The organism is Allobosea sp., from assembly GCF_051860145.1.
Taxonomy (GTDB): Bacteria; Pseudomonadota; Alphaproteobacteria; order Rhizobiales; family Beijerinckiaceae; genus Allobosea.
Window position 1 is genome coordinate 27,125 of record NZ_JBHYEM010000022.1, and the last position, 42,629, is coordinate 69,753.

At 67.1% G+C, this 42,629-nt stretch carries 44 protein-coding genes, 1 tRNA gene and 1 pseudogene; 19 read left to right on the forward strand and 27 right to left on the reverse strand.

Features of this window, described 5'->3' with window-relative positions:
* The 4 genes from ACTIF2_RS23785 to ACTIF2_RS23800 all read right to left on the reverse strand — a co-directional run.
* On the reverse strand, window positions 1-1,259 hold a 1,259-nt coding region (locus ACTIF2_RS23785), incomplete at its 3' end, for an ATP-binding cassette domain-containing protein (protein WP_439499613.1).
* Window positions 1,259-2,095 (reverse strand): ABC transporter permease, encoded by an 837-nt coding sequence (locus tag ACTIF2_RS23790; protein WP_439499614.1) that lies wholly within the window; start codon window positions 2,093-2,095, stop codon window positions 1,259-1,261. The genes ACTIF2_RS23790 and ACTIF2_RS23785, both read right to left, overlap by 1 nt.
* On the reverse strand, window positions 2,092-3,069 hold the full coding sequence (locus tag ACTIF2_RS23795) for an ABC transporter permease (RefSeq protein ID WP_439499615.1): 978 nt from the start codon (window positions 3,067-3,069) through the stop codon (window positions 2,092-2,094). Before ACTIF2_RS23795 ends, ACTIF2_RS23790 begins: the two co-directional genes overlap by 4 nt.
* 213 nt (window positions 3,070-3,282) lie before the next feature.
* Window positions 3,283-4,851 carry an ABC transporter substrate-binding protein gene (locus ACTIF2_RS23800; protein WP_439499616.1) on the reverse strand — a complete coding sequence of 523 codons (1,569 nt, stop codon included), beginning with the start codon at window positions 4,849-4,851 and terminating at the stop codon, window positions 3,283-3,285.
* A gap of 225 nt (window positions 4,852-5,076) precedes the next feature.
* Between ACTIF2_RS23800 and ACTIF2_RS23805 the strand changes: the two genes are divergently transcribed.
* Window positions 5,077-5,880 (forward strand): IclR family transcriptional regulator, encoded by an 804-nt coding sequence (locus tag ACTIF2_RS23805; RefSeq protein WP_439499617.1) that lies wholly within the window; start codon window positions 5,077-5,079, stop codon window positions 5,878-5,880.
* A gap of 22 nt (window positions 5,881-5,902) precedes the next feature.
* Here ACTIF2_RS23805 and ACTIF2_RS23810 read toward each other — a convergent pair whose 3' ends face one another.
* The gene (locus ACTIF2_RS23810) at window positions 5,903-7,837 is read right to left on the reverse strand and encodes a TRAP transporter permease (protein ID WP_439499618.1); all 1,935 of its coding nucleotides are present in this window, start codon (window positions 7,835-7,837) and stop codon (window positions 5,903-5,905) included.
* A gap of 146 nt (window positions 7,838-7,983) precedes the next feature.
* Window positions 7,984-8,937 carry a TAXI family TRAP transporter solute-binding subunit gene (locus ACTIF2_RS23815; protein WP_439499619.1) on the reverse strand — a complete coding sequence of 318 codons (954 nt, stop codon included), beginning with the start codon at window positions 8,935-8,937 and terminating at the stop codon, window positions 7,984-7,986.
* Between the two features lie 335 nt (window positions 8,938-9,272).
* Here ACTIF2_RS23815 and ACTIF2_RS23820 point away from each other — a divergent pair, with 335 nt between their 5' ends.
* Both ACTIF2_RS23820 and ACTIF2_RS23825 read left to right on the forward strand, forming a co-directional pair.
* On the forward strand, window positions 9,273-9,584 hold the full coding sequence (locus ACTIF2_RS23820) for a hypothetical protein (protein ID WP_439499620.1): 312 nt from the start codon (window positions 9,273-9,275) through the stop codon (window positions 9,582-9,584).
* A gap of 225 nt (window positions 9,585-9,809) precedes the next feature.
* The gene (locus ACTIF2_RS23825; protein WP_439499621.1) at window positions 9,810-11,027 is read left to right on the forward strand and encodes a GGDEF domain-containing protein; all 1,218 of its coding nucleotides are present in this window, start codon (window positions 9,810-9,812) and stop codon (window positions 11,025-11,027) included.
* Window positions 11,028-11,030: 3 nt separating this feature from the next.
* Here ACTIF2_RS23825 and ACTIF2_RS23830 read toward each other — a convergent pair.
* From ACTIF2_RS23830 to ACTIF2_RS23860, 7 genes and pseudogenes are all read right to left on the reverse strand, one after another.
* Window positions 11,031-11,180, reverse strand: a pseudogene (locus ACTIF2_RS23830) (GIY-YIG nuclease family protein); the annotation flags it as partial.
* 110 nt (window positions 11,181-11,290) lie between these two features.
* Window positions 11,291-11,366: transfer RNA gene (locus ACTIF2_RS23835), tRNA-Ile, on the reverse strand.
* 119 nt (window positions 11,367-11,485) lie between these two features.
* Window positions 11,486-13,891 carry a methyl-accepting chemotaxis protein gene (locus tag ACTIF2_RS23840; protein ID WP_439499622.1) on the reverse strand — a complete coding sequence of 802 codons (2,406 nt, stop codon included), beginning with the start codon at window positions 13,889-13,891 and terminating at the stop codon, window positions 11,486-11,488.
* Window positions 13,892-14,162: 271 nt separating this feature from the next.
* Entirely contained in the window at window positions 14,163-15,530 is a 1,368-nt protein-coding gene (locus ACTIF2_RS23845) for a TadE/TadG family type IV pilus assembly protein (protein WP_439499623.1), read from the reverse strand.
* Between the two features lie 163 nt (window positions 15,531-15,693).
* Window positions 15,694-16,107, reverse strand: coding sequence for an acyl-CoA thioesterase (locus ACTIF2_RS23850; RefSeq protein WP_439499624.1), 414 nt, complete (start codon window positions 16,105-16,107; stop codon window positions 15,694-15,696).
* The gene (locus ACTIF2_RS23855) at window positions 16,097-16,468 is read right to left on the reverse strand and encodes a hypothetical protein (RefSeq protein WP_439499625.1); all 372 of its coding nucleotides are present in this window, start codon (window positions 16,466-16,468) and stop codon (window positions 16,097-16,099) included. Before ACTIF2_RS23855 ends, ACTIF2_RS23850 begins: the two co-directional genes overlap by 11 nt.
* 17 nt (window positions 16,469-16,485) lie before the next feature.
* The gene (locus tag ACTIF2_RS23860; RefSeq protein ID WP_439499626.1) at window positions 16,486-17,514 is read right to left on the reverse strand and encodes a methionine synthase; all 1,029 of its coding nucleotides are present in this window, start codon (window positions 17,512-17,514) and stop codon (window positions 16,486-16,488) included.
* 75 nt (window positions 17,515-17,589) lie between these two features.
* Between ACTIF2_RS23860 and ACTIF2_RS23865 the strand changes: the two genes are divergently transcribed.
* The gene (locus tag ACTIF2_RS23865) at window positions 17,590-18,009 is read left to right on the forward strand and encodes a VOC family protein (protein WP_439499627.1); all 420 of its coding nucleotides are present in this window, start codon (window positions 17,590-17,592) and stop codon (window positions 18,007-18,009) included.
* Here ACTIF2_RS23865 and ACTIF2_RS23870 read toward each other — a convergent pair whose 3' ends face one another.
* A complete protein-coding gene (locus tag ACTIF2_RS23870; protein WP_439499628.1) occupies window positions 18,010-19,233 on the reverse strand; it encodes an MFS transporter in 1,224 nt (407 codons plus the stop codon). It lies immediately after the preceding gene.
* Between the two features lie 186 nt (window positions 19,234-19,419).
* Here ACTIF2_RS23870 and ACTIF2_RS23875 point away from each other — a divergent pair, with 186 nt between their 5' ends.
* Complete coding sequence (locus tag ACTIF2_RS23875; RefSeq protein ID WP_439499629.1) at window positions 19,420-20,445, forward strand: 2-dehydropantoate 2-reductase; 1,026 nt, start codon at window positions 19,420-19,422, stop codon at window positions 20,443-20,445.
* 21 nt (window positions 20,446-20,466) lie between these two features.
* Here ACTIF2_RS23875 and ACTIF2_RS23880 read toward each other — a convergent pair whose 3' ends face one another.
* Both ACTIF2_RS23880 and ACTIF2_RS23885 read right to left on the reverse strand, forming a co-directional pair.
* Window positions 20,467-21,819: a putative bifunctional diguanylate cyclase/phosphodiesterase gene (locus tag ACTIF2_RS23880; RefSeq protein ID WP_439499630.1), complete on the reverse strand. Its 1,353-nt coding sequence runs from the start codon at window positions 21,817-21,819 to the stop codon at window positions 20,467-20,469.
* A 269-nt stretch (window positions 21,820-22,088) separates the two neighbouring features.
* A complete protein-coding gene (locus ACTIF2_RS23885; protein ID WP_439499631.1) occupies window positions 22,089-22,376 on the reverse strand; it encodes an HlyU family transcriptional regulator in 288 nt (95 codons plus the stop codon).
* 364 nt (window positions 22,377-22,740) lie between these two features.
* Here ACTIF2_RS23885 and ACTIF2_RS23890 point away from each other — a divergent pair, with 364 nt between their 5' ends.
* Together ACTIF2_RS23890 and ACTIF2_RS23895 are read left to right on the forward strand one after the other, a co-directional pair.
* The gene (locus tag ACTIF2_RS23890; protein WP_439499632.1) at window positions 22,741-23,112 is read left to right on the forward strand and encodes a hypothetical protein; all 372 of its coding nucleotides are present in this window, start codon (window positions 22,741-22,743) and stop codon (window positions 23,110-23,112) included.
* Window positions 23,109-23,666: a TetR/AcrR family transcriptional regulator gene (locus ACTIF2_RS23895; RefSeq protein ID WP_439499633.1), complete on the forward strand. Its 558-nt coding sequence runs from the start codon at window positions 23,109-23,111 to the stop codon at window positions 23,664-23,666. The genes ACTIF2_RS23890 and ACTIF2_RS23895 overlap by 4 nt, the downstream gene beginning before the upstream one ends.
* Before the next feature lie 25 nt (window positions 23,667-23,691).
* Here ACTIF2_RS23895 and ACTIF2_RS23900 read toward each other — a convergent pair whose 3' ends face one another.
* Both ACTIF2_RS23900 and ACTIF2_RS23905 read right to left on the reverse strand, forming a co-directional pair.
* The gene (locus ACTIF2_RS23900; RefSeq protein WP_439499634.1) at window positions 23,692-24,114 is read right to left on the reverse strand and encodes a secondary thiamine-phosphate synthase enzyme YjbQ; all 423 of its coding nucleotides are present in this window, start codon (window positions 24,112-24,114) and stop codon (window positions 23,692-23,694) included.
* Window positions 24,115-24,128: 14 nt separating this feature from the next.
* Complete coding sequence (locus ACTIF2_RS23905) at window positions 24,129-24,740, reverse strand: LysE family translocator (protein ID WP_439499635.1); 612 nt, start codon at window positions 24,738-24,740, stop codon at window positions 24,129-24,131.
* A 163-nt stretch (window positions 24,741-24,903) separates the two neighbouring features.
* Between ACTIF2_RS23905 and ACTIF2_RS23910 the strand changes: the two genes are divergently transcribed.
* Together ACTIF2_RS23910 and ACTIF2_RS23915 are read left to right on the forward strand one after the other, a co-directional pair.
* Window positions 24,904-25,149 (forward strand): type II toxin-antitoxin system Phd/YefM family antitoxin, encoded by a 246-nt coding sequence (locus tag ACTIF2_RS23910; protein ID WP_439499636.1) that lies wholly within the window; start codon window positions 24,904-24,906, stop codon window positions 25,147-25,149.
* A complete protein-coding gene (locus ACTIF2_RS23915) occupies window positions 25,146-25,532 on the forward strand; it encodes a type II toxin-antitoxin system VapC family toxin (RefSeq protein WP_439499637.1) in 387 nt (128 codons plus the stop codon). Before ACTIF2_RS23910 ends, ACTIF2_RS23915 begins: the two co-directional genes overlap by 4 nt.
* 67 nt (window positions 25,533-25,599) lie before the next feature.
* Here the strand turns inward: ACTIF2_RS23915 and rpoD are convergent, their stop codons facing one another.
* Both rpoD and dnaG read right to left on the reverse strand, forming a co-directional pair.
* On the reverse strand, window positions 25,600-27,618 hold the full coding sequence (gene rpoD, locus ACTIF2_RS23920; protein WP_439499638.1) for an RNA polymerase sigma factor RpoD: 2,019 nt from the start codon (window positions 27,616-27,618) through the stop codon (window positions 25,600-25,602).
* 202 nt (window positions 27,619-27,820) lie between these two features.
* Window positions 27,821-29,716, reverse strand: a complete 1,896-nt coding sequence (gene dnaG / locus ACTIF2_RS23925) for a DNA primase (RefSeq protein ID WP_439499639.1) — start codon at window positions 29,714-29,716, stop codon at window positions 27,821-27,823.
* Window positions 29,717-29,833: 117 nt separating this feature from the next.
* Here dnaG and ACTIF2_RS23930 point away from each other — a divergent pair, with 117 nt between their 5' ends.
* From ACTIF2_RS23930 to ACTIF2_RS23945, 4 genes are all read left to right on the forward strand, one after another.
* Complete coding sequence (locus tag ACTIF2_RS23930; RefSeq protein WP_439499640.1) at window positions 29,834-30,109, forward strand: type II toxin-antitoxin system VapB family antitoxin; 276 nt, start codon at window positions 29,834-29,836, stop codon at window positions 30,107-30,109.
* Entirely contained in the window at window positions 30,106-30,495 is a 390-nt protein-coding gene (locus ACTIF2_RS23935) for a type II toxin-antitoxin system VapC family toxin (RefSeq protein WP_439499641.1), read from the forward strand. The genes ACTIF2_RS23930 and ACTIF2_RS23935 overlap by 4 nt, the downstream gene beginning before the upstream one ends.
* Window positions 30,492-31,433 (forward strand): LysR substrate-binding domain-containing protein, encoded by a 942-nt coding sequence (locus tag ACTIF2_RS23940; protein ID WP_439499642.1) that lies wholly within the window; start codon window positions 30,492-30,494, stop codon window positions 31,431-31,433. The genes ACTIF2_RS23935 and ACTIF2_RS23940 overlap by 4 nt, the downstream gene beginning before the upstream one ends.
* 156 nt (window positions 31,434-31,589) lie before the next feature.
* Window positions 31,590-31,910 (forward strand): NIPSNAP family protein, encoded by a 321-nt coding sequence (locus ACTIF2_RS23945; protein WP_439499643.1) that lies wholly within the window; start codon window positions 31,590-31,592, stop codon window positions 31,908-31,910.
* 73 nt (window positions 31,911-31,983) lie between these two features.
* On the opposite strand, the gene ACTIF2_RS23950 is transcribed toward ACTIF2_RS23945, so the two are convergent.
* Both ACTIF2_RS23950 and ACTIF2_RS23955 read right to left on the reverse strand, forming a co-directional pair.
* A complete protein-coding gene (locus ACTIF2_RS23950) occupies window positions 31,984-32,487 on the reverse strand; it encodes a hypothetical protein (RefSeq protein ID WP_439499644.1) in 504 nt (167 codons plus the stop codon).
* 46 nt (window positions 32,488-32,533) lie between these two features.
* The gene (locus ACTIF2_RS23955; RefSeq protein ID WP_439499645.1) at window positions 32,534-32,995 is read right to left on the reverse strand and encodes a GatB/YqeY domain-containing protein; all 462 of its coding nucleotides are present in this window, start codon (window positions 32,993-32,995) and stop codon (window positions 32,534-32,536) included.
* Window positions 32,996-33,150: 155 nt separating this feature from the next.
* Between ACTIF2_RS23955 and carA the strand changes: the two genes are divergently transcribed.
* The 4 genes from carA to ACTIF2_RS23975 all read left to right on the forward strand — a co-directional run bounded on the left by carA (window position 33,151) and on the right by ACTIF2_RS23975 (window position 36,329).
* Complete coding sequence (carA, locus tag ACTIF2_RS23960; protein ID WP_439499646.1) at window positions 33,151-34,359, forward strand: glutamine-hydrolyzing carbamoyl-phosphate synthase small subunit; 1,209 nt, start codon at window positions 33,151-33,153, stop codon at window positions 34,357-34,359.
* A gap of 17 nt (window positions 34,360-34,376) precedes the next feature.
* The gene (locus ACTIF2_RS23965) at window positions 34,377-34,703 is read left to right on the forward strand and encodes an NIPSNAP family protein (protein ID WP_439499647.1); all 327 of its coding nucleotides are present in this window, start codon (window positions 34,377-34,379) and stop codon (window positions 34,701-34,703) included.
* 175 nt (window positions 34,704-34,878) lie between these two features.
* A complete protein-coding gene (locus ACTIF2_RS23970) occupies window positions 34,879-35,688 on the forward strand; it encodes a prephenate dehydrogenase/arogenate dehydrogenase family protein (protein ID WP_439499648.1) in 810 nt (269 codons plus the stop codon).
* Between the two features lie 215 nt (window positions 35,689-35,903).
* Window positions 35,904-36,329 (forward strand): group III truncated hemoglobin, encoded by a 426-nt coding sequence (locus ACTIF2_RS23975; RefSeq protein ID WP_439499656.1) that lies wholly within the window; start codon window positions 35,904-35,906, stop codon window positions 36,327-36,329.
* 34 nt (window positions 36,330-36,363) lie between these two features.
* Here the strand turns inward: ACTIF2_RS23975 and ACTIF2_RS23980 are convergent, their stop codons facing one another.
* The 3 genes from ACTIF2_RS23980 to ACTIF2_RS23990 form a co-directional block, all read right to left on the reverse strand.
* Entirely contained in the window at window positions 36,364-36,720 is a 357-nt protein-coding gene (locus ACTIF2_RS23980) for a hypothetical protein (RefSeq protein ID WP_439499649.1), read from the reverse strand.
* A gap of 71 nt (window positions 36,721-36,791) precedes the next feature.
* Entirely contained in the window at window positions 36,792-37,964 is a 1,173-nt protein-coding gene (locus ACTIF2_RS23985; RefSeq protein WP_439499650.1) for a GAF domain-containing sensor histidine kinase, read from the reverse strand.
* Between the two features lie 109 nt (window positions 37,965-38,073).
* Window positions 38,074-39,006, reverse strand: a complete 933-nt coding sequence (locus tag ACTIF2_RS23990) for a LysR substrate-binding domain-containing protein (RefSeq protein ID WP_439499651.1) — start codon at window positions 39,004-39,006, stop codon at window positions 38,074-38,076.
* A 91-nt stretch (window positions 39,007-39,097) separates the two neighbouring features.
* On the opposite strand from ACTIF2_RS23990, the gene ACTIF2_RS23995 reads away from it, so the two are divergent.
* Window positions 39,098-39,994, forward strand: a complete 897-nt coding sequence (locus tag ACTIF2_RS23995) for a DMT family transporter (protein WP_439499652.1) — start codon at window positions 39,098-39,100, stop codon at window positions 39,992-39,994.
* Between the two features lie 43 nt (window positions 39,995-40,037).
* Complete coding sequence (locus ACTIF2_RS24000; RefSeq protein WP_439499653.1) at window positions 40,038-40,559, forward strand: GNAT family N-acetyltransferase; 522 nt, start codon at window positions 40,038-40,040, stop codon at window positions 40,557-40,559.
* 168 nt (window positions 40,560-40,727) lie between these two features.
* Here ACTIF2_RS24000 and ACTIF2_RS24005 read toward each other — a convergent pair whose 3' ends face one another.
* Together ACTIF2_RS24005 and ACTIF2_RS24010 are read right to left on the reverse strand one after the other, a co-directional pair.
* Window positions 40,728-42,140: a glutamate-1-semialdehyde 2,1-aminomutase gene (locus ACTIF2_RS24005; protein ID WP_439499654.1), complete on the reverse strand. Its 1,413-nt coding sequence runs from the start codon at window positions 42,138-42,140 to the stop codon at window positions 40,728-40,730.
* Window positions 42,141-42,179: 39 nt separating this feature from the next.
* Window positions 42,180-42,629: glycosyltransferase (locus ACTIF2_RS24010; protein ID WP_439499655.1), on the reverse strand; the 450-nt coding region annotated here is incomplete at its 5' end.

A 42,629-nucleotide genomic window follows, 5' to 3' on the forward strand; every position in this document is an offset into this window, starting at 1 on the left:
TAGCGGTCGATCGCATTGGCCGAGAGACCGACCAGCTCCAGCAGCTCCTTCGCCCGGGTGAGCGCCTGCGCCCGCGGCGTGCCATGCGCCACCGGCCCGTCGGAGATGATGCGCCCGACCGTCTGGCGCGGATTGAGCGAGGCGAAGGGGTCCTGAAACACCATCTGGATGCGGTTGCGGTGCTGCCGTAGCGCGGCCGTGCCGAGATCGCTCAGCGTCAGCTCGCCGAGCTGGATGCGGCCCTGGTCGGGCTCGATCAGCCTGAGGCAGCAGCGCCCGACCGTCGACTTGCCCGAGCCGGATTCGCCGACGAGGCCGAGCGTCTCGCCTCGCGCCAGCGTGAAGCTGACATCCTCCGCCGCCTTCACCTCGCGCCCGGCGCGGAAGAGGCTGCGCTTGCGATAGGTCTTGCCGAGCTTCTCGACGCTCAGCACCGGAGCGGCCTCCGCGATGGCCGGTCGCTGCGGCGGCACGAGCGAGGGCACGGCGGCGAGCAGCTTCTGCGTATAGGGATGGCGCGGTGAGCCCAGCACCTGATCGGCCGTGCCCTCCTCGACCAGCACGCCCTTCTCCAGCACGGCGATGCGGTCGGCGATCTCGGCGACCACGCCCATGTCGTGGGTGATGAACAGCACCGCCGTCCCGTGCTTCTGGCGCAGATTGTCGAGCAGCTTCAGGATCTGCGCCTGGGTCGTCACGTCGAGCGCGGTCGTCGGCTCGTCGGCGATCAGCAGCTTGGGTTCCAGCGCCAGCGCCATCGCGATCATGACGCGCTGGCGTTGCCCGCCGGAGAGCTCGTGCGGATAGGCCTTGGCGAGCCGTTCGGGATCGGGCAGCCCGACCTCGGTCAGCAACGCGACCGCACGCGCCCGTCGCTCGGCCTGGCCGTGCAGCCGATGCGCCTCGAAGGTCTCGACGATCTGGTCGGCGACCCGCATCACCGGGTTGAGCGAGGTCATCGGCTCCTGGAAGATCATGCCGGCCTCGCGGCCGCGCACGCCCTGCATCGCCGCCTCGTCGAGGCCCAGGAGGTCGCGGCCGCCGAGCCGGATCGCGCCGCCGGCCGGCCGCACCGCCTTGGGCAAGAGTCCCATCACGGCATGGGCGATCATCGACTTGCCGGAGCCGGATTCGCCGACGACGCAGAGCGTTTCGCCGGCCGCGATGGACAGCGACACGTCCTCGACCGCATAGGCGCGGTCGGCGAGCGCCGGCAAGGCGAGCTTGAGGCCGTCGATGGCGAGAACCGGGCCGGTCATCACTCCCGCTCCCGCGCCAGGCGTGGGTTGAGCGCGTCGTTCAGCCCCTCGCCCGCAAGATTGAGCGCGAGCACGGTCAGGAAGATCGCGATGCCGGGAAAGAAGCTGATCCACCAGGCGTCGATCAGCCGGGTGCGCCCTGCTCCGACCATATAGCCCCAGCTCATCAGGTTGGGATCGCCGAGTCCGAGGAAGGAGAGCGAGGATTCGAGCAGGATCGCCGAGCCGATCATCAGCGAGCCCATCACGATGATCGGCGCGATCGTGTTGGGCAGCACCTGGCTGAAGATGATGCGCGGCGTCGACTGGCCGATCGTCACCGCCGCCTGCACATATTCGCGCGTCTTCAGCGAGAGCACCTCGCCGCGCACCAGCCGCGCCACCGGCGGCCAGGAGACCACGCCGATGGCGAGCACGATCGAGCCGAGCTGCGGCTGCAGGATCGCGACCATGACGATGGCCAGCGCGAAGCTCGGAATCGTCTGGAAGAACTCGGTGAAGCGCATCAGCGCATCGTCGACAAAGCCGCCAGCATAGCCCGCGACCGCGCCGAGCGGCACGCCGATCAGGAGCGCGACCAGCGTCGAGACCAGCCCGATCATCAGCGAGACCCGCGCGCCATGGACCATGCCGGCCGCGATGTCGCGCCCGAGCGTGTCGGTGCCGAGCGGGAAGCGCTCCAGCGCGAGCGGCGCCATGAAGGGCCGCCCGACCATGCGCCAGGGCGATTGCGGGTAGAGGGACGGCGCCAGCAGCGCGAAGACGATGACGACGAGCAGGATGGCGAGCCCGATCACCGCGCCGCGATTGCGCGCGAAGCGCTTGAGGAAGCTCATGACGTCGCCTCGATGCGCGGATCGGCCAGGCGGTAGACCAGGTCCGTGAGGATGTTGAAGCCGACGACCATGGCCGACGAGACGAAGAAGACGCCGAGCAGCACCGAATAGTCGCGCTGCACGAGCGCGTCGAACATCAGCCGCCCGATGCCCGGCCAGGCGAAGACCGTCTCGGTCAGCACCGCGCCGCCGACGAGCTGGCCGGCCTGCAGGCCCGCCAGCGTCACCACCGGCAGGATCGCGTTGCGCGCCACATGGCGGCGCGAGACGATGGCCGGCGAAAGCCCCTTGGCGCGCGCCGTCTTGACGAAATCGGCACCCGCCACCTCCAGCATGGAAGCCCGCATCATCCTGGCGTAGAGCGCGGTGAAGAACAGGCCGAGCGTCAGCGCCGGCAGGATGAGGTGCTGGCCGATATCGAGCGCCCGCGCGATCCCGGTATAGTTCGCGCCGATCGTCTCATAGCCGACATTGGGCACGAGCCCGAGCTTCAGCGAGAAGACGATCTGGCTCATCAGCGCGATCCAGAACAGCGGCGTCGCGTAGAAGACCAGGGCGAGCGTGGTGATGACGCTGTCCTGCCATTTGCCGGCCCGGCGGGCGGCGAGCGCCCCCATCACGACGCCGAGCCCGAGCGAGACCAGGAAGGCCGCCCCGGTCAGCAGCAGCGTCGCCGGCAGGCGCTCGAGGATCAGGTCGAGCACCGGCCGCTGCTGGCGATAGCTGAAGCCGAGATCGAGCGTGGCGTAGCCCTTCAGGTAGATCCAGAGCTGGTGCAGCAGCGGCTGGTCGAGGCCGAAGCGCTCGCGCAATTGCTGCAGCAGCACCTCGTCGGCCGCCCCGGCCTCGCCGGCGAGCACCTGCGCCGGGTCGCCCGGCGCGGCCCGGATCAGGAAGAAGTTGAGCACGGCGATCGCGAAGAGGACGACGATCCCCTTCGCGAAGCGGCTGGCGAAGAATTGAGCGAGGTTCATCTATGATGTCCGAGGCGGAGGGCTCCCCTTCTCCCCTTGCGGGAGAAGGTGGCGCGAAGCGCCGGATGAGGGGTCGCGCTGCGCTTTATCGTTTTGCCGATTCGCTCCGGCGATGGGAGGTCGTCGCGCGACCCCTCATCCGTCAGCGCTTCGCACTGCCACCTTCTCCCGCAAGGGGAGAAGGGAAGGGGCAGCGTCTCGCGCGCGATCACGTCACTCCTTCCACGCATCCCGGAAGCCGTCATCGACGCCGATGCCGGTGGTGACCAGGTTCTTGACGTTGCAGCGATAGATCGTCGGGAAATCCATCTCTAGCAGCCAGAGCACCGGCAGTTCGTCGGCCAGGATCTTCTGCACCTTGGTGTAGAGTTCCTGTCGCGCGCTGTCCGACGGCGCGATCGCCGCCTCGGCGAAGAGCTTGTCGACCTCGGGGTTCGAATAGCCGCCGACATTGGCGAAGGGATTGCCCTTGGCGATGTTGCTCGAGATGTAGCTGCGCGCCACGCCCATGGCCGGGTCGCCGAGCTGGTAGAGGAAGTTGAAGTTCAGGTCGAAATCCCAGTTGCTGGCCTTCTGGGTCCAGCCCGGCACGTCGGTATTCTCGATCTGGACCTTGACGCCGGCATCCTCGAGATTCTGCTTGATCGCCTCCGACCAGCGGCTCCAGGTCTCGCCATAGGGCAGGTTCAGCAGCTTGATCGTCTCGCCCTTGTAGCCGGACGCCTTGATCAGCTCCTTCGCCTTCTTCGGGTCGTAGCTGTATTTCGGCACATCGTCGGAATAGAACCGCGTCTTCGACGAGATCGGCCCGGTCGGCAGCTTGCCGAGCCCGCCCCAGACCACGTCGCGGCCGAATTCGCGGTCGATCGCGTACATCAGGCCCTGGCGGAACTGCTTGTTGCCGAGGATGCCGTTGCGCACGTTCGGCGTCAGCCAGGCATGGGGGGCGAACATCTCCCAGCCCTTGGTGGTCATGCAGGTATTGGGCAGCTTGGAGAGGCGGGCGACGTCGTAGACATCGACCGAGCCGCCGGTCAGCACGTCGACCTTGCCGGTCTCGTAGGCGACGGCGCGGGCGGCCGCGTCCGGAATGATCTGCCAGTAGATCTCGTCGAGGTTCGGCTTGCCCTTCAGCCAGTAGTTCTCGTTCTTCACGAGGTGGATATAGGAGCCCTTCTTCCACTCCTTGAGCTTGAAGGGTCCGGTGCCGATCGGCGTGTTGTTCGCCGGGTTGGCGCGATAATCCGTGCCGTCATAGATGTGCTTCGGGATCATCGGCGCCGAGGCCACTTCCTGCGTCATCAGCAGCGGCCCGAAGGGCTGCTTCAGCGTGATCCTGACGGTGAGGTCGTCGACCTTCTCGATTGTCTCGACCTGGGCGTTGACGATCGGGCGCCAGCGCGGATGGACCTCGCGCAGGAACTTGTCGAGCGTGAAGACGACGTCGTCGGCCGTGAACGGCTTGCCGTCATGCCAGGTGACGCCCTCCTGGAGCTTGAAGGTGTAGACCTTGGCGTCCAGCGAGATCTCCCAGCTCTTCGCCAGCGAGGGCTGCGGGTTGAGCTTCTCGTCGTAGCGCAGCAGCGATTCGTAGATATTGCCGGCGACCATGTTGGTCGGGCCGTTCTGGTTCAGCCCCTGCATCAGCATGGGCGGCTCGGGCTGCACCACCACATGCACCGTGCCGCCCTTCTTGGGCTCCTGCGCGGTCGCAGCGCCGAGCGCCAGCACGGAGGCGGCGAGCGCCAGGCCAAATCTCAAGCCAAATTTCAATCCGGTCATCGTTGTTCTCCCGTTCCCCTTGGCCGCTCCCGTGGCGTGCAGAGGGCACGGCCAGGCGCGGCGACTTTTGTCGACTGGCTTACGGTCTGGCGGGATCGCACCCCATCACGGTCCGCTTGGCAAGCTCCGCGCCATTGAAAGCCAGAGTCAAAATTCGTGTCAATCTCTGACATGCCGTGTTATTAGACGACACGATCAAGGATCAGGCAGCAGCACCGTCGGGCGATGGCCAGCGCAAGTGAAGACCGCATCGCGAAACTTCCTCCCGGCGTTCCGATCGTCCGGGCGCTCGACCGGGCGATCGCCCTGCTCCGCGCCTTCCGGCCCGAACAGCCCCGGCTCGGCCTGAGCGAGCTGTCGCGCCTCGTCGGGCTCGACAAGGGCACGACCCGGCGCCTGCTGCAGACCCTGCAGCTCAACGAGCTCGTCGAGCACAATGAGCATTCGCAGACCTACGCGCTCGCCGTCGGGTTGATGGAGCTCGGCAGCGCGGTGCCGACCGGCCGCGAGCTGCGCGACATCGCCGGCCCTTATCTGACCGAAATCGCGGAGAAGACCGGCGCGACCTCGTTCCTCTGGGTCCATATCGCCGGCCGCGGCCTTTGCGTCGACCGCGTCCGTGCCTCGCTGCCGCATGTCGACGCGACCTGGTTCTCGGTCGGCGCGCAGGCGCCGCTGAACTGCGGCGGCGGCCCGCGCGTGATCCTCGCTTTTCTCGACGAGGCGCAGCGCCGGGTCGCCCTTTCGCTCGAGCTGCCCAAGCGCGCGCCGGCGAGCCAGACCGACCCCGCCCTGCTCCGGCGCGAGGCCGACCGCATCCGGGCCCAGGGCTGGGAACTGGCCATGGACGATTTCTTCATCGGCCTCACCGGGCTCGGCGTGCCGATCTTCGACCGCTCCGGCGCGCTCGCCGGCGCGCTCAGCATCTCGTCGCTGACCTCGATCGTCGCGCCGGAGGGCAAGCCGGTGCATCTCGACGCCCTGCGCGACGCGGCCGCCCGCATCGGCGCCCGCATCCTGCCCGGATAGGCGCCCGGCCGACGGCTGGGCCTCAAACCGTCCCTTCGCGGCGAGCCGCGGCTTCGGCCTCGATCGCCGGCCGCACCCAGTCGCGCTGCGGCCATTGCAGCGCGATCACCACCAGCGCCAGCACGAACCCGAGCAGGTCGGTGATCCAGTCCGGCTTCACCAGGCAGAAGGCCGCTGCCGCCAGCAGCACGCGCTCCCACATCGCCGCCCGCCGCAGCAGGTAGCCGTGCAGCCCGGCTGCGAGCAGGCCGATGCCGATGCAGGAGCAGACGAAGCGCCAGATGATCGTCGGCCAGTCGCCGATCATCAGCAAGGCCGGCTCGTAGACGAACATGAAGGGCACGATGAAACCGGCCGCGCCGATCTTCACCGCCGCCCAGCCGCTCGACCAGAGATCGGCCTTGGCCAGCCCCGCGGCGGCGAAGACCGCAAGCGCGACCGGCGGCGTGATCGCCGACAGGATGGCGAAGTAGAAGGCGAACATATGCGCCGCCGGCGTGATCACGCCGAGCTTGATCAGCGCCGGCACCAGCAGCGAGGTCATGACGATATAGGCCGGCGTCGTCGGCATCCCCATGCCGAGCACGATCCCGGCGACGGCGGTCAGCATCAGCGCCAGCAGCAGATAGTTCTGCGACAGACCGATCACGGCCTGGGTGAAGACGATGCCCGCGCCGGTCAGCGCCACGACGCCGATCACGATGCCGGCGCAGGCGCAGGCCAGCGCCACGGCGAGCGCGTTGCGGGCGCCGTCGATCATGGCGTCGATGATGATCGGGATGCGGACATTGACGCGCGTCGAGGCGCGCAGCGCCGCCACCGGGAAGCAGAGCAGCGTCCCCGCCAAGGCGGCGAGCGGCGCGCTGTAGCCCGAATACAGCACGACGAGAATCGTGACCACCGGCAGGAACAGATGCCCGCGCTCGCGCAAGGTCTTGCCGAGCTTCGGCAATTCGCTGCGTGGCACGCCCAGGATGCCATGGCGCTTGGCCTCGAAATGCACGGCCGCGAAACAGGCGACATAGTAGAGGATCGCCGGGATCACCGCCCAGATCACCACCTGTCCGTAGGAGACGGAGAGGAACTCGGCCATGACGAAGGCGGCCGCGCCCATGATCGGCGGCATGATCTGCCCGCCGGTGGAGGCCACTGCCTCGACGCCGGCGGCGAAATGTGCCTTGAAGCCGGTCCGCTTCATCAGCGGGATCGAGATCGGCCCGTCGACCATGACATTGGCGACGGCGCTGCCCGAGATCGTCCCGAACAAGCTCGACGACACCACCGAGACCTTGCCCGGCCCGCCGGCCGTATGCCCGGTCAGCGAGAGCGCGAAATCCATGAACAATTGCCCCGTGCCGGTGCGTTCCATGAAGGAGCCGAACAGCACGAAGATCATCACATAGGCCGCGGAGACGCCGAGCGGCGCGCCGAAGACGCCTTCCGTCGTCATGAACAATTGATCGAGCAGCCGCATCGGCTCGACCCTCGCGACGAAAAGCCCGTAGCAGAGGAAGGCGATCGCGGTCAGCGGCAGTGCCCAGCCGATCAGCCGCCGCGTCGCCTCCAGGATGACGGCGATCAGGATCACCGCCATCGCCATGTCGACCGGGGTCAGGTCGTCGACATAGTAGATGCGGTTGACGACGTAATCATAGTTCCAGAACAGGTAGGTGACGGGCGCCATGGCGAGCGCCAGCAGGACATAGTCGAGCAGCGAGGGCGCCGCGTCGGTTCCCGCGCGCCGGTAGATCAGGAAGGTCAGCGTCAGCGCGAAGAGCAGATGCGTGCCGCGGAAGATGATCGCTTCCGGCGTGCCCTGCCCGCCGAAGGCCGGCGGCAGGATCACCCACATATGGTAGAGCGACATCGCGACCGCGATCACCGCGATGGCGAAGCGCACCATGCCGATATGGCTGAAATCGAACTTGAACTCGGGTTTCGGAACGCTGATGTCCACGGGCGTGTCCTGGCTCGACGACCGACCCTCCGCGGCGCGGGGAAGCCGCACGCATGGCGCGACCGGATCGGTGGCTGTTGGGGAACGCGCGCCGGAGCGCCGGCGCGCCGGATATCAGGCGCTCCGCGCGGGACGCTCGCGCACGGTCACTTCGACGCCACCGTGATCCCCTTCTCCTTGTAGAATTTCGCCGCGCCGGGATGGAACGGCACGCCGACATCCTCGGCCATGATCTGCGGCGTCAGGCCGGCCAGCGCCTTGCTGGTCGCGGTCAGCGCCGGGACGTTGTCGGCGATCGCCTTGGTCATCGCATAGACCTGCTCGGCCGGCAGCTTGCAGGATGCGACGATATGGGTGGCGTAGCCGATCACCTTCACGTCCTGATCCTGCTTCGGATAGGTGCCCTTCGGCACCGTCACCAGCGTGTAGCCGGGATTGAGCTTCCTCATCCCCTCGAGATCGGCCGAGAGGTCGAGCAGCTTCACGTCCCGCGCCGAGGCGAGGTCCATCACCGCGCCGGACGGGATCGCCGTGCCGAGCGAGAAGGCCTGGGCGTGGCCGTCCTTCACCTGCTCGACCGAGTCGGTATAGGACACGAAGGAGATCTTCACGTCGCTGTAGCTCATGCCGTGAACCTTGAGCAGCTGACCGGTGATCAGCTCGCCGGTATTGCCGCGCGGCTGGGTCGTGATCGCCTTGCCCTTGAGGTCCTTCACCGTCTTGATGCCTGAATCCGCCGGCACCAGCATCTGGAAATACTGCGGATAGAGCGAGGCGATGTTGCAGATGTTCTCGTGCTTGCGCGGGAAAGGCGCGTTGCCGGCGAGCCCGTCGACCGTCGAGATCGAGTTGCCGAATCCGATCTCGGCCTTGCCTTCCTCGATGGCGCGGACATTGGCGATGCCCGCCCCCGGCAGCGACTGCACTTGCGCGCCCGGAATGGCCTTCTCCCACATGTCCTTGAGCTGGCCGCCGAGCGGCACCCAGACGCCGCCCTGCGGGCCGGTCATCAGCCGCAGCTCGACGGCGAACGCAGCCGGCGCCGCCAACAGGCCGGCGGCAAGGGTCAGGCACATGACGGGCTTTGAACCGATCTTCATCGCAAACTCCTCCCAAGAGCCGTATTCGGTGAGCGCCATGTCTTTTGATGCATGGTCGCGCGATCTGGCAGCGACGCCGGGGGTCAGCCTTCGGTCGCCATCGCGTCTAAGCTACCGGCTGAGCGTCTGCTGGCAAGCCTGAAATTTCAGATCGCACGGCGCAACGGCCGGACGCGGCCGTCAACGAAACCGCAACCTGTCTGAACCGAAGGTTGAGAGCGGGGCCGCCTGCGCGTGAAACCAAATCCCGGGCCCCGCGTTTCATCACGCGCGGCATTCGACCAGGGAGGCAGTCAATGGACAGGCGCTCTTTCCTAACCGCCTTGATAGGCGGCATGACATTCGCCAGCATCGGCGGCGTCACCCTCGCCGAGGCAGCCGAGCCGGTCTCGGCACCCAATCCGGCGGAGGGAGAGCTTCCGCGCGAGACCGCCGAAGCGCTCGACGGGCAGGACGCGGAGTTCACCCACCGCAGACGCCGGCATTGGCACCGGCGCCGTTACTATCGGCGCTACTACCGGCCGAGGTACTATCGGCGCCGCTATCGCTATTATCGCCCTTACCGGCGCTATTACGGCCCGCGCTACTACTATAGGCCGCGCTATTACTACCGGCCGCGCCGGCGGTTCTATTACCGCTACTGGTAGCGCCTGACCGATCCGACCTGCCTCCACCCGCCGGGCGCATCGCACCCGGCGACGGAGGCAGCGGGTTGCGCTCAAGCCGGCTCGCCGAGCCGTAGCCCGCAAGGGCGAAGGCTGGGCGGTGCCGGCTTCGCGATAGACCGGAATCTGCGTCATCGGCTTAAGCGTTTCGAAATGGCGGCCGATCCATAACCTCCTCGCCTTTCGCCAACCGCCGCAGAGTCTTCCGTGCCCCTGGATAACCATTCGCTGCTGACGGCTTTTGCTCTTTCCGGCGGCGGATTGGCGCTGACCTTTTTCGTGAGCTGGCTCGTTTCCAGGACGGAACGCTTCCTGATCGCCTGGACCCTCGGCGTTTCGTTCATGGCACTCGGCGTGCTGATCTATGTCTGGTACGGACAGACGATGTATCCAGTCCTCGGCGCGGCCGGATACACTGTCCTGCTGACCGGCCTCGCCTTCGTCTACGGCGCCGGCCGGGAGTTTCGCACCGGCATTCTCCCCTGGCGCAGCATGGCCATCATGGCGGTCACGTCGTCGACCGTCATGGCAGGGCCCATGCTGGCCGGCTACAATGGCGTTGCCATCGTCATGCTCAATGTCGCGGCGACGGTCATCCTGCTCGTCACGGCCTGGGACTACTGGATCGGGCGCGCGGAAGCCCGGCTGACCATCACGCTGCTGACAGGCCTTTACGTTGTGACGGGGCTCTCCTTCGTTCCCTGCGCGGTCGTGCTGCTGCAGGCCGGCGAATGGCGCCTGTCGCAGGTCCCGTCGAACTGGGCCGAAGACCTCAATATCGGCATATGCCTGACCACCCTCGCCGGCATCGGCGCGCTTTCCCTGGCGCTCAACCAGGTGCGGCTGGCGCGCGGCCACAAACGCGACGCCGAAACCGATCCGCTCACCGGCCTGCTCAATCGGCGCGCGCTGCTCGGCCGTATCGCGGGCGAGATCGAAGGCCCCGCCGCGCTCGTCATTTTCGACCTGGATCACTTCAAGACGATCAACGATGTCCATGGCCATCTGGCCGGCGACGATGTGCTGCGAACCTTCGGAGAGATTCTGACGCTGTCCTGCCGATCGCAAGGTCTCGCGGCGCGGCTCGGCGGCGAGGAATTCGCCCTGCTGATGCCGGGAGCCTCGCTCGTCACGGCAGCGATTCTGGCTGACGGCGTGCGCACGCGCCTGGCCAAGCGCCATTTCACCGGAAATGGCGGCTCGTTCAGCAGTACCGTCAGCGCAGGCGTTTCCTGCTCCGAGGACGCCGTCATCGATTTCGACACGCTGCTGCACGATGCCGACAAGGCGCTCTATGCAGCCAAGCGGAACGGCCGCGACCGTGTCGCCGTCAGTTCGGACAATATGGAATTCCAGACGCACATCCGGTCGATGCCGGACGGTCAGCGCGGCCCGATCGATCTCGTCAGACTCAAGACCGGCTAGCTGGAGCCGCTTCTTGGCAAACGCGCGACCGGATGCGGATTTCAGATATGCCTCGAAGGCGAAGGCCTGCTTGTCGTCCGGGAAAGCGAGACAGGTCTTGATCCGCCACGGCGCGAACGTCGAGCTGTGAGAAACGTCGCTGGCGACACCCACATAAAGCCACTCGGCGCGCCGAGGCTTGCTGGGATGCCGACGTAGCGCAAGGCCTGCCTCGGTGGCTGCGCCACTCCGGCTCGCCGAGCCAAAGCCCGCAGGGCGAAGGCTGGTGGGCCGGGCCGGACTCGAACCGGCACCGGCGCTGTTATGAGCAGCGAGCTCTAACCATTGAGCTACCGGCCCGCTCTCCGCGTACCACCCTCCCCGGCGGCCGGGCAAGGCCGAAACGGGCTTGCGAAACGAAACGGCCCCGCGCTGCCGAGGCAGGCGGGGCCGCATGTCGCGGACAGGGTGGTTTCCGTTCAGGCGGCGCGCGCCACCTCCGGCTCGAGATGCGCCGCGACGTGACCCTCGCGGAACTGGAAACGGCCGATATGCTCGGTGAGCGCCCGGGTCTGCTCGTCGGTCAGGGCGAGCGCGGCATTGGTCTCCTCGACCAGCGCGGCGTTCTGATGCGCCATCGTGCCGATGCCGTCGATCTCGTTGTTGATCGCCGAGACGTCGCTGGCCTGGCTGCGCGCGGTCTGCGAGATGCCGTTCATCAGCCCCGACAGGTCGTTGACCGAGGAGACGATGCTTTCGAACATCGCGGAGGTCTCCTCGACCAGCCCGACGCCGACCTCGACATCGCCATGGGCGGCCTCGACCAGGCGCTTGACGTCGTTCGAGGCGTCGGCCGAGCGCTTGGCGAGGCTGCGCACCTCGGCGGCGACCACGGCGAAGCCACGGCCGCTGTCGCCGGCACGCGCCGCCTCGACGGCGGCATTGAGCGCCAGCAGGTTGGTCTGGAAGGCGATCTCGTCGATCATCGCGATGATCTCGGAGATCTTGCTCGACGAGGACCGGATGCGCCGCATCGCGTCCAGCGCCGAGGCGACGACCTTCTCGCCCTGCTGGGCGCGCTGCTCGGCGCTCTCGGCCATGCCCATGGCCTGCGACGCTTCGGCGGCGGTCTTCTTCACCGTCCCGGCGAAGGCGCCGAGCTGGTTCGTCGCCATCGAGACGGCATTGCTCTCCTCCGTGGTCCGCTCAGCGAGATCGGTGACGCCGTCGAGGATCTCGCTCGTCGCGTTGCGCACCGCCGAGACGGTGTCGGAGAGGCGCGCCAGCGTGCTCTCGAACTCGTCGGCGAGGCCGTTGGCGCCGTCCTTCAGCTCGGCGAAGGCACCCTGATAGATGCCCTCGACACGGGTCGAGAGATGGCCTGCCGAGAGCTCGGCGAGGACCTCGCAGGTCTCCGACAACCCGGTCTGCACCGTCTCGAGCAGGGCGTTGACCGAACCCGCCAGGGCGTTCAGCTCGGCATCGGCGAAATTGGCCGAAACCCGCTGGCCGAAATCGCCCGCGGCGGCTGCCGCGACGACCTCGCCAAAAGCCTGGCCGAGCTCCTGCATCATCTCGCGGCGGCGCTGCTGCGCCAGGGCCTCGTCCTCGATCTTGGCCGCTTCGGCGGCCCGGAGCGCCACCGCATTGTCGCGGAAGAGCAGGACGCTGCGCGCGATGTCGCCGATCTCGTCATTGCCCTTGGCGTCGACGACGGTCTCGAGCTGGCCGTCCGCGATCGCGCGGGTCGCCGCCCAGAGCCGGTTCAGGCGGCCGACGATCATCGGCCGGACATAGAGCAGCGACAGCGCCAGCGCGACGAGGAGCGAGCCGAGACCGATCGCACCCAGCCACCACTTGCTCTGCTCGATCAGCTTGCCGGTCGAATTGCCCGCCATGCGCGCATCGTCGCGCGCCGCCTTGACCAGCGTGTCGACCTCGCGCCGCACCACGTCCGCGGCGCGGTTGAGGTCGGTCAGGCCGGTCTGGATCGCCTTGCGGGTGACGATGTCGCGGTCGCGCACGTCGAACAGGCCGCTGCTGCCTTCGGCCACGTTCAGGATGGCGTTGACCGAGCGGTTGCGGCCCTGGTTCGGCGCGATCTTCTCCGCCTCGCCGAGCGCCGTCCTGATCAGGCGGGCAATGGCGTTGAAACGCTCGCGCGAGACATTGAGCTGGCTGCTATCCTCGATCTGGGCGACTTCGCGCAGCAGGCCGACCATTTCGCTGACATCGGCCTGAAGGCTGCGGGCGAGGTCGAAGGCGACGATGTCGCGGCTGGACAGGCTCTTGAGCGCGCTGGCGAGCTCGTCACCGGAAAGCGACGCGGCGCTCTCGATGCCGTAGGCGAGATTGAACTTCGCCTCCTCGGCCTCGCTGCCGACCGCCTTGACGAAATCCTCGCGCGCCTTGTTCAGCGCCTCCAGTGCCTCGGCCGCCTCGCTCGCATTGCGCAGCCGCTGGCCGGTCAGGTCGTTGATGTCGTTGATCTGGCCCGAGAGGACATCGATGGCGGCCTGCGCCTTCTTCTTGTCCTGGCCGAAATCGGCGATCTTGCGCAGCAGCTCGAACTGGCGCGCCTCGACGGTGTCGAGCTCGCCGGTGAGCGCGGAGCGATCCTTGACGGTCTGCACCTCGCTGAAGCGCGAGGCGATCGCGGTCGACTTGGTCGCCGCCTGCGAGAGTTCGAGCGCGAGCTCGACCAGCGGCATCTTGTGGTCGATCAGGTCGTCGACCGTCTGGTTGACGCGGCCATAGGAGAGCCAGGCGACGCCGGACGCCACCAGCGTCAGCACGGTCAGGACGCCGAGCGCCGCATAGATGCGCGCGGCGATTCCCACGCGCAGCGGCGCACGCTGGCGAGCGGGCTTCTTGACCTTCTTCATAGTCGTTCTCCGGAATGCGTGCAGCGCGCGACGGTCAGGGCGTCAGGAAGGAAACGGCTACACGTCCGGCAGGGCACGCAAACGGGCCTCGGCGTTCGAGCATGAACAGTTCCCCAGCTCTCTTTCGGTCAGCCCTTGGACAGGCTTTCTTTGAACGCCAGAGTTGCGGGTGCACGCTTAAAAAACGCTTAAGTATCCGCGCTGTTCTGAATCACTGCGACAAAGGCGCCATTCACGGATCGTTAGGGAATGGAGCCCGCTGCCGCTGCGTTCAGTGCGAGATGCGCAGGGAGTTGATCTCCTGGCCGATCGCGCGGAAGGCATCCTTCAGATCGGTGCCGCTATTGGGTAGATAGGCATGGGCCGGGCTGGTGGCGCAGGTGCGCATCAGGTTCTGTGCATTGGTCGAGTCCAGGTTGAACCCGACCGTATAGAGCAAGATACCGGCAGCCTTGATCTTCTCGCACAGCGTGAGGGCCTGGTTGTGCGAAGAGCCGTTCGTCGCGTTCTTGTTGATCTTGATGTCGTTCGTGCCGAAGCCGGAATCCTTCGACAGCACACCATCGGCATAGGCCGTGTTGAACTCGCCGTCGGTCATCAGGATCACGACCTTGAGCAGCTCGCGCGTGCCGTAGGCCGCCGGGCGGCTGGCGCTCGGCCAAAGCGAGGCGAAGTTCGGCGAGACCATGTACCAGCTCCAAGCCAAACCGATATGTCCTGCCGTCGAGCCCTGCGCCTGATAGGTGTCGATGCTGTTCTTCAGCGTCGTCCGGTTGGAGGAAAGCGGCACGATCGCCGCCGATGGGCAAAGGTTCGCGTCGCCGCTTGGCGAACCGATATACTGACGCCCGACGAAGGCCGTCGACGGCGCGGCGTCGGTATAGGCTTGGGTGCCCGTCCGCTCGGTCACGCAGGTCGAGGCCGTGTAGGTCCGATCGGTCGCCGACCAGGTCGCATCCTTGAATGTGTATTTCTGAGAACCGGGTGTCGTCGCAGTACCGTTGCGCAGCGTCCCGCGCACATTGTTGGCATAGGTGCTCCCGACATTCACGGCACTGGCATAGGGCACGAGCGAGACCTTGGAGTAATGCGGCGTCTGCACGTCCTTGACGACGAGGTCGACAAGCTCCTTGGCCGCCGTCTTCAGATCGCTCAGCGGAGTGCCGCGCATCGAGCCCGTGATATCGAGCGCAATGCCGACCTCGACGCTGTTCGACGAGCGCAGCACCTCGGCCTGGGCCGAGACCGGGATGACGTCGATCCCCAGCAGCCCCGTCACCGACATCGGCACGTTCGCCTCGGCCGTTGCCGTCACGCGCTGGTTCGCGTCCATGGTGAAGGCCGCCGTGGTCACCGCGCCGTATTTCGCATGCGCCATGTTGGCGTTCAGCATCGCCGTGCCGATCCGCTGGATCTCTTCCGGATTGGTCGCGTCCGAGCGGGCGATATAGAGCGCAGCGGAATCCAGCGCCGCCTGCAGCGCAAGCCGCGTCGTCGAGGCGCGGTTATAGTCGATCAGCGCGAAGGTCAGGCCGAGCAGAACCGGCACCGTCAGCCCGAACAGCATCAGGACTGCGCCCTCCTCGCGCTGGGAGAACTGCTTCAGGAGGGTGCGGAAGCGGGTCAGGCGAAGGGACATGGCGGGTGGGTTCCAAGGTTCGCCGAAGCAAACCATCGCCGCCTGTCGCAATCGTTAATAAAACCCCGCAACCTCGGGGCGCAGTGAAGAATCCATTAGCGCAATCGCAGACTTCCTGACGTTGGGTCGCCTGGAGCATCGATCCTGCTCCAATTTTCCGGCTCTAGGCCCCTCCAGACGCCGGAACCGGGCGCGGGCGGCCCTCCTCGTCGATCGCCACGAAGGTGAAGGTCGCGTCCGTGACCTTCTCGTGCAGCGTCGTCCTGAAGCGCTTGGCCCAGGCCTCGACCTGGATCTTCATCGAGGTCCGCCCGACCGATTCGACGACGGTGTAGACGCTGAGCACGTCGCCGACCTTGACCGGCCGGATGAAGGTCATCGCCTCGACCGCGACGGTCACCACGCGCCCTTGTGCCCGGTCGACGCCGGCGATGCCGCCGGCCTGGTCCATCCGCGACATCACCCAGCCGCCGAAGATGTCGCCATTGGCGTTCGTGTCCGCCGGCATGGCGATGGTCCGCACGGTCAGCGTGCCGCGCGGTTCTTCCTCGGGACGCAGGCCAGGCTCAGTCGTCATCGCTCTTTCCTTCCTCGACATGGAAGGAATGGAGCACACGATGCAGCACCGGCGCCAGCACGAAGCCGCTCGCGATCACCACGAACAGGCCGGAGAAGATGGCGTAGAGGCCGGCGAAGATCTTGCCGCCATCGGTCTTGAGCTGGTCGACCGGCCCCATGCCGGAGAGGATCATCGACGCGTTGACGAAGGCGTCCGTCAGTCCCATGCCCTCGGTGCCGGCATAGCCGGCCATGCCGATCACGAGCCCGACCACCGCGAGCGCGACATAGAGCGCCATCGCCCGGCCGAGCCGCAGCGCGAAGCGCCTGATCGGGATGACCTTCTGGCGACGATGCTCGAAGCGGATCAAGCCGGCCATGGCGGCGCTCCTTTGGCTCAGGCCGCGCGGCCGAGTTCCCGGCGCACCAGGGCGGCGCCGGCCGCCAGCGCCGCGAGCTTGCCATAGGCGACGGCGCCCGACATCGGCGCGAGACCGCAATTCGTGCAGGGGAAGAGTTTTTCGGGGGCGACGAAGGCGAGCGCGGCGCGGATCGTCGCGGCGACCTCCTCGGGCGTCTCGATCGCGTTCGAGGCCACGTCGATCGCGCCGGCGAGCACGTCCTTGCCGTCGAGCAGCTTGATCAGCTCCAGCGGCACGCGCGAATTGCGGCATTCCAGCGAGACCTGCTGGATCGAGCTGCGGGCGATCACCGGAAAGGTCTCCTCGTACTGGCGCCATTCGCCGCCGAGCGTCGCCTTCCAGTCGATATTGGCCTTGATGCCGTAGCCGTAGCAGATATGCACCGCCGTGGTGGCGGTGAGCCCCTCCGCCGCCCGCTCCAGGCAGGCGATGCCCCAGTCGGAGACCTCCTTCATGTAGACGTTGAAGGCCGGCTCATCGAACTGGATCACGTCGACGCCAAGCCGCTGCAGCTCATGCGCCTCCTCGTTCAGCACCGCCGCGAAGGCCATGGCGAGGTCCTCGCGCCGTCCGTAATGCTCGTCGGCGATGGTGTCGACGATGGTCATCGGCCCCGGCAAGGTGAACTTGAGCCTGCGCGTCGTATGGGCCCGCGCCGCCACCGCCTCCATGGCATGGACCGGGCCCTTGCGCCGGATCGGCCCGGTCACGGTTGGCACCTCGGCTTCGTAGCGATTGTTGCGGATGCCCATCACCGTCTTCTTGGCGAAGTCGATGCCGTCGAGATTGGCGAGGAAGCCATGGACGAAATGGACGCGCGCCTGCTCGCCGTCGCCGACGATGTCGAGACCCGCATCCTCCTGCAGCTTGACCGAAAGGATGGTGGCGTCGCGCTTGCCGGCCTCGAGTGCCTCGCCTTCGAGCCGCCAGGGCGCCCAGAGCTTCTCGGGCTCGGCCAGCCAGAGCGGCTTGGGCAGGCTGCCGGCGAGCGTGGTCTGAAGCATGGCGGTCTCCCAAGAAGCTTGCCGCCGACATTGGGCAAGCCGCACACTCCGTCAAGCCGACAGGAGGAGAACGCCATGACCAGGCAGACCATGATCTGCATTTCGCTGCGCTATGCCGACGCCCCTCGCATGTATGGCTGGCTGATCGAGGCCTTCGGCTTCGAGAAGCACGCCGCCTATTATTCGGAGGACGGCAAGACCCTGCTCCATGGCGAGCTGCGCATGGGCGAGAGCTTCATCATGCTCGGCTCCTCCGAGAACAACGAATTCGGCAAGCTGGTCTCGCGCCCGGCCGAGCTCGGCGGCACCACCGCCTCGCCCTATATCGCGACCGACGAGATCGATGCCCGCTGCGAGCGCGCCCGCAAGGCCGGCGCCGAGATCTGCATGGAGCCGACCGACCAGCCCTATGGCAGCCGCGACTTCATCTGCAAGGACCCGGAAGGCCATATCTGGTGCTTCGGCACCTACCGGCCTGGGGAGATGCCGGCCTGATCACGCCGCCGCCAGCTTCGGCCGCGCCTTCAGCATCAGCCAGCAGACGATGGCGAGGTTGACGAGGTTCCAGACCAGACCGTTGAGGAAGGCGAACCGGTAGGACGAGGTCGCGTCGAAGATCAGCCCGGAGACCCAGCCGCCGAAGGCCATGCCGAAGATCGTCGCCGACATCACCACGCCGATGCGTACCCCCGCCTCGCGCGGCGGCATGTAGTCGCGCACGATGATCGCATACATCGGCACGATCCCGCCCTGGAACAGGCCAAAAATGCCGGTGACGACGAAGAGCGAGCTCAGCCCGTCGAACCAGAGATAGAGGAAGAGCGCCATGCCCTGCATCAGCGAGGAGAGCGCCAGCGTCGCAGTGCCGCCGATCCGGTCGGCGACGAAGCCGGAGCCGACGCGGCTGACGATGCCGAGCGCCATCATCACCGTCAGCATCTCGGCGCCGCGCGCCACGCCATAGCCGAGGTCGCTGCAATAGGCGACGATATGGACCTGCGGCATCGACATCGCGACGCAGCAGCAGAAGCCCGCCACGATCAGGAGGAACTGGAGCTGGTTCGGCGAAAGCCCGAGATCGCCCCGCGCGCCGGCGCTCGTCGCCTCGGCCGCCGCCATGCTCGCCGCGCTCGGCCGGCGCCGGAACAGCGGCGCCAGCGGCAGCATCACGACCAGCGCCGCGATGCCGAGCCCCAGATGGGTCGCCCGCAACCCGTGCGTCTCGACGCCCCAGTTGATCAGCTGGGGCCAGACCATGCCGGCGAGATAGCTGCCCGAGGCGCCGAAGACGACGGCGAGGCCGCGATAGCGCCGGAACCAGTGCGACAGGTCGGCGATCAGCGGCGAGAATCCGGTCGAGGCGCCGAGGCCGATCAGGAAGGCATGCGCCAGCGCGAACTGCCAGAGCGTGCTGGAGATCGAGGCCAGCGCGTAGCCGCCACACAGCAGCAGCGCGCCGAGCACGATCGGCCAGACCACGCCGAAACGATCGGCCAGCCGGCCCATGACGATGTTGCCGATGCCGAAGCCCAGCATGGCGCAGGTATAGGGCAGCGAGGCGCCGGCGCGCGTGACGCCGAACTCCTGCTGGACCGTCGTCACCACGACGACGGCCGACCAGGAGCCGACGCAGGCGACCGTCCCCACCAGCAGCGCCAGCGCGAGCCTCGTCCATGCGTAAGCCGAATCGGGCGCGTAGCGCGCGTCCTGAGCGTTCATGTTTCCTCGTCGCGGAGAACGTTCGTCTCCTTGCCTGAGCATTAGGCGGCGCCGGAAACGGCAACAAGCGCGTGGGCGGCGGGGCAGTGCAGCGTGGATGTGGGGGCCCACCCGCCCTCACTCGCAGCGCTTGCAACCCGTGCGCGCGGCTCGGCATGCTGCGCGCTCAGTTTTCCGGGGCGCGCGATGACGAGCATCTGCATCTACGGCGCCGGCTCGATCGGCTGCTATCTCGGCGGCCGGCTCGCCGCCGGCGGCAGCGATGTCGGGTTCATTGGCCGCCCCGGCATCGGCGGAGAGCTTCGGCAGCACGGCCTGACGCTGACGCATTATGACGGCGGCGGCTGGCTGGTGCCGCCGGAGAAGATCGCCGTTGCGACGGAGCCCGGCGCGGCTGCGGCGGCCGAACTGATCCTCGTCACGGTCAAGTCGGGCGCGACCGCACAAGCGGCTGCCGAGCTCGCTGGCGTGGTCCGGCCGGGCGCCGTCGTCGTCAGCTTCCAGAACGGTCTCGGCAATGCCGAAACCCTGCGCGCCGCGTTGTCCGCCTGCACGGTGCTCGCCGGCATGGTGCCGTTCAATGTCGTCAGGCGTGGCGCCGGCGCCTTTCATCAGGCGACCGAAGGCGGGCTCGATGTTCAGGACGACGAAGCGCTCGCGCCCTTCCTCGCCGATTTCGCCCGCGCCGGCCTCGCACTCCACCGCCATCGCGAGATGTTGCCGGTGCAATGGGCGAAGCTGCTGCTCAATCTCAACAACGCCGTCAACGCCCTCTCAGGCTTGCCGCTGAGGGAGGAGCTGGCGCAGCGCGACTATCGCCGCTGCCTGGCTCTGGCGCAGGACGAAGCGCTCCACCTGCTGAAGCAGGTCGGCATTGCACCCGCCCGCCTGACGCCGCTGCCCGCAGGCTGGATCCCGGCGCTGCTGCGCCTGCCGGACGCGCTCTTCGCCATGCTTGCGCGCCGCATGCTGGCCATCGACCCGCTGGCGCGCTCCTCGATGGCGGGCGATCTCGCCGCCGGGCGCAGCACGGAGGTCGACTGGATCAATGGCGAGGTCGTGCGGCTGGCCGAGAGGCTCGGCCGGCAAGCGCCGGTCAATGCGTGCCTCTCTGCCCTCGTCCATGCCGCCGAAAAGGAGATGCCCCTGCCGCGCTGGAGCGGCGAAGCCCTGCTGGCGGAGCTTCAGGCCGCGAGCACGCCGCAGCCGTGAGCGGCGTGGCGCGGTGTCCCGTCAGCCGGTCAGGTGAGCATAGGCCGAAGCGTCGAGCGGCCGGCCGAGCAGATAGCCCTGCGTGAGGTCGCAGCCCTCGCAGATCAGGAAGTCGAGCTGCTCCGGCGTCTCGACGCCCTCCGCCACCACCTCGATGCCGAGCGCATGGCCGAGCTGGATGATGGCGCGCGTGATCGCGGCCGCCTCGAGCGTCACGCCCAGCGTCGCCACGAAGCTGCGGTCGATCTTCAGCGTCGTCAGCGGAAACCGATGCAGATAGGAGAGCGAGGAATAGCCCGTGCCGAAATCGTCGAGCGCGATCCGCACCCCGAGCGCCCGCAGCTTCGACAGCGCCGCCATCGCGCGGGCCGCATCGGTGACCATGACGCCTTCCGTGATCTCGAGCTCCAGCCGGTCGGGATCGAGGCCGGTCTCGTCCAGCACGGCCTCGACCAGGGCCGGCAGGTCGTCGGATTCGAACTCGAGCGGCGAGATATTGACCGAGACCCGCAGCGGCCTGGCCCAGCCCGCCGCTTCGCGGCAGGCGCTGCGCAGGACATGGGCGCCGAGCGCGGCGATGAGCCCGCCCTCCTCTGCCGCCGGAATGAACTGCGACGGCGAGATCACCCCGCGCGTCGGATGGCGCCAGCGCGCCAGCGCCTCGAAGCCGACGACCTCGCCATCGGTGCGGAACTGCGGTTGGTATTGCAGCCGGATCGCGCCGCCGGCGATGGCCTCGCGCAAATGCCTCAGCATGTCCTGGCGCTCGCGCTGCTCGGCCAGCTGCGGGTCGGCCGCGAGCCCGCCGGGGGCGTCCTGCCGAAGCAGGGCGGCAATCGCCCGCTCGGCATGCTTGCGCTCGCTGATGTCGAGCAGCAGGTTGAAGCCGCCGACGAGCCTGCCGGTGCCGTCGAATAACGGCGTCGGGAACGGCATGAAGGGAACGCGGCTGCCGTCGGGGCGCTCGGCCTGGACCTCGACCCCGCGCACCGGACGCGCCTCGCGCAAGGCGATCGCCATCGGATACTGATCGGGCGCCAGAGGCTTGCCGTCCTTGCCGAGCAGCCGATGCGTCACGCACCAGAAATCATCGCCGATCCGCGGCTCGCGGCCGGCGAACTGGGCCGTCGCCCGGTTGAAATAGGTCAGGCGGCCCTGTGCGTCGGTGATGTAGACCGCGACGGGAAGCTGGTCGAGGACGCTCGCCAGCCAGGCATCGGTCGCGGCGCCCGCGATCGCCTGCGGCCGCGCCGCGAGAAACGCCGACAGGTCGACGCCGGCTTCCGCAACGGCAGCCAGCCGCGTCGTGACGGTGCCGGCTGCGGACGGGAAGCCTTGGTCGAGAGCTTCTAAGCCGGCAGCAGCCTGAAACATCCGGATTCGGTCTCGCAATGCAATAATCGAGGGTCGATAACAGCATGGAGATACCAATAAAGACTTAAGCCGCGGCCGGCGCACTGCCGCAGGGAACGGAGCGAGAGGCGGCCAACCGCAAAGGCTATGCCGGCCCGAAGATCAAGATATCGCACCGCACCTTCAGGCAAAAGCACAAATATTTGCCTCGGAGAAGCGCGAAAGGCAGCACAATATATTTTGAATTTACCAAAGGTAATAGGCAGTCGACCGGCCTTTGGTTAAAGACCCTATTTGAAAAGCGCATCCCCCTGCTCGTCGATGAGCTGTTGCCCCTTGACCAGGGTGAAGTCGGCGGCCTCCGTGGCGCCGGGAAAGCGATCGGCCCGGACGAAGCGATGGCTCCGCAACTCGCCGTCGACCTGCTTCTCGATGACGCCGCAGAGCTGGTACTGCCCGCCCTCCTGATAGGGCGTCGCATGGATGGTGAAGCCGTTATGCTCCAGCGTCTTGAGCGGCCCGGCGGCCGGCTTCTCGGCTTTGCTGCCCCCGCCGAACAGGGATTTCAGAAACGACATGAGACCTCCTCACCACTGGCGCCCTGTATAGGACACGTCCGGCGCAAAGGGGAGCCGGCTTTCGGCAAGGTCGCAGGCTGTCAGCGCATTTGTCCCGGGCGCGTTTGCGATCGGCCCGGCGTCACGCGCGTCATCCCGGGCGACCGGAGGGAGACCCGGGATCCATGCCTGAGCTTCTCAAGGGATGCGTTCCGGCATGGATCCCGGCACTGCGCCGCTAAAGCGGCTTGGCCGGGATGACGGAGGTTCCCCCAGAATCACAACACGCTCAAAGTGCCGCGGGCCCGCCAGTGTCCTGATACGCGCTTGACCACTTAATACCATACAGTATGGTACTAAATGTGACCCGAAACGGGAGGACGAGATGAATGGCTGGTTCCTGGCTGCGGCCCTGATCGCGATGCTGACCTGTCTCATTCATGCCTGGCTGGGCGGCCGTGAAGTGGCGCGCCCTCTTCTGGCGGCCAACGGGCTCGGCAAGGTCGCGAAATTCACCGCCTATTATTGCTGGCATCTGGTCACGATCGTGCTCGCGGGCCTGGGCCTCGCCTTCTTCCTCGGCGCTTCGGGATCGGGCAGCCGCGAGCTCGGCGCCTTCGCGACCGGCTGCGCCGCGCTCTTTTGCCTCTGGAGCCTGGCGCTGATCGCGCGTTTCGGCCTGAAGCCGCTGCATTTCCCGCAATGGGTCCTGTTCGCGCCGATGGCGCTGTGCGGCGCGGCGGGATTATGGGCTTGAGCAGGCCGCGCCGTTTCGCGCTCGCCGACTGGCTGGCGCTCGGGCTCGACGCGCTCGCCGAGGCCGGGCCGGCGGGGCTCACCATCGAGGCGCTGTGCCGCCGCGCCGGCAAGACCAAGGGCTCGTTCTACGCCCATTTCCCGACGATCGACGCCTATCTCGCGGCGCTCGCCGGGCATTGGCGCGAAACCTATACGCGGCGGCTGATGACGGCGGCCGATGCCGGGCAAGGCCCCTTGCGCAAGCTCGCCGAGCTCGACCGCATGGCCTTGGCGCTCGACAGCCGTGTCGAGCAGGGCATGCGCCGGCTCGCCGCCCTCGACCCCGCGGTCGCCGCCATTTGCGCCACTGTCGACCGCGAGCGGATCGACTATCTCGCCGGCCTGCATGCGCAATCGGGCCTTTTCGATGCCGCGCAGGCACTGGCGCTCGCCCGCTTCGAATATGCCGCCTTCGTCGGCTTCCAGCAGCTCGATCTCGGGCTCGAACCTGACGACATTCATGGCGCCTACCGGCTTTTCCTCGGCCTTGCCGGGCGGGGCGCCGCCGGCTGACGGGAAGGGCGAGGCACGGCCTCGGTCAGCCCAGATGCAGCACGACCTCGCGCCGATGCGGCGCCGCGCGGTGCTCGAACAGATAGATGCCCTGCCATTGCCCGAGCGCGAGGCGCCCGTCGACGACCGGAATGCCCAGCGAGACCGGCAGCAGCGCCGCCTTGATATGGGCCGGCATGTCGTCCGGTCCCTCGGCACGATGCGTCAGATAGGTCATGGCCGGATCGTTGGCCGGCGGCACCAGCCACCGGAAGAAGGCATCGAGATCGCGCCGCACGTCCGGATCGGCATTCTCCTGGATCAGCAGCGAGCACGAGGTGTGGCGCAGGAAGAGCGTCAGCAGGCCATCTTCCGCCGCAACGTCGCGCAGGAAACCCGCGACCCGATCGGTGAATTCGTAGAGACCTGGCCCGGACGTCTCGATGCTGAGGAGCGACTGAAGCGACATCCCGGCCGGTGCTTCTAGCGCTCGGTGAGCGCGAGCTTGGCGCCCAGCGCCACGAAGGCGGCGGCGAAGCTGCGCCGGAGCCAGGCCATCACCGCCGGCCGGCCGACCACCTTGTCGCGCATCGCCGCCGCGAAGAGCCCGTAGAGCGCGAAGACGACGAAGGTCATCGCCATGAACACGCCCGAGAGCTCGAGCATGCGCGCGAGCGGGCTCGCCTCGCTCACAGGGATGAACTGCGGCAGGAAGGCGACGAAGAAGATCGACAGCTTCGGGTTCAGCACGTTGATGGCGATGCCGTCGATCAGCACCCGCCAGGCCGAGCGCCGGTCGGCCGTGGTCTCGACCTTGAGCGCGCCCTGCTCGCGCAGGGTCTGCCAAGCCATCCAGAGCAGATAGGCGACGCCGGCATATTTCACGATCTCATAGGCCAGCGCGCTGGCATGCAGCAGCGCCGCCAGCCCCATCATCGCCGCCGCCAGATGCGGCACGATGCCGAGCGTGCAGGCGAAGGCCGCGAGCACGCTCGCCTTGGCCCCGCGCGTCAGCCCGGCGGCGATGGTGTAGATCGCGCCCGTGCCGGGCGAAGCGACGATGATCAGCGACGTGAGGAGGAATTCGATGCTCATGGCGGTCTCCGGGCCGGGCGGCCTCATCAGACATCAGCACGCGCGGGCTGTCGAGAACCGCGTGGATGCCGTCTTCGCCGCGCCTGCTTTGCCGTCAGCACGTTGCGCTTGCGTTTGATACGGCTTAAACTAAGTCTGACGAACTAAGTCACAGGGACCCATTGTGGAAACGGTCAATATCCATCACGCCAAGACGCATCTGTCCCGCCTGATCGAGCGTGCGGCCAAGGGGGAGAGCTTCGTGATCGCCAAGGCCGGCAAGCCCATGGTCAAGCTCGTGCCGCTGGACGCACCGGAAGCCGGCGCGGTCCGGCGTATCGGGTTCATGTCCGGCCAAATGAGCATACCCGCCGATTTCGACCGGCTCGGTGAAGACGAGATCGACACGCTCTTCAGCGGCCAATCGTGAAGCTTCTCCTGGATACGCATGTGCTTCTCTGGGCGGCCGGAATGCCCGAGAAACTGTCGGACGAGACCCGGAACCTGATCGAGACGCCCGCCAATCAACTGTCCTTCAGCGCGGCCAGTCTTTGGGAAATCGCGATCAAGAGCGGCCTCGGACGGAGCGATTTCACGGTGGATGCGCGACTGCTGCGTCGAGGCCTGTTGGACAACGGCTACGCCGAACTGCCTGTCACCAGCGAACACGCCGTCGCGATCGGCGAGCTTCCGGCGATCCATAAGGATCCTTTCGATCGCTTGCTGATCGCGCAAGCGATGATCGAGGGGATCACGTTGCTGACCGCCGATGCGATCGTCGCGCAATATCCGGGGCCGATCCGCAGGATCTGATCGAGGCTTGCGGCTCAGTCGCCCCCTGAAAGCAGAAAGGGCGCCCGAGGCGCCCTTTCGTTCGATCTCAGTTGTCCAGGAAGCTCCTGAGCTTCCGGCTCCGGCTCGGGTGCTTCAGCTTGCGCAGCGCCTTTGCCTCGATCTGGCGGATGCGCTCGCGCGTCACCGAGAACTGCTGGCCGACCTCTTCGAGCGTGTGGTCGGTGTTCATGCCGATGCCGAAGCGCATGCGCAGCACGCGCTCCTCGCGCGGCGTGAGCGAGGCGAGCACGCGCGTGGTGGTCTCACGCAGATTGCTCTGGATCGCCGCGTCGATCGGCAGGATCGCGTTCTTGTCCTCGATGAAGTCGCCGAGATGCGAATCCTCCTCATCGCCGATCGGCGTTTCGAGCGAGATAGGCTCCTTGGCGATCTTCAGGACCTTGCGCACCTTCTCCAGCGGCATGGCGAGCTTCTCGGCCAGCTCCTCCGGGGTCGGCTCGCGGCCGATCTCGTGCAGCATCTGGCGCGAGGTCCGCACGATCTTGTTGATCGTCTCGATCATGTGGACCGGGATGCGGATGGTGCGGGCCTGGTCGGCGATCGAGCGGGTGATCGCCTGCCGGATCCACCAAGTGGCGTAGGTCGAGAACTTGTAGCCGCGGCGGTACTCGAACTTGTCGACCGCCTTCATCAGGCCGATATTGCCTTCCTGGATCAGGTCGAGGAACTGCAGGCCGCGATTGGTGTATTTCTTGGCGATCGAGATCACGAGGCGCAGATTGGCCTCGATCATCTCCTTCTTCGCCTGCCTGGCCTCGCGCTCGCCCTTCTGGACCATCAGCACGATCTTGCGGAACTCCTGGATCTCCAGGCCGGTCTCGGAGGCGAGCGTGTGCACCTCCTCGCGCAGGTCCTTGATCCGGTCCTTCTCGGCGCCGACGAATTCCTTCCAGCCGCGCGAGCCGAGCTTCGAGACGCGCAGCAGCCATTTCGGATCGAGCTCGCCGCCGACATGCTGCTTGAGGAAGTCCTCGCGGCCGACGCCATAGCTCTCGGCGAGTCGTAGAAGTCTCGTCTCGTGAGAAATAAGCCGCTTGTTGATGTCGTAGAGCTGCTCGACCAGCGCCTCGATGCGGTTATTGTTGAGCGAGAGCGACTTCACCGCAGTGATGATGTCGTCCTTGAGCTTCTTGTATTTGCGGTCCTGCGACGGCGAGAGCTTGGTGTTCTCCAGCCGGTTGGCGATGTCCTGGTCCTGCAGGCGGCGCAGCTTGGTGTAGTTGCCGGCGATCGAATCGAAGGTCTCGAGCACGCGCGGCTTGAGCTCGGCTTCCATGGCCGAGAGCGAGACGTTGTTCTCGATGTCGTCGTCGTCCATGTCGGGCGGGGTCTCGCCGCCCTCCTCGCTCGACGCCTCGGCCTCGCCGCCCTCCTCGCTCTCGCCTTCGCCCGGCAGCTGCGCCGGGTTCTTGCCGTCGGGGCCGGCATAGGTCGCCTCGAGATCGATGATGTCGCGCAGCAGCACCTTGCCGTCGACCAGCTCGTCGCGCCAGATGATGATGGCCTGGAAGGTCAGCGGGCTCTCGCAGAGCCCGGCGATCATCGCCTCGCGGCCGGCCTCGATGCGCTTGGCGATCGCGATCTCGCCCTCGCGCGACAGGAGCTCGACCGAGCCCATCTCGCGCAGATACATGCGGACGGGATCGTCGGTGCGCTCGGTCGGCTCGAGATTGCGCTTGACCTCGACCGGCAGCGCCGAGCGCGCGGTCTCGACCAGGTCGCCACCCTCGGCCTCGTCGTCCTCGCCATCCTTGCCGCGCGCCGCGCGTTCTTCGCCGGCGGCCTCGGGATCCTCGTTGTCGACGACGTTGATGCCCTGCTCGCTGAGCTGGCCGAGCACGTCCTCGATCTGCTCCGAGGAGAATTCCTCCGAGGGCAGGACCTCGTTCAGTTCGTCATAGGTGACATAGCCGCGCTTCTTGGCGAGCTTGATCATCCGCCTTACGGCCTGATCGGTGAGATCGAGCAGGGGGCCATCGGAAGTCGGGGGGGCTTCCGGCGCAACCTGATCGGTCTTTTCCCGTTCGCTCGCTTTAGTCGCCATCAATCAGCGCTCCGCACTCTCGCGCGACAGGGACCTCGATCTCGTCCATGCCGACGCATAAAAGGGCGGCGCGGCCGCTGGTCCGGCGCGCTCACCCCACCCAAATCATCTCTCGTCAGATGGACCCGATCATCCTTGATGAATCGTGAACCACCTGTAGCGCCGCGCGACGGAAACGCCAGCGGCGGAAGCGCGAGGCCCATCAATCCCCGGACATGGCCTCGGTCCCCTCGATCGTCTCGAGCCGGGCCTTGACGTCCTTGATCCAGGCGAAATTGGCTTCCGTCGCTTCGTCAGCCAATGCGCGCTCGGCTGCCTTCAACTCGCTATGTAACGTTCGCGCCCGATGATGCAAGACGATTGCCTGACGAATCGAATCAAAAACCGATTCAGGATCAGCCGCTTGCGCGAGCTTCAGACGCTCGGCCGGGCCGGTGACCGCCATCAGGGCGCCTTGCGCCTCGCGCACCTTGGGCTGGTCGAGCCGCCGCGTCAGCGCCTCCTGGTCGAGCCCGTCCTCGAGCGCGACATCGAGCAGCACCTGCCGGAAACGCTCGGCCGCCATCCCGTCCAGCGCCAGTTCCGCGATCTCGTCGGCACAGCGCAGGACGAGGCCGGGATGGCTCGCCAGGGCCAGCAGGATGAAGGCCTCGCGCGCATCCTCGCCACGGCCGCGCGCCATGATCCGCGACCGGGAGAGCTGCGAGCTCGCCTTGAGCGGCGGCAGCGGCCGCCCCCCTGCCCCGCCCTGGCCCTGGCCTCGCCCCCCGCCCCGTCCGCGCTGCTGATAGCCCGAGCCGAACGACCGCTCCGCCCGCACTGGGGCCGCGCTCGCGAAAAGCTGCGCCAGCCGTTCGTCCATCTCCATGCGGTAATGCCGGCGCGTCGCCTCGTCGCGGATCTGGCCGAGGGGCTCCTTCAGCCTTCGCTCGAAGGCGGCGCGGCGCTCCGGGGTGTCGAGCGAGCCGGCCTCGACCTCGCGCGTCCACAGCATGTCGACGAGCGGGCGCGCCGCGCCGAGCACCTCCGCGACCGCCGCCTTGCCGCCGGCGCGCGCCAGATCGTCCGGATCCTGCCCGTCCGGCAGGAGCGCGAAGGCGAGCGACTTGCCCGGCTCCAGCATCGGCAGCGCCAGGTCGATCGCGCGGCTCGCCGCCTTGCGTCCGGCCTTGTCGCCGTCGAGGCAGATCACCGGCTCGTCGGCCATGCGCCAGAGCAGGCTGAGCTGGTCCTCGGTCAGCGCCGTGCCGAGCGGCGCGACCGTTTGCGGGAAGCCGGCCAGCGTCATGGCGATGACGTCGACATAGCCCTCGACGACGATGACCTGGCCCGTGTCATGCGCGCCCTTGCGGGCATTGTGGTGGTTGAACAGCAGGCTGCCCTTGTGGAAGAGCGGCGTCTCCGGCGAGTTCAGGTATTTGGCCGAGACCTCGGCGCTCATCGCCCGCCCGCCAAAGGCGATCACCCGGCCGCGCGCGTCATGGATCGGAAACATGATCCGGTCGCGGAAACGGTCATAGGGCACGGCGATCTCCTCGCCATGCACGAGCAGCCCCGCCTCCATCATCAGTTCGGCGCCGACCCCCTTGCCGGCGAGATGGTCGCGCAGCGCAAAGCGGTCGGGCGGGCCGTAGCCGAGCCGGAACTGCCGCCGCGCCTCGCCCTCGAGGCCACGCCCGGAGAGATAGCGCCGCGCCGCGGCGCCGCGCTCGCCGGCAAGCTCGGCCTCGAAGAATTTCGCCGCCAGCTCGACGACCTCGTGCAGCCCCTTGCGCCGCTCCTCCTGGACCTGCGCCTCGTGGCTGACCTTGGGCAGGACGACACCGGCCTCGGAGGCCAGCTTCTCCACCGCCTCGGGAAAGGAGAGCCCCTCGGTCTCCATCACGAACTTGAAGATGTCGCCGTTCTTGCCGGAGGAGAAATCGAAGAAGGAGCCCTTCTGGTCGTTGACGAAGAAGGAGGGCGTCTTCTCGGCATTGAAGGGCGAGAGCCCCTTCCACTCGCGCCCCGCCTTGGCCAGGCGCACACGCTTGCCCACGACCGCCGAGACCGGCAGCCGCGCCTTGATTTCCTCGAGGATGGAGGGTGGGAATTTCATTGTCTTCTATGTGGGCGCAGATGCGGCGGAAGCCAATCGCCGTTCTCGAATCGTACCGGCTTATTGGCGCAATCCACAGCGCCATGATAAAGAAAAAGACGTAAAAGGAAGACAGCAATGGCGCTCAACATCAAGGATCCCGAGACGGAAAAGGCGGTGCGCATGCTCGCCCGCCGCCGCGGCCTGACGCTGACAGAAGCCGTGCGCCAGGCGGTGAAGAGCGAGCTGGGCAAGGACGAGTTGTCGGCGGAGGAGAAGGAGCGGCGGGTGGCCGCAGCGCTTGCGCGGATGGAAGCGCTCTACAAGAAGTATAACATCAAACCCGCCGAGCGCGGCATGACAAAGGATGAGATGGACGCAGCGATCGGCTATGACGAGAACGGCATGTGGTGACGCTCGTCGTCGAAACTTCTGCGGTCGTTGCCTGTCTTACGGACGAGCCTGAGGCAGCGGACTTTATCCGGGTGATGGCGCTTGCCGAGCGCCGCGTCATGTCGAGCGTCAGCTTGCTGGAAGCACGAATCGTCCTGGCTTTCTCAAAGCGAATTCCGGTCGAGATCATCGATAATTTCTTGGATAGTGAGCAAATCGAAGTTGTCCCCTTCGACACCCCCCTCTCCGACCTCGCCTTCGACGCCTATCGCCGCTTCGGCAAGGGCCGCCATGCCGCCCGGCTCAACATGGGCGATTGCGCCGCCTATGCGCTCGCCAAGGCGCGTGGCTGGCCGCTGCTCTACAAGGGCGACGATTTCGCGCTGACCGATATCGAGCGGGCATGAAGCCCCAGCCGATGATCGAGACGCGGCTGCTGCGCCAGTTCGTCGCCGTCGCCGAGGAGCTGAATTTCCATCGCGCTGCCGAACGGCTGCATATGGCGCAGCCGCCGCTCAGCCAGGCCATCCGCAAGCTGGAGGAAACCCTCGGGCTGAGCCTGTTCGAGCGCAGCAATCGCCGCGTCGCGCTCACTCCGGCAGGGGCCGCCTTCCTCGTCACGGCACGGCGCGTCCTTGCCCAGCTCGCTGACGGTATCCGGGAGGCGCAACGCGTCGCGGCCGGACAGGCCGGCCGGCTCTCGGTGACCTTCGTCGGCACGGCCCATGACCTGCTGCCGGCCGCGCTGCGCCGCTTCCGCGCCGACTTCCCCGGCATCGAGCTGTCGCTGCGCGAGGCGACCACCGCCGAGCAGCTCGCCGCCATCGCGGCGGGCGAGTCCGATATCGGACTGATGCGACAGCCCGGCATCATGGTCGCGCAGCTCGCCAGCGAGCGCCTCGTCCGCGAGCCGATCCTGGCGCTGCTGCCGGATGACCACCCCCTTGCCCGGCACGAGATCGTGACGCTCGCCGATCTCGCCGGCGACGATTTCATCGGGACGCCCCGGCAGCTCGGCATCGGCTTCCACGACCAGGTCATCGGGCTCTGCCGGCTCGCCGGCTTCTCGCCACGGATCGTGCAGGAGGCCAGGCAGATGCAGACGATCGCCAGCCTGGTCGCCAGCGGCATCGGCGTGGCGCTGATTCCGGGCTCGCTGGCGCTCTCGCCGCGCAGCGGCGTCGCCTTCCGCCCGATCGCCGTCGCGGCGCCGCCGGAAATGACGCATCTCGACCTGATCGCCGCCTGGGACATGACGCGCCGCTCGCCGGCCCGCGACAACTTCCTCGCCATCATCAGGCAGGTAGCCGGCGATATGCAGCTCATATCGAAGCGGGACGAATAATATATTTTACCGCAAGGGTCGGGGCGGTCAGAATCTTCGGACAGCACCACCGAAGGAGCATCCGCCATGCAGCTTCCGTCGCGACGAGCGCGCCTGCTCGCAGCAGCCGCCATGCTCGCTTTCGCCACCCCCAGCTCAGCGACAGAACGGCAGACCATGATCGAACAACTGCGCATCTACGAGATCTTCGAGGGCAACAAGGCCGCCTTCCACGACCGATTCCGCGACCATGCCGCCCGCATCATGAAGCGCTACGGCTTCGACATCGCAGCGATGTGGGAAGCGAAGGGCGAAAGCCGGACCGAATTCGTCTACGTCCTGCGCTGGCCGAGCGAACAGGCCATGCGCGAGAGCTGGGCGCAGTTCATGCAGGACGCGGAATGGTCGCAGATCAAGGACCGGACGGCGGCCGAACACGGACGGCTGGTCGGCGCCATCGAGGACCGCGCCTTGCGCCGGACGAGCTATTCGCCGTGACGAGGCTCGTGCCGCTCACCCCGCCTCGATCATCAGGTCGGCGCTGACGTACGTGGCGCTATCCAGCACAAGCTCAATCGCAGCGCAGGAGCTCGTCGCTCAGCGCGTCCGCGACGCCCGTGAGCGGGATGTCCCTTTGCGCTCCGTAGACCTTGACGCTCAGGGTAGCGGCCTTGTGCAGGCCGGCCAGCAGGCGCGCCATCCGCGTCTCGTCGAAACGGGCCGGCGGCTTCCAGTGGAAGTTCACCGCGTCGGGAACGCTTTCGGCCGTGACGGGGATGGCCGTCGCCTTGCCGTCCACGACGAAACGGAGATTGGCCGCCGCCGCTCTCGGCTTCGAGACCTTGGATAGCGAGATCTCGAGAGAAGGGCCGCGGCGGATGGCCGGGTTCGCGGCCGCCGCCCTGGCGTCCCCGCAATAGAACGTGACGCGCGCCCCGCCATTGCTGGCCACGCCGGCATAGGACGTCCCCATCTGATAGCCGGAATTCCAGCCCTCGCGGCGCTCCTGCGCCTGTGCCGAGGCCGATACCGCCAGAAACGCGGCGAGCACGACGGCCCTGCCGATCCTCAGCATCGGGCTCCTCCCATGCCGAGGAACGGCAAAAATCGGCCGGCACCGCTCACCCCGCCAACGCCGCCTTCACCAGCCCGCTCGCCTTGGCAAAATCCATCTGGCCGGCATATTTGGCGCGCAGGATGGCAATGACCTTGCCCATGTCCTTGACCGAGGCCGCGCCGCTCTCCGTCACGGCCGCCGCGATCGCCGCCTTGACCTCGTCCTCGCCCATCTGCTTGGGCAGATAGGCCGAGATCACCTCGACCTCGGCGCGCTCGCCGGCGGCCAGTTCGGGGCGGCTGTTGGCGTCGTAGATCGCGATCGATTCCTGGCGCTGCTTGATCATCTTCTGGAGCAAGGCGAGGATCTCGTCGGCGGTGGCTTCGCCCTTGCCGGCGCCGCGCGCCTCGATGTCCTTGTCCTTCAGGGCGGCCTGGATCAGGCGGATCGCGCCGACCCTGCCCTTTTCGCCGGCTTTCATCGCTTCCTTCAGGTCGCCGCTGAAGCGCTCGCGCAGGCTCGTCATGATCGTCTTTCCCTTTTCTTCTATCAGGCCGGCGCCGGCCTCGATTGACGGCGCGGACCCGCGTCTTTAAGGCTCGCGTTCCAGATCGGCGGAGCGCGAAGCCGCTGCCCCGCCTTAACGATTGCGCCGCATTGCGGCCTGGACGAGACATAGACATGAGCGCTTCCGAAGGAAACCCCGCCGCCGGCGGCTGGACAGAGCCGCGCGCGACCGCGTTGCTGGTCCTGGCCGACGGCACCGTGCTGGAAGGCTTCGGCCTCGGCGCCGTTGCCGAGGCGCCGGGCGAGGTCTGCTTCAACACGGCGATGACCGGCTATCAGGAGATCCTGACCGACCCGTCCTATGCCGGGCAGATCATCACCTTCACCTTCCCGCATGTCGGCAATGTCGGCGTCAACGAGGAGGATACCGAGACGGTCAATGCCGCCGCCTCCTCGGGCGTGCGCGGCGTCGTGCTCCATGCCGACATCACCGAGCCCTCGAACTGGCGCGCCACCCGCCATTTCGACGCCTGGCTGAAGGCGCGCAACATCGTCGGCATCGCCGGGATCGACACCCGCGCCCTGACCGCCCTGATCCGCGACAACGGCATGCCGAACGCGGTCCTCGCCCATAATCCCGAGGGCGTCTTCGACATCCCCCGGCTGAAGCGGCAGGCCGCCACCCTGCCCGACATGGCCGGGCTCGACCTCGTGCCGCTGGTCACCGCGGCCCAGCGCTACGATTGGGACGAGACGCCCTGGCAATGGCCGGCGGGCTACGGCACCCGCGAGAGCGCGGCCCATAAGGTCGTCGCGATCGATTACGGCGTGAAGCGCAACATCCTGCGCCTGCTCGCCAAGGCCGGCTGCGAGGTCACCGTCGTGCCCTCGACCGCCAGCGCCGCCGACATCCTGGCGCTGAGCCCCGACGGCGTCTTCCTCTCCAACGGCCCGGGCGACCCGGCCGCGACCGGCGAATATGCCGTGCCGGTGATCAAGGAACTGCTCGACCGCAGGATCCCAACCTTCGGCATCTGCCTCGGTCACCAGATGCTGGCGCTCGCCATTGGCGGCCGGACCATGAAGATGAAGCAGGGCCATCACGGCGCCAACCATCCGGTCCAGGACAAGACCACCGGCAAGGTCGAGATCGTCTCGATGAACCACGGCTTCGCCGTCGACCCCGCGACGCTGCCCGAAAATGCGACCGAGACCCATGTCTCGCTCTTCGACGGCAGCAATTGCGGCATCGCGCTTGCCGACCGCCCGGCCTTCAGCGTCCAGCACCATCCCGAGGCCTCGCCCGGCCCGCAGGACAGCCACTATCTCTTCACGCGTTTTGTCGAGATGATGGAAGCCGAGAAGGCGAAGGCGGCCGCATAAGGTAGGGGAGTGTCGGCGTGATCCACCAGCTGCGCATCTACGAGATCTTCGAGCGCAACAAGGCGGCCTTCCACGCCCGCTTTCGCGATCATGCGATGCGGATCATGGCGCGCTACGGCTTTCACATCGTGGCGACATGGGAGACGAAAAGCGCCGGCCGAACCGAGTTCGCCTATATCCTGGCCTGGCCCGACATCGGGACCAAGACGGCGGGCTGGACCGCCCTCCTGGCCGATCCCGAATGGGTCGAGATCAAGCGCGTCACCGTGGCCGAGCATGGCGACCTCGTCGGCGCCATCGAGGACCGGCTGATGACGCTGACCAACTACTCGCCGAAGCTCTGAGTTGACAGCCCGGCCGGCCCGCGGTTTATGCGGGCCATGACCATGTCCTGCCTCCTCGCGCGGAACTATTACGCCCCGTCCTCATAAGGCGGTGGCATTTCCATGTTCAACCGCCGCGCATGGCGGTTGAATTCAGGTCAGTCACCCGGCATCGCGGCCTCTCCAGGAAAAAGCGATGCCCTCCCCGATCAGAACCGTATCCACCATCGGCCTCATGGGCTTTGGTGCCTTCGGCCGCCTCATGGCCCGGCACCTCCAGCCGCATTTTGCACTGCGCGTCTGTGATCCGTTCCGGCCGCCCGAGGCCGACCCGTCCGGCAAGGGCCTCGAGCCCTGCGATGCGCGCCGCGTGGGCGCCTGCGACATCGTGATCCTCGCCGTCCCGGTCGACGCGATTCCGGCGGCGCTCGCCGAGCTGCGGCCGCATTTGCGGGCAGGCGCGCTGGTGCTCGATGTCGGCTCGGTCAAGATCGGGCCGGCCCAGGCGATGCAGGCGGATCTGCCCGACGATGTCGAGATCATCGGCACCCACCCGCTCTTCGGCCCGCAAAGCGCCCGTCACGGCATCCGCGGCCTGAAGATCGCGCTCTGCCCGATCCGCGGCCGCAGCGCCCCGCGCGTCGCCGCCTTCCTGCGCAAGACCCTCGGCCTCGAGGTGATCATGACCACGCCCGACGCGCATGACCGCGAGGTCGCGATGGTCCAGGGCCTGACCCATCTGATCGCAAAAATCCTGGTCAGGATGGAGCCGCTGCCGCAGCGCATGACCACGGCGAGCTTCGACCTCTTGATGCAGGCGACCGAGATGGTCCGCCATGATGCGCCGAACGTCTTCACGGCGATCGAACGGGCCAATCCGCATGCCAGGGCGGTCCGCGACAGGTTCTTCTCCCTGGCCGAGGAGATGCGGGCGCTGCTGGAGGACGATCATGATGCTCCGCCCCTCGCCTCGTCGCGCAAAGAGGTGGAAGGCGTGTTGTCTTGAACCACACCGTCATTCCGGGGCGCTGCGCAGCAGCGAGCCTGGAACCCAGAGCCGCAGGCCTCACCGGAGAAGGTACGCTGCTTCCCGACCAGCGTCCGTGTTTCTGGGTTCCGGGCTCTGGCCTGCGGCCCGCCCCGGAATGACGCCCTTGACGGGCGGAGCGCGACCCCTACATGCCGTGGCGGGTCGCCGGAGCGGTCCATGACGGGACACCGATGACCGACAATCCGCTGACCGACCCCAATGCCGCCCATCCCGATCTCGACGAGCCGATGATCGGCCTTCTGGTGCGCACCTTCTATGACCGGGCGCGCCGGGACGACGTCATCGGGCCGGTCTTTAACGCTGCGGTCGCGGATTGGGACGACCATATCGGCAAGATCAGCGATTTCTGGAGCAGCGTGATGCTGCGCAGCGGCCGCTACCAGGGCAGGCCGATGCGGCCGCATCTGATCCTGCCGCTCGAAGCCCGGCATTTCGACCGCTGGCTCGCCTTGTTCGAGGCGACGGCGCGCGAGCTCTGCCCGCCGGAGATCGCGCAGGCCTTCATCATCCGCGCCCGCCGCATCGCCGACAGTTTCGAGATGGCGCGGGCAAGCCAGCGCGGCGAGATCGCAGGGCCACGCCATAGCATGGGGTGAGGCAGGGCGAAGCGCCGCCGGCGCGTCGCCTGCTCTACGGCGACGGCCACCACCAGCGGGCGACATAGCCGACGCAGCGGAACTCGCCGGGGCGCGGGTTCAGCACCTCGAAGGCAGTTCCCGGGCAGTCGTTCCCCGGCGCCGGCCCGTTCTTCAGCTCCGTCGTGCTGCCATCGCCGGAGCCGAGCTTGCGCAGCGTGCTGGTCCGGACACCCGGACCATATTGCGTCGTGATCTGCCAGCCCTGGGCCATCGCGTCCTGGCTGGCCATCGGGATCGTCAGCGCCAGCACCCCCGCCCCGCCGGCGAGCGCCCTGCTGATCCGTCCCAGAACCGGACGGTCATGGGCCGGAACGGAATCGTCGTCTTCTTTCGGAGCGTTCTGTGTCATCTCGGGTCATCCCCCGTTGCGTTCGGTTACCAATTGGCAACCATCGCGCCACGGCGGCGACGACCAGGCCTTCAGAGCGGCATGCGGAACGTGAAACGGGTTTCGTCACTGTCCGAAACGGCGTCCAGCGTCCCGCCATGCGCCTTGGCGATTTCCGAGGCGATATAGAGCCCGAGACCCAGTCCTTCCTGCTGCGGCTTCGCCGACGCACGGACGAAGGGCTTGAAGAGCTCGCGCATGACGAGGGCCGGGATCGGCTCGCCTTTGTTGCTGACGGCGAGCTCGAAGACCTGCCCGTCCTTTCGCGCGCTCACCTTGACGGGCTGATCGGACGCACCGTGAGTGATGGCATTGGCGGCCAGGTTGGACAGGAGCTGTCCGATCCGGTTCGAATCGCAATTCACCGATCCGGAAAAACCGAGCCTGGATTCGATGACACGCTCGGGATTCGCCGCCTGGAGCTCGCCGACCACCAGTTCGAGCATCGCGGGAAGCGAGTCGCTCTGGCGGCGTTCGAGCTGGATGCCGTCGCCGAGCTTCCCGCGCGCGAAATCAAGGACGTCGCTGATCAGCTCCGACATCCGCCCGATGCTTTTCTGCATCATGACGATGATCGACTGCGCCTTGTCGTTCACGCCGGTCCGGCCGATCAATCGAAGTCCCGAATCGATCGAGGCAAGCGGGTTGCGCAGATCATGGCCGAGAACGGCGATGAACTGCTCGCGCAGCTCCGAGTTCTGGCGCTCGACGGCGAGGCTGGTTTCGCTCGCGGCGAGCTGCCGCTGGGCGTCGAGATGGAAGGCGATCAGCTCCGCGAAGAGCTTGAACATGCCGATCGTCGCCGGGGTGTTGAGCAGATGGGGCTTCGGGTCGATCGCGCATAGCGTGCCGAAGAAGCTGCCGTCCCGCAGGATGATCGGCATCGAGATATAGCTCTGAATGCCATACATCGCCGGAGTGTGATGCCGGCAGTAGAGCGGATCCTCGGCGACATTGTCGATCACGACCGGCTGACGGCTATCCCTGATCTCATTGCAGATCGTCGTCTCGACCTTGAGCTCGCCGCCGGGCTGGAGTCCGAAGGCGATCTCGTCATGCACGCCGCACGCGACCCAGCGGTCCTCGGTGACGCGAGCGACGGCGGCGAAGCCCATCCCCGTCGTTTGGCAGACGACATCGAGCATGGTCGGAATGGCGTCGATCCGCGCGACAGCCGCCACATCCGCCGAAAAGTCGCCGCTCATGCTGCATCCCGCTGTCGTGAAAACGAAATCACCACTTCACGTAAGGTCGTCAGTGTCACTGTCAAAAGACATAGCGGCCACGACCCGGCAAGAGCGTCGATCGCCTCCGCTAAGCCGCCTTCGCCTCGCTCCTCAGGAATGCCGCCAGCTTCGCTGCCGGCAGGCCCGCCGCCTCTGCGATCCGCATCGCCAGCGCCACCGCCGCCGGGCGGGGCTGGCCGAGCGGGCGGTCGAGCCAATAGGAGACCGGGTTGAGCGCGGTGCGGGAATCGACGGCGGCGATGCGGCCGGCCGCGACCTGGGCCTGCGCCAAAGGCGGGCGCGCCAGCGCGACGCCGAGCCCGCTGGCGGCGGCGTCGAGCACCAGGTTGTAATCCTCGAAGCGCCGGTCCTGCGGGCGCGGGCGATAGTCGAGCCCCTGCGCGTTGAACCAGGCGCGCCAGCCGGCCGCGTCGGAATCGTGGATCAGCGGCTGGTCGAGGAAACGCTCGGGCCGGCCCTCGCCGATCGCGCGCGCCAAAGCCGGCGAGGCCACCGGATAGCACCATTCCTCGAAGAGCTGCACCGAGACCCGCCCCGGCGCGCCGCCGCGGCCGCAGCGTATGGCGAGATCGATGCCCTCGTCGTCGAGGTCGACGCGGCGATGGTCGACCTGGAGCACGATGCGCAGGCTGGGATCGCCGCTTTCGAGCGATTGCCAGCGCGGCATCAGCCAGAGCGAGCAGACCGAGGGCGTGGCGCTGAAACGCACCACGGCCGTGCCGCGCTGCTCCGTCCAGCGGTCGGACGAATCGGCGAAGAGCGAAAAAGCCTCCTGCGTGCGCTGGAACAGGCGCTGGCCTTCCGGCGTCAGGGCGACGCCGCGCGCCTGGCGCTCGAAGACGCGCAGGCCCAGCCAGTGCTCCAGCTTGGCGACCTGCCGGCTGACCGCGCCATGCGTCAGGTTCAGCGTGTCGGCCGCTCCCGAGAAGCTGCCCGAGCGGGCGGCGGCCTCGAAGGCGCGCAACGTATCGAGCGGCGGCAAGCTGAAGCTGTGATCCATACTCACAGCTCGCCATCGAATTACTCGTTTGTCAATCAGCTCGTTCGGGCGTCTATCGCAGGGAAACCTTGTTCCGCCTTTGGAGGCCGACATGACCACCGCCGCCTGCACCGCCGACCGTTCCGGCTCGCGCCTCGACCCCGTCCTGCTCTTCACAGTGCCCTTCACCGTCATCGCCTGGGCCGCCTCCTTCCCGGCGATCACGGCCGGGCTCACCGGCTTCGGCCCGCTCGAGCTGGCGGCCCTGCGCTTCGCGCTCGCCGGCATTCCGGCCGCGCTCTTCCTCCTCGTCATGCGCGCGCCCTTGCCGACCGGCTCCGACATCTGGCGGCTTTTGACCGGCGGCGTCGTCTTCATCGCGCTCTATGCGATCCTGCTCAATCTCGGCCAGCGCGTCGTACCCGCCGGCGCGGCGAGCTTCATCATCAACACCAACCCGATCATGACGGCAGGGCTTGCCATGCTGATCCTCGGCGAGCGCTTCAGCCTCACCGCCTGGCTCGGCACGGCGCTGGCCTTCGCCGGCATCGGTGTCATCGCGCTCGGCAACGGGCTCGACCTGAATATCGGCATCAGCGTGCTGCTGATCCTCGGCGCCGCCTTCTGCAACGCGATCTCGACCGTGGTCCAGAAGCCGCTCTTCGCGCGCCACAAGCCGCTCTCGGTCGCAGCCTGGAACATGGCGATCGGCGGGCTCGCGCTCTCGCCCTTCCTGCCCGGCGCGCTGGTCCAGGCGCAGACGGCCCCGGTGCAGGCGCTCTGGTCCGTGCTCTGGCTGGCCGTCGTCTCGAGCGTCGTCGCCTATGGCACCTGGGCGATCACGCTGTCGCGCCTGCCGGCGGCGCGGGCCTCGAACTTCCAGTATTGCGTCCCGCCGGCGGCGATGCTGATCAGCTTCTTCTGGCTCGGCGAGGTGCCGACGGCGTTCGGTATCCTCGGCGGCGCCATGGCGCTGGCCGGCGTGGTGATCGTCAACCTGAAGCGCTGAGGTAGGCTTGCTGCGGACGGGAGCGTTGTGCTCTCGTCCGCCGATGACCGAACAGGCATCCATCACCATCAGGCCACTGGCCGCCACTGACGCCGAGGCCTATCGCGCCATCCGGCTCGCCGCGCTTGCGGAGACGCCGGAGGCCTTCGGAGCGAGCCTCACGGAGGAATCGGCCCGCCCGCTCGAGCGCTTCGCCGAACGCCTGACCCCGCCGGCGCCGAGCCTGGTCTTCGGCGCCTTTACCGGCAGCGAACTCGTCGGCACCGCCGGCTTCCTGGCCGGCTCCTCCGAGAAATCGCGCCATCGCGGCACGCTCTGGGGTGTCCATGTCGCGCCCGCCGCGCGCGGACGCGGCACCGGCGAGGCCCTGGTCGCGGCGGCGATCGCACAGGCGAAGCGCCATGTCGTCGTGCTGCAGGCCCGCGTCGTCACCACCAACCGCACCGCCCGCAAGCTCTATGAGCGGCTCGGCTTCAGGCCCTACGGGATCGAGTCGAAGGCGCTCTGCATCGACGGCGCCTATTTCGACGAGGCTTTGCTGTCGCTCGATTTCAGCGAGCCGTGAGCGCCGTCATTCCGGGGCATTGCGCAGCGGTGAACCCGGCATCCAGAACCGCCGCCGATCATCGTTTGGACCGCGGCGCTCTGAAGTCTGAATCCGTCTCTCACCAATAAGTTAGAGCAGGATCGATGCGAAAAACCGGTTCCCACTGTTTCGCATCCTGCTCTAGCATCACATGGTGTCAGCGCCCGGCTGACACCATCTATCGCCGAATTTCCGGAAGACAGGCCGAACGGGTCGGCCGATGAGATAACTATCGGGCCCATCCTCCAGCGCGCGCCGGTAGACGTGAAGCGTACCGTCGATCGCTTCGATCGTCCGGTCGATGTCGTCATCCGAATGGGAATAGCTGACGACCAGGGAGGGCGCGATGACGCCGCGCCGGATCGTCTCCTGCATAAAGAGCGTCCGATAGATCTGCGACGGCTTCTTGGAGGCGTCCCGGGTGGCGAAGACCAGGTTGCACGGCCGCCCGTAGAGCTCGAAATAGCCATGCAGTCCGTGATGCGTGATCAGATCATTGACGCCGGCGGCGAGCCGGCGGCCCTGCCGCTCCAGTGTCTCGACGACGGGCTCGGTCCTGTAGATGCCCATGACGGCGAGTGCCGCGGCGAGCCCCTGGGTCTCGCCGCCATGCGTCGTCGAGAGCAGGAACACGCGCTCCCTGTCGTGATCGAAGCCACCCAGCCGCATGATCTCACGCTTGCCGACAAGCGCCGCGATTGCAAAGCCGTTCCCCAGCCCCTTGCCGAAAGTCGAGATATCGGGCTCGACACCGTGATGCCGCTGTGCCGTGACGTCCGGCCAGCGAAAGCCGGTGATCATCTCGTCGAAGATGAGGAGCGCCCCGTTGCGATGACAGAGCACGCGCAACGCCGACAAGAAGCCTTCGTCAGGCGCTTGCTCCTTCTCCGGCTCCAGGATCAGTGCGGCGATTTTGCCCGGATGTTCGGCGAACAGCGCTTCGACGCTCTCGAGGTTGTTGTATCGAAACGCGAGGGTCAGCCGATTGACCGCTTCCGGGATGCCGGCGGTCATCGGCGTCGCGCCGATAGCCCAATCGTCATACGAGAAGAACGGGTGATCGACGCAAAGCGCAACGAGATCCCGGCCGGTATAGGCGCGCGCCAGACGGATGGCCGCGCTTGTCGCCGTCGATCCGTCCTTCGTGAACTTCGCCATCTCGCCGCCATTCGTCAGCCGGATCAGCGCTTCTGCGCAGTCGGCCTCGATCGCAGAGGGGCGGGTGAAGTTTGTGCCAAGAAGCATTTGGCGATAGGCCGCTTCGACGACGGGCCGGTATCCGTGCCCGAGCGTCACAGCCCGCAGGCCCATCCCATACTCGATGAACGCGTTGCCATCGACATCCCACACATGGCAGCCGTTGCCGCGGGCGATGAAGCCGGGCGCCAGCACGGGATATTGATCGTCTCCCTTCGCGTAGGTGTGCGCGCCGCCCGGGATCAGTGCGTGAGCCCGCGCGCGCAGCGCTATCGATTTCGCATAATGCGCTATCGAGTTCACATAAGGAGAGGCGTGCAGCGACGATGCGATCGCAAGGAAACCACCGTCTAGATCGAACATGGAAGACCTCGTTGCGTTGATGCTCGGGCGGGCGAGCGCTCAGGTTCCCTTTGCGCCCGCAGTCGAGGAAACCGGAATGAGATCGGATGCGCTGTCGGTCGGCGGCGTGGGCATGAGGGCGGTGACCTGAGCGAAGAGGCACTCTGCGATGCGCTCCCGGTTGAAGACCTTCGCTCGTTCACGGCCTCTTGCTGCCATGCGGGCGACGGCGTCCCGGTTCTGGGGGTTGAGAACCCAGCTCAGCGCCGCCGCGTAGCTCTCGGTGCTGCCCTCGACGATGAGCGCGTCGTCGCCGTGGTTCACATGCTCACGCACGCCGAGGCTGTCGGAGACGATGGTCGGCTTGCCGATGAACATGCTGTTGAGGATGGTTTGCTGGCCGACCGAGAGACGCATGCCGCGCTTGATCGGCACAACGACGGCGCGTGACGTCCGCAGCAGCCGGATGAACTCCGCATGCGAGGTAGGGGTGCGCTCCGCGAGGACAAG

Excerpts from the sequence above, each read along its gene's own strand:
- ACTIF2_RS23790 (WP_439499614.1), bottom strand. The coding sequence starts at position 2,095 with ATGAGCTTCCTCAAGCGCTTCGCGCGCAATCGCGGCGCGGTGATCGGG.
- ACTIF2_RS23795 (WP_439499615.1), bottom strand. The coding sequence starts at position 3,069 with ATGAACCTCGCTCAATTCTTCGCCAGCCGCTTCGCGAAGGGGATCGTC.
- ACTIF2_RS23800 (WP_439499616.1), bottom strand. The coding sequence starts at position 4,851 with ATGACCGGATTGAAATTTGGCTTGAGATTTGGCCTGGCGCTCGCCGCC.
- ACTIF2_RS23805 (WP_439499617.1), top strand. The coding sequence starts at position 5,077 with ATGGCCAGCGCAAGTGAAGACCGCATCGCGAAACTTCCTCCCGGCGTT.
- ACTIF2_RS23815 (WP_439499619.1), bottom strand. The coding sequence starts at position 8,937 with ATGAAGATCGGTTCAAAGCCCGTCATGTGCCTGACCCTTGCCGCCGGC.
- ACTIF2_RS23820 (WP_439499620.1), top strand. The coding sequence starts at position 9,273 with ATGACATTCGCCAGCATCGGCGGCGTCACCCTCGCCGAGGCAGCCGAG.
- ACTIF2_RS23840 (WP_439499622.1), bottom strand. The coding sequence starts at position 13,891 with ATGAAGAAGGTCAAGAAGCCCGCTCGCCAGCGTGCGCCGCTGCGCGTG.
- ACTIF2_RS23845 (WP_439499623.1), bottom strand. The coding sequence starts at position 15,530 with ATGTCCCTTCGCCTGACCCGCTTCCGCACCCTCCTGAAGCAGTTCTCC.
- ACTIF2_RS23850 (WP_439499624.1), bottom strand. The coding sequence starts at position 16,107 with ATGACGACTGAGCCTGGCCTGCGTCCCGAGGAAGAACCGCGCGGCACG.
- ACTIF2_RS23855 (WP_439499625.1), bottom strand. The coding sequence starts at position 16,468 with ATGGCCGGCTTGATCCGCTTCGAGCATCGTCGCCAGAAGGTCATCCCG.
- ACTIF2_RS23860 (WP_439499626.1), bottom strand. The coding sequence starts at position 17,514 with ATGCTTCAGACCACGCTCGCCGGCAGCCTGCCCAAGCCGCTCTGGCTG.
- ACTIF2_RS23865 (WP_439499627.1), top strand. The coding sequence starts at position 17,590 with ATGACCAGGCAGACCATGATCTGCATTTCGCTGCGCTATGCCGACGCC.
- ACTIF2_RS23870 (WP_439499628.1), bottom strand. The coding sequence starts at position 19,233 with ATGAACGCTCAGGACGCGCGCTACGCGCCCGATTCGGCTTACGCATGG.
- ACTIF2_RS23875 (WP_439499629.1), top strand. The coding sequence starts at position 19,420 with ATGACGAGCATCTGCATCTACGGCGCCGGCTCGATCGGCTGCTATCTC.
- ACTIF2_RS23880 (WP_439499630.1), bottom strand. The coding sequence starts at position 21,819 with ATGTTTCAGGCTGCTGCCGGCTTAGAAGCTCTCGACCAAGGCTTCCCG.
- ACTIF2_RS23885 (WP_439499631.1), bottom strand. The coding sequence starts at position 22,376 with ATGTCGTTTCTGAAATCCCTGTTCGGCGGGGGCAGCAAAGCCGAGAAG.
- ACTIF2_RS23890 (WP_439499632.1), top strand. The coding sequence starts at position 22,741 with ATGAATGGCTGGTTCCTGGCTGCGGCCCTGATCGCGATGCTGACCTGT.
- ACTIF2_RS23900 (WP_439499634.1), bottom strand. The coding sequence starts at position 24,114 with ATGTCGCTTCAGTCGCTCCTCAGCATCGAGACGTCCGGGCCAGGTCTC.
- ACTIF2_RS23905 (WP_439499635.1), bottom strand. The coding sequence starts at position 24,740 with ATGAGCATCGAATTCCTCCTCACGTCGCTGATCATCGTCGCTTCGCCC.
- rpoD (WP_439499638.1), bottom strand. The coding sequence starts at position 27,618 with ATGGCGACTAAAGCGAGCGAACGGGAAAAGACCGATCAGGTTGCGCCG.
- dnaG (WP_439499639.1), bottom strand. The coding sequence starts at position 29,716 with ATGAAATTCCCACCCTCCATCCTCGAGGAAATCAAGGCGCGGCTGCCG.
- ACTIF2_RS23930 (WP_439499640.1), top strand. The coding sequence starts at position 29,834 with ATGGCGCTCAACATCAAGGATCCCGAGACGGAAAAGGCGGTGCGCATG.
- ACTIF2_RS23940 (WP_439499642.1), top strand. The coding sequence starts at position 30,492 with ATGAAGCCCCAGCCGATGATCGAGACGCGGCTGCTGCGCCAGTTCGTC.
- ACTIF2_RS23945 (WP_439499643.1), top strand. The coding sequence starts at position 31,590 with ATGATCGAACAACTGCGCATCTACGAGATCTTCGAGGGCAACAAGGCC.
- ACTIF2_RS23950 (WP_439499644.1), bottom strand. The coding sequence starts at position 32,487 with ATGCTGAGGATCGGCAGGGCCGTCGTGCTCGCCGCGTTTCTGGCGGTA.
- ACTIF2_RS23955 (WP_439499645.1), bottom strand. The coding sequence starts at position 32,995 with ATGACGAGCCTGCGCGAGCGCTTCAGCGGCGACCTGAAGGAAGCGATG.
- carA (WP_439499646.1), top strand. The coding sequence starts at position 33,151 with ATGAGCGCTTCCGAAGGAAACCCCGCCGCCGGCGGCTGGACAGAGCCG.
- ACTIF2_RS23970 (WP_439499648.1), top strand. The coding sequence starts at position 34,879 with ATGCCCTCCCCGATCAGAACCGTATCCACCATCGGCCTCATGGGCTTT.
- ACTIF2_RS23975 (WP_439499656.1), top strand. The coding sequence starts at position 35,904 with ATGACCGACAATCCGCTGACCGACCCCAATGCCGCCCATCCCGATCTC.
- ACTIF2_RS23980 (WP_439499649.1), bottom strand. The coding sequence starts at position 36,720 with ATGACACAGAACGCTCCGAAAGAAGACGACGATTCCGTTCCGGCCCAT.
- ACTIF2_RS23985 (WP_439499650.1), bottom strand. The coding sequence starts at position 37,964 with ATGAGCGGCGACTTTTCGGCGGATGTGGCGGCTGTCGCGCGGATCGAC.
- ACTIF2_RS23990 (WP_439499651.1), bottom strand. The coding sequence starts at position 39,006 with ATGGATCACAGCTTCAGCTTGCCGCCGCTCGATACGTTGCGCGCCTTC.
- ACTIF2_RS23995 (WP_439499652.1), top strand. The coding sequence starts at position 39,098 with ATGACCACCGCCGCCTGCACCGCCGACCGTTCCGGCTCGCGCCTCGAC.
- ACTIF2_RS24000 (WP_439499653.1), top strand. The coding sequence starts at position 40,038 with ATGACCGAACAGGCATCCATCACCATCAGGCCACTGGCCGCCACTGAC.
- ACTIF2_RS24005 (WP_439499654.1), bottom strand. The coding sequence starts at position 42,140 with ATGTTCGATCTAGACGGTGGTTTCCTTGCGATCGCATCGTCGCTGCAC.